The organism is Mesorhizobium sp. WSM3879 (assembly GCF_002294915.1).
GTDB lineage: Bacteria > Pseudomonadota > Alphaproteobacteria > Rhizobiales > Rhizobiaceae > Mesorhizobium.
This window is the reverse complement of record NZ_NSFZ01000001.1, coordinates 336840-392819: the sequence shown is the minus strand read 5'-3', so window position 1 is coordinate 392819 and position 55980 is coordinate 336840. Positions and strand designations below refer to the sequence as shown.

At 64.3% G+C, this 55980-nt stretch carries 59 protein-coding genes (2 of these 59 running past the window's edge); 22 read left to right on the top strand and 37 right to left on the bottom strand.

All coding sequences use genetic code 11. The features are described 5' to 3' along the window. On the top strand, positions 1–91 hold the 3' portion of the coding sequence (locus CK218_RS01915; RefSeq protein ID WP_179294413.1) for a chloride channel protein. 1691 nt of this gene lie to the left of the window's left edge; the window shows 91 of its 1782 coding nt (coding positions 1692–1782); its start codon lies beyond the left edge, outside the window; the stop codon is at positions 89–91. Between the two features lie 8 nt (positions 92–99). Here the strand turns inward: CK218_RS01915 and CK218_RS01910 are convergent, their stop codons facing one another. Further along, positions 100–2124, bottom strand: a complete 2025-nt coding sequence (locus CK218_RS01910; RefSeq protein WP_095826699.1) for a bifunctional diguanylate cyclase/phosphodiesterase — start codon at positions 2122–2124, stop codon at positions 100–102. 17 nt (positions 2125–2141) lie between these two features. After that, complete coding sequence (locus CK218_RS01905; RefSeq protein ID WP_067326015.1) at positions 2142–2642, bottom strand: molybdopterin-dependent oxidoreductase; 501 nt, start codon at positions 2640–2642, stop codon at positions 2142–2144. A 231-nt stretch (positions 2643–2873) separates the two neighbouring features. Here CK218_RS01905 and CK218_RS01900 point away from each other — a divergent pair, with 231 nt between their 5' ends. The 7 genes from CK218_RS01900 (at position 2874) to CK218_RS01870 (ending at position 9324) form a co-directional block, all read left to right on the top strand. After that, on the top strand, positions 2874–3539 hold the full coding sequence (locus CK218_RS01900; protein ID WP_095781141.1) for an XRE family transcriptional regulator: 666 nt from the start codon (positions 2874–2876) through the stop codon (positions 3537–3539). A 37-nt stretch (positions 3540–3576) separates the two neighbouring features. After that, a complete protein-coding gene (locus tag CK218_RS01895) occupies positions 3577–4653 on the top strand; it encodes an extracellular solute-binding protein (RefSeq protein WP_095826698.1) in 1077 nt (358 codons plus the stop codon). A gap of 19 nt (positions 4654–4672) precedes the next feature. Next, positions 4673–5542, top strand: coding sequence for an ABC transporter permease (locus CK218_RS01890; protein ID WP_095826697.1), 870 nt, complete (start codon positions 4673–4675; stop codon positions 5540–5542). Next, on the top strand, positions 5542–6339 hold the full coding sequence (locus tag CK218_RS01885; RefSeq protein ID WP_095826696.1) for an ABC transporter permease: 798 nt from the start codon (positions 5542–5544) through the stop codon (positions 6337–6339). Before CK218_RS01890 ends, CK218_RS01885 begins: the two co-directional genes overlap by 1 nt. Next, on the top strand, positions 6336–7445 hold the full coding sequence (locus CK218_RS01880; protein ID WP_095781145.1) for an ABC transporter ATP-binding protein: 1110 nt from the start codon (positions 6336–6338) through the stop codon (positions 7443–7445). Before CK218_RS01885 ends, CK218_RS01880 begins: the two co-directional genes overlap by 4 nt. A gap of 31 nt (positions 7446–7476) precedes the next feature. Further along, positions 7477–8862, top strand: a complete 1386-nt coding sequence (locus CK218_RS01875; RefSeq protein WP_095826695.1) for an FAD-binding oxidoreductase — start codon at positions 7477–7479, stop codon at positions 8860–8862. A 105-nt stretch (positions 8863–8967) separates the two neighbouring features. After that, the gene (locus CK218_RS01870; protein ID WP_067002437.1) at positions 8968–9324 is read left to right on the top strand and encodes a cupin domain-containing protein; all 357 of its coding nucleotides are present in this window, start codon (positions 8968–8970) and stop codon (positions 9322–9324) included. A 34-nt stretch (positions 9325–9358) separates the two neighbouring features. On the opposite strand, the gene CK218_RS01865 is transcribed toward CK218_RS01870, so the two are convergent. From CK218_RS01865 to CK218_RS01715, 31 genes are all read right to left on the bottom strand, one after another. Beyond that, positions 9359–11002 carry an MFS transporter gene (locus tag CK218_RS01865; protein WP_095826694.1) on the bottom strand — a complete coding sequence of 548 codons (1644 nt, stop codon included), beginning with the start codon at positions 11000–11002 and terminating at the stop codon, positions 9359–9361. A 197-nt stretch (positions 11003–11199) separates the two neighbouring features. Then, a complete protein-coding gene (fliQ, locus tag CK218_RS01860; RefSeq protein ID WP_027165133.1) occupies positions 11200–11466 on the bottom strand; it encodes a flagellar biosynthesis protein FliQ in 267 nt (88 codons plus the stop codon). A gap of 21 nt (positions 11467–11487) precedes the next feature. Then, on the bottom strand, positions 11488–11898 hold the full coding sequence (gene flgD / locus CK218_RS01855; RefSeq protein WP_067326039.1) for a flagellar hook assembly protein FlgD: 411 nt from the start codon (positions 11896–11898) through the stop codon (positions 11488–11490). Positions 11899–11900: 2 nt separating this feature from the next. Then, positions 11901–12338, bottom strand: a complete 438-nt coding sequence (gene flbT / locus CK218_RS01850; RefSeq protein ID WP_067002431.1) for a flagellar biosynthesis repressor FlbT — start codon at positions 12336–12338, stop codon at positions 11901–11903. Then, the gene (flaF, locus tag CK218_RS01845) at positions 12335–12682 is read right to left on the bottom strand and encodes a flagellar biosynthesis regulator FlaF (protein ID WP_067002429.1); all 348 of its coding nucleotides are present in this window, start codon (positions 12680–12682) and stop codon (positions 12335–12337) included. Before flaF ends, flbT begins: the two co-directional genes overlap by 4 nt. Positions 12683–12713: 31 nt before the next feature. Next, positions 12714–13763, bottom strand: coding sequence for a flagellar hook-associated family protein (locus CK218_RS01840; RefSeq protein ID WP_095800446.1), 1050 nt, complete (start codon positions 13761–13763; stop codon positions 12714–12716). A gap of 3 nt (positions 13764–13766) precedes the next feature. Continuing rightward, positions 13767–15221: a flagellar hook-associated protein FlgK gene (flgK, locus tag CK218_RS01835; RefSeq protein WP_067002425.1), complete on the bottom strand. Its 1455-nt coding sequence runs from the start codon at positions 15219–15221 to the stop codon at positions 13767–13769. Between the two features lie 32 nt (positions 15222–15253). Continuing rightward, positions 15254–16510, bottom strand: a complete 1257-nt coding sequence (locus tag CK218_RS01830; RefSeq protein WP_067002423.1) for a flagellar hook protein FlgE — start codon at positions 16508–16510, stop codon at positions 15254–15256. Positions 16511–16601: 91 nt separating this feature from the next. Then, positions 16602–17270 carry a response regulator transcription factor gene (locus tag CK218_RS01825; RefSeq protein ID WP_067002421.1) on the bottom strand — a complete coding sequence of 223 codons (669 nt, stop codon included), beginning with the start codon at positions 17268–17270 and terminating at the stop codon, positions 16602–16604. Between the two features lie 221 nt (positions 17271–17491). Then, positions 17492–18085 carry a transglycosylase SLT domain-containing protein gene (locus tag CK218_RS01820; protein WP_245299767.1) on the bottom strand — a complete coding sequence of 198 codons (594 nt, stop codon included), beginning with the start codon at positions 18083–18085 and terminating at the stop codon, positions 17492–17494. Continuing rightward, complete coding sequence (locus CK218_RS01815; protein ID WP_082980692.1) at positions 18015–19400, bottom strand: flagellar hook-length control protein FliK; 1386 nt, start codon at positions 19398–19400, stop codon at positions 18015–18017. Before CK218_RS01815 ends, CK218_RS01820 begins: the two co-directional genes overlap by 71 nt. Next, complete coding sequence (locus CK218_RS01810; protein ID WP_095826693.1) at positions 19397–20824, bottom strand: chemotaxis protein MotC; 1428 nt, start codon at positions 20822–20824, stop codon at positions 19397–19399. Before CK218_RS01810 ends, CK218_RS01815 begins: the two co-directional genes overlap by 4 nt. After that, positions 20821–22266: a MotB family protein gene (locus CK218_RS01805; RefSeq protein ID WP_095826692.1), complete on the bottom strand. Its 1446-nt coding sequence runs from the start codon at positions 22264–22266 to the stop codon at positions 20821–20823. The genes CK218_RS01810 and CK218_RS01805 overlap by 4 nt, the downstream gene beginning before the upstream one ends. Next, positions 22263–22889, bottom strand: coding sequence for a hypothetical protein (locus CK218_RS01800; RefSeq protein ID WP_095826691.1), 627 nt, complete (start codon positions 22887–22889; stop codon positions 22263–22265). Before CK218_RS01800 ends, CK218_RS01805 begins: the two co-directional genes overlap by 4 nt. A 3-nt stretch (positions 22890–22892) precedes the next feature. After that, positions 22893–24551: a flagellar basal-body MS-ring/collar protein FliF gene (gene fliF / locus CK218_RS01795; protein WP_095826690.1), complete on the bottom strand. Its 1659-nt coding sequence runs from the start codon at positions 24549–24551 to the stop codon at positions 22893–22895. Between the two features lie 187 nt (positions 24552–24738). Beyond that, positions 24739–25623: a flagellin gene (locus CK218_RS01790; protein WP_067002412.1), complete on the bottom strand. Its 885-nt coding sequence runs from the start codon at positions 25621–25623 to the stop codon at positions 24739–24741. Between the two features lie 281 nt (positions 25624–25904). Continuing rightward, positions 25905–26789 carry a flagellin gene (locus tag CK218_RS01785; RefSeq protein ID WP_067002410.1) on the bottom strand — a complete coding sequence of 295 codons (885 nt, stop codon included), beginning with the start codon at positions 26787–26789 and terminating at the stop codon, positions 25905–25907. Between the two features lie 235 nt (positions 26790–27024). Then, positions 27025–27756 carry a flagellar type III secretion system pore protein FliP gene (gene fliP, locus CK218_RS01780; protein ID WP_067326066.1) on the bottom strand — a complete coding sequence of 244 codons (732 nt, stop codon included), beginning with the start codon at positions 27754–27756 and terminating at the stop codon, positions 27025–27027. Continuing rightward, positions 27753–28247, bottom strand: coding sequence for a flagellar basal body-associated FliL family protein (locus CK218_RS01775; protein WP_095777165.1), 495 nt, complete (start codon positions 28245–28247; stop codon positions 27753–27755). Before CK218_RS01775 ends, fliP begins: the two co-directional genes overlap by 4 nt. A 17-nt stretch (positions 28248–28264) precedes the next feature. Further along, complete coding sequence (flgH, locus tag CK218_RS01770) at positions 28265–28969, bottom strand: flagellar basal body L-ring protein FlgH (protein ID WP_095777166.1); 705 nt, start codon at positions 28967–28969, stop codon at positions 28265–28267. Next, the gene (locus CK218_RS01765) at positions 28966–29499 is read right to left on the bottom strand and encodes a MotE family protein (RefSeq protein ID WP_179294412.1); all 534 of its coding nucleotides are present in this window, start codon (positions 29497–29499) and stop codon (positions 28966–28968) included. The genes flgH and CK218_RS01765 overlap by 4 nt, the downstream gene beginning before the upstream one ends. Before the next feature lie 62 nt (positions 29500–29561). Further along, positions 29562–30803, bottom strand: coding sequence for a flagellar basal body P-ring protein FlgI (locus CK218_RS01760; protein ID WP_095826688.1), 1242 nt, complete (start codon positions 30801–30803; stop codon positions 29562–29564). Then, entirely contained in the window at positions 30800–31342 is a 543-nt protein-coding gene (gene flgA, locus CK218_RS01755) for a flagellar basal body P-ring formation chaperone FlgA (protein ID WP_095826687.1), read from the bottom strand. The genes CK218_RS01760 and flgA overlap by 4 nt, the downstream gene beginning before the upstream one ends. Positions 31343–31348: 6 nt before the next feature. Continuing rightward, positions 31349–32137, bottom strand: a complete 789-nt coding sequence (gene flgG, locus CK218_RS01750) for a flagellar basal-body rod protein FlgG (RefSeq protein ID WP_067002397.1) — start codon at positions 32135–32137, stop codon at positions 31349–31351. A 9-nt stretch (positions 32138–32146) separates the two neighbouring features. Beyond that, positions 32147–32476, bottom strand: a complete 330-nt coding sequence (locus CK218_RS01745; protein WP_095826686.1) for a flagellar hook-basal body complex protein FliE — start codon at positions 32474–32476, stop codon at positions 32147–32149. Beyond that, positions 32476–32892, bottom strand: a complete 417-nt coding sequence (gene flgC / locus CK218_RS01740) for a flagellar basal body rod protein FlgC (protein ID WP_067326083.1) — start codon at positions 32890–32892, stop codon at positions 32476–32478. Before flgC ends, CK218_RS01745 begins: the two co-directional genes overlap by 1 nt. Before the next feature lie 2 nt (positions 32893–32894). Then, on the bottom strand, positions 32895–33275 hold the full coding sequence (gene flgB, locus CK218_RS01735; RefSeq protein ID WP_067002392.1) for a flagellar basal body rod protein FlgB: 381 nt from the start codon (positions 33273–33275) through the stop codon (positions 32895–32897). Positions 33276–33364: 89 nt separating this feature from the next. Beyond that, positions 33365–34024, bottom strand: a complete 660-nt coding sequence (locus tag CK218_RS01730) for a hypothetical protein (protein WP_095826685.1) — start codon at positions 34022–34024, stop codon at positions 33365–33367. Continuing rightward, on the bottom strand, positions 34005–35411 hold the full coding sequence (gene fliI / locus CK218_RS01725; RefSeq protein ID WP_095826684.1) for a flagellar protein export ATPase FliI: 1407 nt from the start codon (positions 35409–35411) through the stop codon (positions 34005–34007). Before fliI ends, CK218_RS01730 begins: the two co-directional genes overlap by 20 nt. A gap of 4 nt (positions 35412–35415) precedes the next feature. Beyond that, a complete protein-coding gene (flgF, locus tag CK218_RS01720; protein WP_067002386.1) occupies positions 35416–36138 on the bottom strand; it encodes a flagellar basal-body rod protein FlgF in 723 nt (240 codons plus the stop codon). A gap of 7 nt (positions 36139–36145) precedes the next feature. Further along, positions 36146–36922: a DUF1217 domain-containing protein gene (locus tag CK218_RS01715; RefSeq protein WP_095826683.1), complete on the bottom strand. Its 777-nt coding sequence runs from the start codon at positions 36920–36922 to the stop codon at positions 36146–36148. 144 nt (positions 36923–37066) lie between these two features. On the opposite strand from CK218_RS01715, the gene motA reads away from it, so the two are divergent. From motA to CK218_RS01685, 6 genes are read left to right on the top strand one after another with little or no spacing between them, the layout of a single operon-like run. Then, positions 37067–37942 carry a flagellar motor stator protein MotA gene (motA, locus tag CK218_RS01710; protein ID WP_095781161.1) on the top strand — a complete coding sequence of 292 codons (876 nt, stop codon included), beginning with the start codon at positions 37067–37069 and terminating at the stop codon, positions 37940–37942. Between the two features lie 34 nt (positions 37943–37976). Then, positions 37977–38909: a FliM/FliN family flagellar motor switch protein gene (locus CK218_RS01705; RefSeq protein ID WP_095826682.1), complete on the top strand. Its 933-nt coding sequence runs from the start codon at positions 37977–37979 to the stop codon at positions 38907–38909. Positions 38910–38939: 30 nt separating this feature from the next. Next, positions 38940–39326 carry a flagellar motor switch protein FliN gene (gene fliN, locus CK218_RS01700; protein WP_095781163.1) on the top strand — a complete coding sequence of 129 codons (387 nt, stop codon included), beginning with the start codon at positions 38940–38942 and terminating at the stop codon, positions 39324–39326. A 43-nt stretch (positions 39327–39369) separates the two neighbouring features. Beyond that, positions 39370–40386, top strand: coding sequence for a flagellar motor switch protein FliG (locus CK218_RS01695; RefSeq protein ID WP_095826681.1), 1017 nt, complete (start codon positions 39370–39372; stop codon positions 40384–40386). 24 nt (positions 40387–40410) lie between these two features. Then, positions 40411–41493 (top strand): flagellar biosynthesis protein FlhB, encoded by a 1083-nt coding sequence (gene flhB / locus CK218_RS01690; RefSeq protein WP_095826680.1) that lies wholly within the window; start codon positions 40411–40413, stop codon positions 41491–41493. Positions 41494–41512: 19 nt separating this feature from the next. Beyond that, complete coding sequence (locus CK218_RS01685) at positions 41513–41950, top strand: hypothetical protein (RefSeq protein ID WP_067002370.1); 438 nt, start codon at positions 41513–41515, stop codon at positions 41948–41950. Positions 41951–41985: 35 nt separating this feature from the next. Here CK218_RS01685 and CK218_RS01680 read toward each other — a convergent pair whose 3' ends face one another. From CK218_RS01680 to CK218_RS01670, 3 genes are all read right to left on the bottom strand, one after another. Then, complete coding sequence (locus tag CK218_RS01680) at positions 41986–42756, bottom strand: helix-turn-helix transcriptional regulator (RefSeq protein ID WP_095826679.1); 771 nt, start codon at positions 42754–42756, stop codon at positions 41986–41988. Next, positions 42753–43463, bottom strand: coding sequence for a helix-turn-helix transcriptional regulator (locus CK218_RS01675; RefSeq protein WP_095826856.1), 711 nt, complete (start codon positions 43461–43463; stop codon positions 42753–42755). Before CK218_RS01675 ends, CK218_RS01680 begins: the two co-directional genes overlap by 4 nt. A 428-nt stretch (positions 43464–43891) precedes the next feature. Beyond that, complete coding sequence (locus CK218_RS01670) at positions 43892–44923, bottom strand: histone deacetylase family protein (protein ID WP_095826678.1); 1032 nt, start codon at positions 44921–44923, stop codon at positions 43892–43894. Between the two features lie 168 nt (positions 44924–45091). Here CK218_RS01670 and CK218_RS01665 point away from each other — a divergent pair, with 168 nt between their 5' ends. The 8 genes from CK218_RS01665 to CK218_RS01630 all read left to right on the top strand — a co-directional run bounded on the left by CK218_RS01665 (position 45092) and on the right by CK218_RS01630 (position 55781). Then, positions 45092–46750 carry an amidohydrolase gene (locus CK218_RS01665; protein ID WP_095826855.1) on the top strand — a complete coding sequence of 553 codons (1659 nt, stop codon included), beginning with the start codon at positions 45092–45094 and terminating at the stop codon, positions 46748–46750. Between the two features lie 143 nt (positions 46751–46893). Further along, positions 46894–47994, top strand: coding sequence for an ABC transporter ATP-binding protein (locus CK218_RS01660; RefSeq protein ID WP_095826677.1), 1101 nt, complete (start codon positions 46894–46896; stop codon positions 47992–47994). A 13-nt stretch (positions 47995–48007) separates the two neighbouring features. Continuing rightward, the gene (locus CK218_RS01655; protein ID WP_095823378.1) at positions 48008–48931 is read left to right on the top strand and encodes an ABC transporter permease; all 924 of its coding nucleotides are present in this window, start codon (positions 48008–48010) and stop codon (positions 48929–48931) included. Further along, positions 48924–49727: an ABC transporter permease gene (locus tag CK218_RS01650; protein ID WP_095823377.1), complete on the top strand. Its 804-nt coding sequence runs from the start codon at positions 48924–48926 to the stop codon at positions 49725–49727. The genes CK218_RS01655 and CK218_RS01650 overlap by 8 nt, the downstream gene beginning before the upstream one ends. 28 nt (positions 49728–49755) lie before the next feature. Beyond that, positions 49756–50790, top strand: a complete 1035-nt coding sequence (locus CK218_RS01645; protein WP_095826676.1) for an extracellular solute-binding protein — start codon at positions 49756–49758, stop codon at positions 50788–50790. 140 nt (positions 50791–50930) lie between these two features. Beyond that, positions 50931–52127, top strand: a complete 1197-nt coding sequence (locus tag CK218_RS01640; RefSeq protein WP_095826675.1) for a serine hydrolase — start codon at positions 50931–50933, stop codon at positions 52125–52127. Between the two features lie 30 nt (positions 52128–52157). After that, on the top strand, positions 52158–53336 hold the full coding sequence (locus CK218_RS01635; protein ID WP_095826674.1) for a serine hydrolase: 1179 nt from the start codon (positions 52158–52160) through the stop codon (positions 53334–53336). A gap of 123 nt (positions 53337–53459) precedes the next feature. Further along, entirely contained in the window at positions 53460–55781 is a 2322-nt protein-coding gene (locus CK218_RS01630) for a Tex family protein (RefSeq protein ID WP_095826673.1), read from the top strand. Here the strand turns inward: CK218_RS01630 and CK218_RS01625 are convergent, their stop codons facing one another. Further along, positions 55782–55980 carry the 3' end of a LysR family transcriptional regulator gene (locus CK218_RS01625; protein WP_067002349.1) on the bottom strand. It continues 713 nt past the right edge of the window, so 199 of the gene's 912 nt are visible here — the last part of the coding sequence; the start codon falls outside the window, past its right edge — the gene reads right to left on this strand; the stop codon is at positions 55782–55784.

Sequence of the window (55980 nt, the reverse complement as noted above, 5' to 3'; positions counted from 1 at the left end):
CGTGCTTGGCCTGCTCACTGAAAGCCATCTGATGCGGCGCTACGCCGAGGAGCTGGACAAGGCGCGGAGCGATCTTTCCGGCGAGGGCTGAGCCCTGATTTAATCGGCGGTCTTGCGGCCCTGCTTGGCGACTTTCCGCAGCATGGATGGGCCCAAGCGAAGAGACTCGGCTCGAGCTTTTCCATCTGTTTTGGCGCCACCCTGCCTTGCGACGAGATAGTTGGTCATCAACCTTGCCTCAATAGGCTCCGACATAAAGAACCCTTGTGCGCCGTGACAGTGTTCGTGGATCAGGAAGTCGAGTTGGGCTTCGTTCTCCACCCCTTCCGCAACAACGGTCAGGCCTAGCGAATTGGCCAGCGCGATGATGCCTCGGACCACGTTCTGTTTCTTCGTGGAGGAAGCCAGATCGCTGAGGAACGAGCGATCGATCTTTAATTGGTTCAAGTCGAAATCGGCAAGGTATCCGAAGCTCGCATAACCTGACCCAAAATCGTCGAGTGCCAGGCTCACTCCGAGGTTTCTAATCTTGCCGATACTCTCCAGGGCATTGCGGCTGTTCTGGATGAATATCCCTTCAGTGATCTCCAACTGCAGACGCGATGGAAGCAACCCCGTTTGCCGCAGCGTCTCGGTGAGATGCGTCAGATAGGCATCGGTCTGGAGGCTTCTTCCGGAGACGTTGACCGAGCAGATGAACTCTTCGGTGGAAATAGGGATCCATCGGGCGGCTTGCTCGCAAGCCTTGCCCAGAACCATCCTGTCGAGTTCCAGTATCAGCTCACTTCGTTCCGCGATCGGAATGAACGATGCCGGCGCACGAACCGCTCCCGAGACCGGGTCGTGCCAGCGGACCAGCGCCTCGGCCCCGATCATGCGGCCGGTCGCCAGCTCGAACTGGGATTGCCAGACCAGGAAGAACTCGTCGCAATTGAGGGCCCGCTTGATGGCCGCTTCTTCACCGAGCTGCATGTCGATCTGACTGAGGATCGCGGGCGAAAACGTCACGAAACCGGACCGCCCTTCGGCCTTTGCCGTGTAGAGAGCGCTATCGGCACTGTGCAGCAACGTGGAAATGTCGGAACCGTGCTGAGGGAAACATGCCATGCCGATGCTGGCGCCAATGCGCACCTGATGGCCCTCCAACTCTGCGAACCTGTTCAGCCGTTCGCGCAGACGTTGCCCCAAATCGTCATGATCATTCCGATCGGCAATAGCCATGATGGCGAATTCGTCTCCGCCCAATCGCACGGCGGCTACGTCGCCGGGCCGCTCGACCGACTGAAGGACCTCGGCAACCGCCTTCAGCAGCAGATCGCCGACGTGATGGCCGAAGGTGTCGTTCACGCTCTTGAAATGGTCGAGATCGATCAGGAGCAGCTGAAGCTGCCTACCGGTCTCCCTCGCCCGGTCCAGCATGGCGTCCCTGTTGGCTGCCATCCAGGCACGATTCTTCAGTCCGGTGGTCGCGTCGCGCCAGGCGAGAAATTCCAGCTTCTTTATCGTTTCCCGGCGCCCGATGAACAGAACCGCCGTTCCGATTGCCAGCAGCGACAGGATCGTCAGAGCAAAGGCTATCTGATAGTTGAACCGATTCAGGCTGACTTCCGACGCATAGAGATCGGCGTTAACGCCCTCGCCGTATTTGTAGTACTCGTCGTTCATCCGGCCGACGATCTGCTCCAGTTCCAGACCCAGTTCCTTCAAGCGCTGCTGATCGAACGGGAGCCCCGCCGCGATCACGGCGTCGAGCCGCGTTACCGCGTCGTTCACGCGCGGCACGATGCCTGCATATGCGGGAATTGCGCTGATCGTTTCGCCGCCGTCGACCCGCTTGAAGCGGATGTAAACCAGGTCGTTTGCAGCGGCCAGATGATCTAGGCTCGCCTGAGAGTTGGGCGCGACCTCAGCAAGCGAGATCATATCCCTCAGGTGGGTCACGTCGCGTATGGCAATATGGAATTCGCGTATGGCGAAGAACCCGAACCGGGGCAGCGAAGACTCGATCTTGCTGATACTGACAAACAGCATGACGATGAGGATCGCGGAACCGACCGCCGCCAGCCCTATGGCACTGCCATAGGTAAGCGGAATGCGCCAGCCTCTCAGTCGAGATCCCACCATGGAGGCCTACCAGCCGGTCAGTTGTCGGACTCGATCGTCTTGATCAGCCAAATCCATCGCGGTTTGCGGATCGGCGTGTCGAAGGCGGGGAAATCCTTGAGAGGATAGACCAAGCGGGTCGGACCTTGTGTTCGTCGGGTGAGCAACTCCCCGTCCTGGCGCGTCGCAAGAAGCAGAGGACCTTCCGTCCAATCCTCGTGCGGAATCACCTGCACGTAATCGTCCGCGGCCCTTAGAGTGACGGAATCCCTATCTGCCAATCCCAGGGACTTAAGCACGTCTCGGAACAGGACGCCTTCAAACGTCAATTGCCCTTGCTCGAAAGGACTTGTGGTGATGACTTTGTAGAGGCCGAGCTTTTCCAACTGCCTCAGTGTGACCGGGATCTGCTTGCCGTCCTTCTGAACGGTGAAAGCTACGGAGTCCGGCGGCTCCGGATAGCTGGCCGGTTCCAACGCCCGTGCAGTCAGAGTGCCGATCGCCAAGACAGCCAGCATCAGCAGGCTGCGCACGAGCATCAACGGTCCTTTTCTTAGCCAGGATGACATATCGCAATCCCTTCCCGCTCAGCAGATCGACAATGGTCCTTGCTGTACGACATCTTGCCGGCCGACATTCGATACTGCCGTTGAATGCTTAATTTTTTGATCGGCTTCCGTTCCCCGCCATGGGACCGTGGAAATGGCATCCGCCCCCTATTGCCAGCTGTACAGTGGTACTGTACAAGGTGTTAAGTGGAGGAAAACGGGATGCGCGAGGCTTCGGAGGACGGCCAGGCTCCGGCGGCGATCGGTGCCGGCACGGCTGCAGCTCATGCGCAGCAGGTGCTGGGCGTGCGGCTCAAGGCCCTGCGCCTCGCTCGCCGTCTATCATTGCGTGACCTCGCGGAAGCGACCGGAACGAGCGCCAGCTTCATCAGCCAGCTTGAACGCGGGCTGACCGGCGCCAGTACTGCCTCGCTCAACCAGATGGCTTCGGCGTTGGGCGTGAGCGTCGCGATGCTGTTCGAGGAAAGCGCGACACAGAACCATGGCGTGCTCCGGCGCAGCGAGCGGCCAAGTCTTCCGCCCAGCAACGGCTGCCGTAAGATGCTGCTTTCCCGCCCGCCGCTGAGCGACATGGAGGTCTATGTCGGCGAGTTCGATATCGGCGGCTCGACCGGCTCCGCGCTTTACACGCATGGCGACGCGCAGGAGATGCTGATCGTCCTTCGCGGTGTCGTCGAGGTCTCTCTTGGCGACGCCCGCCACGTCCTCGAAGAAGGCGACAGCATCGAATACGCGACATCGACACCACATCGCAGCGAGAACATCGGCAGTGGTCGGGCCGAGGTGATGTGGATCATCGCACCGCCGACCTCGGCACGCGCCGAGCTCGATCAATACAAGCCCTGGAAACCGCTCGCGGCCAGGTAGTCCGATTAAACGCGGGCATAATGGGAGAGTCAGAGTTATGTTGAAGTCGAAACTTGCAGGTCTTGGCGCCGTGCTGGCGCTCGGAATGCTGACAACCACCGCCTTCGCACAGGAAAAGCCTGTCGCGGGCGAGGTGAAGGAAGGCTCGCTCAAGGGCAAGACCCTGACCTTCGTCTCCTATGGCGGCATCTATCAGGATGGCCAGGTGGCGGCGCTGAAGGAGTTCGTCGAGAAGTCCGGCGTCAAGCTGCTCAATGACGGGCCGACCGAGATCGCCAAGCTGCAGGCCCAGGTCGAATCCGGCAACGTCACCTGGGACGTGGTCGATACCGGCGATCTGCCGCCTTACGTCCATTGCGGAAAGCTGTTCCAGAAGCTCGATCTCTCGAAGCTCGACGTCTCGAAGATACCCGAAGGACAGGTCGGCGAGTGCTCGGTTCCGGCGATGAACTACGGCGTCGTGCTGATGTACAATAAGGAGAAGTACAAAGATAACCCGCCCAAGAACTGGGCCGACTTCTTCGACACCGAAAAGTTCCCCGGCGTGCGCGCCCTGGACGGATCCGGCGATCCGACCGGTGGCCTGCTCGAACAGGCCTTCAAGGTGGCGGGCGGCGATCCGAAGGCGATGACCGCTGCCGATATCGACAAGGCCCTCGACGTGATTCGCCAGCTCGGCCCGGACACGATCTACTGGAAGACGGGCGCTGAATCGCAGCAGCTCGCGGAGTCCGGTGAAGCCGACATGCTGATGATGTGGACCGGCCGCGCCATGACGGCGGTCAAGAATGGTGCCAAATACGCGCCCGCCTGGCAGGACTGGCTGGTGGTGATGGACCAGATGACGATCCCCGTCGGTGTCAAGGATACGGATGCCGCCTATGCGCTGCTGAATGCCTATCTCGGCAAGCAGGCGCAGGAGATTCTCACGCAGCAGACCTCCTACACGCCGATCAACAACGATGCGAAGCCGAAGGTTGACGAGTCGGTCGCAGCTTTCCTGACCAACACGCCCGAGCGCCAGAAGCAAGGCTACAAGCAGAACATCAAGTTCTGGGTCGAGAACTTCCCAGTGGCGCAGGAGAAGTGGTCCGCGCTGATGGCCGGCAACTGAGCTGACGGAGGCAAGGCCCGTGAGCGCGCTCGAACCGACGATCCAGACTGCCGAAAAGCGGGCAGGATGGGCCTGGCGGCCGTTCGCGCTCACGCTGCCGGCACTGGTTCTGCTCGCCGCAGTGATCGGCTATCCGCTGCTCACCATCCTCCTGCGCAGCCTGTCGGAGCCGGAATGGGGCGTCCAGAACTATGCTTGGTTCTTTGGTGCGCCCGTCAATCTCGCGGTGCTCCAGCGCACCTTCACCATCTCGGCGTGGGTGACGCTGGTCTGCGTGGTTTGCGCTTATCCTTATGCTTACCTCATGACCGCGGTCGGGCCGCGCGTGCGGCTCGTCCTGGTTCTCTGCGTGCTGATCCCATTCTGGGTGAGTGGCGTGGTGCGCACACTCTCCTGGGTGATCCTGCTGCAGGATTCCGGCGTCATCAACTCGCTGCTCAGATCAGCCGGCTTCGCGGGCGTCCGGCTGATCCGCACCCAGACGGGCGTGGTGATCGGCATGGCGCAGGTGCTTTTGCCCTTCATGATCCTGCCGCTTTATTCGGTGATGAAAGGCATCGACCTCAGGCTGGTGCAGGCGGCGCGAAGCCTTGGCGCCCGGCCGTCCCGCGCTTTCTTCACAGTCTACCTGCCGCTGTCGCTGCCGGGCGTCTATGCCGGCGCAATCATCGTCTTCATCCTGGCGCTGGGCTTCTACATCACGCCGGCACTGCTCGGCGGGCCGCGCTCGACGATGCTGTCGACACTGGTGCAGACCCAGGTGCTCAGCCTGCTGCAATGGGGACGCGGCGGCGCGATGGGCGTGGTGCTGCTGGTCACGACCTTCCTGTTGCTGGCGCTTGCAGCGCCGGTGATGCGGTCGCGGCACCGGGAAGCGGGGCGGCGCTGATGGAAATGAAGCCGCTCACCCGTGTCGTTCTCGGCCTTGTCTGCCTGTTGGTGGCGATCTGGCTGGTGGCACCGACGCTGGTCGTCGTGCCGATGTCGTTCAACGGCAACAAGTCGCTCTCCTTCCCACCGCAAGGCTTCTCCTGGCAGTGGTACGAGAATTTCGTCACGAATCCAGAATGGTCGACCAGCTTCCTCAATTCCCTGAAGGTCGCCTCGATCGTGGCGGTGCTGGCAACGGTGCTCGGCACGCTGGCCGCCTTCGGGCTCGACCGTATGAAGGCACGGCCTGCCAATTTGCTGCGGATGCTGATGCTAACGCCGATGGTTGTGCCGGGCGTGGTTCTGGCCATCGGCATCTATGCCGTCTATCTCGATGCGCAACTCGTCGGCACGCTGCCCGGCTTCGTGCTCGCCCACACCATCCTGGCGCTGCCCTTCGTGCTGATCGCCGTGTCGGCCAATCTCGAAGTGTTCGACAGGCGCCTGGAGACGGCTGCTGCGAGCCTCGGCGCCGGCGCGCTCACCACGTTCCGGACGGTGACGCTGCCGCTGATCCTGCCCGGCATCCTGTCGGGCCTGCTATTCGCCTTCGCGACGTCCTTCGACGAGATCATCGTCTCGCTGTTCATCACCAACCCCTATCTCAAGACCCTGCCGGTGCAGATCTTCTCTTCGATCACGCGCGACGCCGACCCGACCGTCGCGGCCGTCGGCACGATCCTTTTGTGCGCCACGACGATCCTGATCGGCGGCGGCATGCTTCTTCTTGGCCGCGAGCGGAAGGGACGCCTATGAACCCAAGACCAGACAATCGCGGCGCGGCGATCGACCTCGAATCCGTCACCAAGGCCTATGGCGCGTTCAAGGCGCTGGACGGCGTGTCGCTCAGGATCGAGCCCGGCGAGTTCATGACGCTGCTTGGGCCGAGCGGCTCCGGCAAGACGACGACGCTCAATGTGATCGCCGGCTTCACGGATGTGTCGAGCGGCAAGCTGCTGGTCGGAGGACAAAGCGTCGTCGGCGTGCCGGCGCACAAGCGCAACATCGGCGTCGTCTTCCAGCACTACGCACTGTTCCCGCATATGACGGTTGGCCGCAACGTCGCCTATCCGCTGACGCTGCGCGGCGTTGGGCAGGACGATCGGAAGCGGCGCGTGGCCAAGGCGCTCGACATGGTCAAGATGGGCGACTTCGCGCATCGCTATCCGAGCGAATTGTCAGGCGGTCAGCAGCAGCGCGTGGCGCTGGCGCGGGCCATCGTCTTCGACCCGCCGCTGCTCCTCATGGACGAGCCGCTCGGCGCGCTCGACAAGAAGCTGCGCGAATGGCTGCAACTCGAGATCAAGCGCATCCATCGCGAGCTCGGCACCACCTTCGTCTACGTCACGCACGACCAGGAGGAGGCATTGGTGCTGTCGGACCGCATCGCCGTGTTTAACCGCGGCCGCATCGAGCAGGTCGGCACCGGACGGCAGCTCTATGACGAGCCGGCAACGCTGTTCGTCGGCCGCTTCATCGGCGACTCCACGGTGCTGCGCGGCGAAGCCAGAAGTGACGGCACCGGCACTGCGCTGACCATCGCCGGCGAGACGGTCGCCGCGCCGCGCCGGCTTGCCGGAGAAACCAGCCCGGTGATGCTGCTGCGGCCCGAGAAACTTGCCATTCGCCGGCCGGGGCAAGCCGACGGCAAGAATCGCCTGGCGGGAACGATCGCCGAGGCGATCTATCTTGGCTCGGGATCGAAATACGAAGTGAAGCTCGGCGACGGTTCGACCGCGATCGTGCGGTCGCCGCTGACGGGCGAGAATTTCGCCCTCGGCGAGAAGGTGGAACTCTGCTTCGACGGCGCCGACGCCAAGCTTCTGCCCGACGACAGCACGGCAGACACGACGCTCACCTGATCCCTCTCTCCGGTCTCTTGGAAGCCATCCCATGCAAGTCAAGCGCAACGGCGACATCTCGTTCTGGTATGCGGATCTGGGCGCGGTCCCAAGCCCGCGTCCGCCCTTGCCCGGCGACATCGAAGCCGATGTTGCGATCGTCGGCGCCGGCTACACCGGGCTCTGGACCGCCTATTATCTGAAGAAGGCGAAGCCCTCGCTTCGCATAGTCCTGCTCGAACGCGAATTCGCCGGCTTCGGTGCCTCGGGGCGCAATGGCGGCTGGCTTTCGGGCGGCTTTGGCTGGTCGCGCGAAAAATATCTGAAGACCTCGACTCGGCAAGGCGTGACCGCCATGCAAAAGGCGATGGCCGGCTGCGTCGACGAGGTGATCCGGGTGGCGGCGGCCGAAGACATCGACGCCGACATCCGCCGCGTCGACAATCTGACGGTCGCCACCAATGCCGCACAGCTCGAACGTGTGCGCGAGTCGTGCGAGACGATCCGCTCCTGGGACGCCGACCCCGAGCGCATCGAATTGCTCGACGCTGCAGCCACACGCGCGCGCATCAATATCGCGAATGTCATGGGCAGCTTCGTCATCCACGGCCAGGCGCGGGTGCAGCCGGCCAAGCTGGTGCGCGGGCTGGCGGAAGCGGTCGAGCGGCTCGGCGTGCCGATCTACGAAAAGACGACCGTGACCTCGATCGCCAAGGGCAGGGTGGCCACCGACCGTGGCACGGTACGGGCCGAAACGATCATCCGCGCGACGGAGGGGTTCACCGCCGGCATTCCCAAGGAAGAGCGGACATGGCTGGCGCTCAACAGCGCGCAGATCGTCACCGAGCCGCTGCCACAAGAACTCTGGCGCGAGATCGGCTGGGAGGGGCATGAGCTCCTCGGCAATGCGGCGCACGCCTATTGCTACGCCCAGCGCACGCGCGAGGGTCGTATCACCATGGGCGGACGCGGCGTGCCCTACCGCTATGGCTCGCGCACCGACGTCAACGGCCGGACGCAGCAGGCGACGATCGACCAGCTGCACACGATCCTGACGACGCTGTTGCCGCAGACGGCCGGGTGCCGCATCGACCACGCCTGGTGCGGCGTGCTCGGCGTGCCGCGCGACTGGTGCACGACGGTCGGCCTCGACCCCAGGACCCGCATCGGCTGGGCCGGCGGTTATGTCGGGCTGGGCGTGTCGAGCTCAAACCTCTCGGGGCGCACGCTTGCCGATCTGATCCTCGGCAATGACACGGATCTTACGCGACTGCCCTGGGTCAACCGCAAGGTCAGACCCTGGGAGCCGGAACCGTTCCGCTGGCTCGGCGTCCACTCGATGTACCAGCTCTACCGCATCGCCGACCAACGCGAGGCCGCCGGGCTCAATTACACTTCGAAATTGGCCGCCCTGGCCGACAGCATCACAGGCCACTGAGACGGTTCGGCGTTCGCCGAACCGCTCTAACTCTTTGTTTTCGCGCAATTCCGGACGGAAAACCATTGCACTTTCCTGGAATTGCTTTTGACACTGGAGCCTATCTTGATCGACCTTTCGACCTTCCGCGACCTCGCCACGGCCGATATCGGCGTCTTTTCACCGAAGCCGACCTCGATCGAAGGCGATCAGGTCGAAGCGGTGCGCTCGTTCTTCCAATCGCCGGACGGGACCGTCGATATCGGCATCTGGGAATGCACGCCCGGCCGCTTCACCGCCGACCGCTCGGGTTCATCCGAGATCTGCCACATCATTTCCGGTCGCGTGGAAGTGAGCCGCGCCGACGGCGAGATGCGTGAGCTGGGGCCTGGCGATCTGCTCGTCCTGCCGAAGGGCTGGAAGGGCGAGTGGCTGATTCATGAGACGACGCGCAAGCTCTATATGATCCACAGCGCTGGCTGATCGGAACTAGATATTCCGGGCCAAAAGACTCGGGTTAGTGATCGATCGGCCCCTTGGGCGAGACAAGGGCCGTGCCGGCGGTGGTCGGGCGTTCGATCATGCGGCGCACACGCGGCGGGTTCTCGCCGCTGTGCAGCGCGCGGATGCGCTCGCCGACAACGGCGTCGGCATGGGTGGCACGCCGGTTGTGGCGGATATACTCGACCCAGGTCGGCGTGTGGTAGTGCTCGATCCAGATGCCCGGATTTTCGAGATCGCGGGCGAGCGTCCAGTTGCGGGCGCCGTCGCGGCGGCGGATGCGGCCACGCTCGGCCATGGTTGCGAGGAATTCCGGCACGTCCTCCTCGCGAATGATGTATTCGATCATGATGGCGATCGGGCCGCTGCGCGGCTTCAAATCGAGCGCCAGCATCGGCTCCTTGAACCGGTTGAGCGGATCGAGGTTGAGAGCGGTGTGCTGCGGCAGCGGCAGGATCAGGCCGATGGCGCCGCCGACGAGCATGGTGACCGCGGCAACCATCAATGCAGTTTCCGCGCCATGGGCGTCAGCGACGACGCCCCAGATCCAGCTGCCCAGCGCAATGCCGCCGAAGGTTGCTGTCTGGTAGATCGACAACACGCGCCCGACCACCCAGCGCGGCGTCGACATCTGCACCGTGACGTTGAAATGCGAGAGCGCGATCACCCAGCAGGCACCGCCGATGAGCAGGCCCGCCGACGTCTGCCAGGCATTGTCGCTGGCGGCGGCGTTGAAGGCGCAAAGCGCGAAACCGGCGAAGGCGGCGCGTACCATCGTTTCGCTGGAGAGCAATTGTCTGAGCCTGACGCTGATCAGCGCACCGCCGACCGCGCCTATGCCGAATGCGCCGAGCATGATGCCGTAGGTCAGCGCGTCGCCCTTGACGACATCGCGCGCCACCAGCGGCAGCAGCGCCAGCACCGCGCCGGCGCTGAAGCCGAAGGCGAAGCCTCTCGCCAGCACCTTGCCGATGTTCGGCGACATGGCGACGTAGCGCAGGCCGGCTCCCATCGCGGCGCCGAGCGATTCCCGCGGCAGGGTCGGCGCGGGTACTTCCGGCTTCCAGCGGAAAAGCACGACGATCAGGCCGATATAGCTGATGGCGTTGGCGGCGAAGGCCGCCGCCGCCCCCGCGGCGGCGACGATGATGCCGCCGATCGCCGGGCCGACGCTGCGCGTGATGTTGAAGCCCATTGAGTTGAGCGCGATCGCCGCCGGCACCTTGGCGCGCGGCACCATGTCGCCAACCGACGCCTGCCATGACGGGCTGTTCAGCGCCGTGCCGCTGTCGATCAGGAAGGTGAAGGCAAGCAGCGTCCACGGCGTCATCCAGCCGAACCAGGTGAATACGGTGAGCAGTGCCGAGACCACCAGCATGAAACTCTGCGCCACCAGCATGACCTTGCGGCGGTTGAAGCTGTCGGCAATGGCGCCGGCAACAAGCGCGAACAGCATGATCGGCAAGGTGGTCGAGGCCTGGACCAGCGCCACCTGGTAGGATGAGGTGGCGATCGTCGTCATCATCCAGGCGGCGCCCACGCCCTGGATCAAGCCGCCGAAATTCGACACAAGGCTCGCCGACCAGACGGCACGGAAGATGCCGTGCCGGAACGGCGCCAGCGCCGAGACGCGTTCGCTTTCCGGCTCGTCGTCGATCATGGTCGCTGTCCCGCCTTCATCTTGCTGTCTTGCGCTCGCCCGGCGCCATCATCGCGCGGGCGACTCGCCAAAGCATCCAGGTCCAACAACAAGAAGGCAAAGGCGAAAATGCGTCGGCGAAGCTTTAAGCCAAGCATCTTGCCGGTGTGGACCAAACTTTTGCCGGTCCGCTCGGGCGGGATGCCCGCGGCCGCAGGTCAGAAGCCGTGCTCGATGCGTTCGAAGATGACGTTGGTGAAGGCCGAGATCTGGCTGCCGATGAACGGGCCGGTCAGCGCCACGACCAGCATGATGGCGACGATCTTGGGCACGAAAGTGAGGGTGATTTCCTGAATCTGCGTCAGCGCCTGGATAAGCGCGATGCCGATACCGACGGCCATAGCCACGAGCACCACCGGCGCGGAGGCGGTAAGCACCGTCCACACCGCATATTGCACGATATCGAGGGCGTCGGCCTCGTTCATGGGCAGACCCTATGCGAAACTCTAGGCGGCCGGCTTGATCGATACGCCCGCGCCGACAGGGACCTCGGTGCCGTCCTGCAGCACTGCGATCAGGCCGCTGCTGGCGAGCTTCACCGAAGCCACGGTCCCTGTTGTCTTGCCGTCGGCGGCGGTGATCGAACGGCCGATCAGCGCGTCCGCCTGCGACAGCGCCGAGGATTGCATGATCTGGTCGAGCTTGCTGTTGGTCTGCACCGATTGCTCGACCTGCGAGAAGGTCGCGAGCTGGGCGACATATTCCGTCGAATCCATCGGCTTGGTCGGATCCTGGTTCTTCATCTCGGCGATCAGAAGCTTCAGGAACGACTGGTAGTCGACCGCCGTCTTCGAGGTCTGCTGGCTGCTGGCCTGGGTGGCGCCAACCGGGATCGTCGTTGTCATGTCCACGGCCATCTTTATGCTCCCACAGCCAGCGCGCGCGGCGCTTCCGGAATGTCGTCATTGCCGCCAAGCGCCTGGCGCTCGAGCGGATAGAGCGCGCGGATCGCCTTCAGCGCCTCGTAGATATGATCCTCGCCGACCATGCGGTCGATCTGCTTCAGCGCGCTGCAGATTTCCTGGTTGTCAAAGCTTGCGATCAGCATCGGCAGCGAGCGGCGGAACATGTCGCGGGCCTCGGAGGCGCCCGGCGGGTTGATCAGCATGATCTGCACGATGAAATAGAGCTGCCTGAGCGGCGTCGAGGCCTGCTCGGCCTGCATGACGTGGCTTTCGAGCAGGAACTGAACGTCGTTCATCAGCTCGATCGTGACCTTGCGGTCAACCCGGACGACGGCGCCGTTGATGTAGATCTTCTCGTTCGGCTTCAGCGAGATCTTCAGCGTGTTGCTCATTGGATGCCGTCTCGGATGATCTGGGAGACCTCGATCAATCCTTCGAAATTGTTGGTGCGGCCCTGCCGGATGTCTTCCGTTTCGCGCAGCAGCCACAGGCCGATCGAGATCAGATTGGCGCGCAGTTCCTTGGGCAGCGCATTGTCGCTGGAGCCGAGATCCTCGACGAAGGTGGTCCAGATGCGGTTGGTGAAGTGCAGCGCCTCGACCGCCTCAATCGACTCCGGCCCAACGGAAGCAGCCGTGGACAACATGTCGATCGATCGGGTGAGCAACTGCCGCTCCCGGTCCTTGGCGTCGGCGACGGAGTCGGTCTGGATGTCGGCGTAGGAGAATTGATACATCGTCGGAGCTCTGGCGTTCCGGTGAGAGTGTTCAGGTGAGATAGTTCAACAGGCTCAGTTGCTGCAGTCGCGCGGTCAATGCGAAGGACGTTTCTATATGCTGCGTCAGGTCGGCCACGCGGGTGGCGGCCTCCGAGGGATCGACGCCTTCGAGGTCGATGATGTGCTTCTCGAACAGATCGACCTGGGTCTTCATGCGATCGCTGGCGTCGGACACGCGCTTCTGGGTGAGGCCGGCTTCGGACTGCACCTGGACGATGCCGCCGATGGCTTCGCCGACCAGCTTTTGCGCGCGGCTGACGATCGTGTTCTGCCCAGCCTCGCTGATGTTGCCGGCAAAGAGCGTGCCGACCATGGCGGCCGCCATGGCGAGCTTGCGGATGCCTTGCTCGTTGGCGCTGACCGACGTCTGCGTGGTCTCGTTCAATGAAATGCGGCTGGTGATCTGGTCGTCGGTGGCATTCGACCAGTTGGCCTGCCAGCCGGAGCCCAGGAACTGCGGCTCGACCGCGGTGGTGATGAAGTCGTCCATCTGGGCGGCGGTGATGTTGGCGGCCGCGGGGTCGTTCTGGGTGAAGCCGAAATAGCTGGTGAAGGCGGCGTCGAACGCCGCCTTGGCGGGCGAGCCGGCGGCGCTGAAATCGTCGATCGGCTTGACGTCGGTGTTGGTCCCGGCAAACAGGTATTCGCCGTTGACGCTGGTGTTCAGGATGCCCGTCATCTGCTGCAGCGCCGTGGCGCCGGCGGTCTGGGTGATGCTGGTCGAAGAGTCGCCCGACACGGCGCTGGTCAGCGCCGTCAGCAGATCCTGCGCGACATCGGAGAGCTGACCCAGCGAATCCTGTGTCGAAGTCAGGCGTGCGGCGACCAGCGAGTTCGAATCGACGATGCCGTTCAACCGGTCGAGATCGCGCTGGAAGGTGACGGCCTGTGTCGTGCGCCCGCCGAGCGCCAGGCCGACATCCGCTACCTTGCCGGTCTGGGATTCCGTGGTCGCCTTGACGAGATCGGCCTGCATGCGCATCTGCTGATAGCGCAGGGCGTTGGAGATGGCGGCTGAGGAGACGGCTGTCGCTTTCATCGATTATCCCACCGCGCCCAACAAGGCATCCAGCATGTCGTCGACGGTCTTCATCATGCGCGCCGACGCCTGATAGGTATGCTCGAGGTCGAGAAGCAGAGACATTTCCTGGTCGACATTGACGCCGGTATCGTTCGATAGCGCTTCGGCGGTGCGCGTGGACAGCGCTTCCTTCGCGTCGGCGTTGGTCGATGCCTGCTGGCGCACGCCTTCGAACCAGCCGATGGTGTTGGCCGCGTAATCCGAGACGCCGGAGCTGACCGTGATGCCGGCGGAGGTGTCGAATGCCATCGGCTGGTCGAGCCTGTTGCCGTAGGCGATCAGCAGGTCAGAATAGGAGGCGCCGCCGCCGGTGTTGGAAACATAGGCCGCGCCGTTGGCGCCGCCGTCACGCAGCAGCGCCGCGCTGCCGCCGGCGCTCGGGTCAAACGCGGCGTTGACGCTGATCGAGCCGGCGAGGCCGTCGACCAGGGTGCCGGCAGCGGGAACAGCCGGCGCGCCGGACCAGGTGAACAGGCCTGCGGCGTTGGGCTGAGACGGCGCGGTCTCGGCAAATGCCGTGATCAGGCCGCGCGCGATCTCGTCGAGCTGGCTCTGCATGGTCGCGGCAACGCCGTCGCGCAGCTTCAGCATGCCGGCAAGCTTGCCGTCGGCGCTGGTATTGTCGCCGGTGTCTGCAGAAAGCGGCACATTGTCGATATAGATCGTGTTGCCGGGCGTACCGGCGGTGTAGCCGGCCGAGGGCGTGAAGGTCACCGACCGCGGCACCGTCTCGAACAGCGTGGTGCCGTCCTTGGTGGTGATGACCATGTCGTTGTCGCCGCGCGTGAAGGTCGAGACCGGGACATATTCGGCGATCTTCTTGAGAAGCGCGTCGCGCTGGTCGAGCGCGTCCGACACATCCGTGCCGGAGCGTGTGCCGGCGATGACGGCCTTGTTGGCGTCCTGGAACTGGCTGAGCAGCGAGTTGAGGTCGTCGACCGCGGTGGCGATCTGGCCGTCGGTTTGGGTGCGGAAATCCTGGATCGCCGTTGTGCCGTCGTTCAGTGAGCTCACCACCTGCTTGGCTGCGTCGATGACGCTGGCGCCGAGATTCTGGTTCGACGGCGTGGTGGCGTAGAGCTGCAGCGCCTGCTGCAGATTGCCGATCGCAGTCGACGCAGACGACGCATTGTCGACTCCATTAACCGATAAGTCGAGCTGATCCATGCCGCTATAAAGCGCGCTCTGGCCGCTCCATGCCGACAGCGCGGAAAGGTTCTGCCGGAACAGAAGATCATTGGCGGCGCGCTGTATCTCCACCGATCGCGCGCCGGGCGCCGTGCTGGTGACGACGGCGACGCGACGGGCATAATCCGGGTTGGACGCGTCGGCCACATTGCGCGACACGACGCTGGTTTGCTTGGATGTGGCCAGGAGCGCCGACTGGGCGATGCTTAATGCGGTGGAAAGCGACATGCGGGTCTTTCACGGGCTGGCGCCCGATGGGGTTATCTCTTCAGGTTGACCAGGACGTCCATCAGGTCGGAACCGGTCTGGAAGACCTTCGAGTTGGCGGTGTAGCTGCGCTGCGCCGCAATCATGTTGGTCAGTTCCTCGGCGATATCGACATTGGAATTTTCGAGCGCGCCCGAGACGACCGAGCCAAGCTTTCCTTCATTGGCAAAGCCGATGCGAACAGCGCCTGAGTCCGCGCTTTGCACATAGACGTTGCCCGGCATCGCGGTGAGGTTGTCGGGGCTCTGAACGTCGGCCAGCGGGATCTTGTAGAGCGGCTTGGTGGAGCCATCCTCGAATTGGGCGTAGATGACGCCGTCCTGGCTGATCTGGATCTTTTCGATCGTGCTCGGCGCATTGCCGTTGACGTTGGCATCGGAGACCGTGAAGCCGGTTCCGAGCTGCGTCAGCTTGGAGAGGTCGAGGTTGAGAGTCGAACCGTTCGGCACCGTGAAGGACACGCCGGTGGTCGCGCCGGTGAGCTTGCCGGTGGTGGTGTCGAAGGTGAGATTGGCCGAACCCAGCGCGCCGCCCGCATAGGGGAACGACGTGCCGGCCGTGGCCTTCGACTGATCGAATACCGAAACCTGCCAGGTGCCGGTGCCGGTGTTGGTGAAATAGACGTCGAGCAACACCTTGTTGCCGAGATTGTCGTAGGCGACCAGCGACGATTTCGACGTGTATTGTGACGAGGTGCTGTTGTCGGTGGGTAGGTTGCCGGCGGTGACAGCGGTGGCGCCAGCCGGCAGGTTGCCGGTGAATGTCCCTTCCGTGCTCGGCGTCGCCGTCATCTCCTGATCGGAAATCTGCACCGGCACGAGGCCTTCGAAGCCGTTGGCGGTGGCGGCCGGATCGCCATTGGCGTAGCTGTAGGCCATCAGCTGGTAGCCGGCGGCGTTGACGAGGCGTCCTTGAGCGTCCGGAACGAAGGCGCCGGCGCGGGTGAGATAGGGCGTTCCGCTCGGGTCCTGCACGACGAAGAAGCCGTCGCCGTTGACGGCGAGGTCGGAGACCGAAGTGGTGTACTGCAGAACACCCTGCGAGCTGACGGCCGAACGGATCGTCGTTGTCACGCCCCCTGAATTATAGGCGCCGCCGGTGCTCGGCATGATCAGCGTCGAGAATTCGGCGGAGGAGCGCTTGTAGCCGGTTGTGTCGGAATTCGCGATATTGTCGGCCACCGTGGACAAGCGGTTGGCCTGGGCGTTCATACCGGAGACGCCGGTGCGCATCATTCCGTAGAGGCTCATCGATACATCTCCTCGGTGCCTTTCTGAGAGGCTACAAAACTAAGCCTCGTGTCTTGCGCGAGGCTGGCGCGGGATGTGCCGGCGACGACCATCAAAACACCAGCCGGTAGCCGAGGAACCTCTTGGAATCGATCGGGTCATGGCCGAGCTTCTCGCGCAATTTCTTGCGCAGCTTCGAGATGTGGCTCTCCACCACGTTCTCCTCGACCTCCTCGTCGAAGATGCCGTAGATGGCGTTGAACACCTGCGTCTTGGTCACGCGCCGGCCGCGATTGCTGGCCAAATATTCCAGGATGCGCCGCTCGCGACGCGGCAGCGGCAGCGGCTCGCCGTCGATCTCCGGGTCGCGCCCGTCCATGAAGATGCGCATCGAGCCGACCTCGGTGTAGGCGGCCTCTTCGCGGGCGCGGCGGCGGATGGCGGTGATGCGGGCGAGGATTTCGCGGATGTGCACCGGCTTGCGGACGACGTCGTCGACGCCGCTCTCGAAAAGCCTAAGCGTGTGTTCCAGCGAGTGCTGTTCGCTGAGCGCGATCACCGGCGCGCCGGTGCGGTCGCGGATCTGGCGCGGCGAGATGGCGCCCTCGCGGCAGTCGCCGATAAGGAAAGCCCTGACCGATCTCAAGTCCGTGTCGGCGGCAGAGTTCACCCACTCGCCGAACTCGCCTGGCGCGAAGCCCGCGGTGGCAACGCCCTCGCGATCGAAAAGTGAGCTGTAGCCCTCAGTTACGAGCTCGCGCTCATCAACGATCACGATCATCGGCCCGCCCTCCGAATCATCTCATTTGCCCCGTGCGGAAAGCGGTATCCGGTGCGGTGAATCCTGAAAAACCGTCATTTCTTGTAGCTATTTTCTTGGGAGTTTTTTTGGGAGCCGTAATAAAGCCGGCCGTGAAGGGACTATTCGCGGCACTGGATAGAGGGCTGCCGGCGGCCGCTGTGAACCCCATCGCGGCGGACCAAAGGCATATGGTTTTGCAACTAATGGTTGCAGAACGCGCTGGCGTTCGGCGTCCATTTGCCGAAGCCGGTGGCGACCATGTTGGCGATGACGCGGCAGACATAGACCTTCTGCGCCGGGTCGTTGTCGGGGCCGGCATGATAGCGGGCGACGGCCATCGACCAGGTCATGTGGCGGGCGTGGAGGCTCGCCAGGAAGCGCGCCGCGTAGTCGACGTTCTGGTGCGGGTCTAGCATGTCCTCGACGCTGCGGAACTGCGCGCCATGATAACGATGATTGATCTGCATGCAGCCGAGATCGATCAGCGTCTTGCCCTCGCGGCGGGCATTCTCGAACGTCGCCAGCGCCTCCCCTCGGCTGCGCGGAAAAACAGCCTTTCCTTCTACATTCAAAGCGTTGGGCTGAAGGCTGCCCTTCTTTCCCGTTTCTGTTAGGCCGACCGCGTAAAGGATACCGGCCGGCACGCCATAGCGATCGGCGGCGCGCAGGATTTCCGGCTCGCAAGGATTGGGCGCGGCTTTGGCGGCGACGGTCGCGGCCAGACTAGATATAGATATCGTCGCCAGCGCGCTCGCGAAGAGGCGAAGCAGCGCGGCCGAATTCCTGTGCGCCATTGCCGTCGTTCCTTCCCGGTTGCCGATCGCCGCCGGCGCTGTTGCCGCCCGAGTTCCCGGGCTGGAACGAAGGCTGTTCGCGGCCCGTGGACATCGGCGGTGCGCCGCTCGCTTCGACGCGACCGGGCGAATGGACCGCTATCGAGGGTTGCATGATGGTGACGTGATCGACGTCGAAACCAAGACTGCGGAGCGACTTGACGATGGCGTCGCTGTCGGCGGTCAGACGGCGGTACGCCTCGTGCGTTTCCGGCTTCATCTCGATCGAAAGCTGCTCTCCGGAAAGACGCAGGCTGGCGGTGACCGTGCCGAGGTCAGCCGGGTGGAGCTCGATCTTCAGGACATGTGTCGAAACGGCAACAGAGTTGGTCGCGTGCGAGCCGATCGGAGCGCTCGAGTAGGCCTGCTGAACCCCGCTGTCAGAGGCGATCGCCTCAGCCAGCGCCGATACCGTCTGGCCGAAGGCGTTTTGGGCCGGCGCGGGGAAGCTCTGCTGGCTGACCACATCCATGCGCGCGGCGGCAGAGGATGGCTTGGCTTGATTGTTCGATGCGAGGGCTTGCGCCGTTTGCGCGGTCTTCTGGGCGGCCGCCGGACGCCAGCCTTGCGGCGTCGTTGCGTCGGTTGCGGCTCCTTGCGTTCCAGACCGGATGTCGTCCTTGCGGATCGACATGTCCGGGCCCTGACCAGCGCCGGCCGGTTTCTGTCCGAAATCGAGCCCGGGCTTCTCGGTCGCCATCGTCGCGCGACCGGATCGCGGCAACGGCTCGCTGCCTTCGGAAGCGTCGGCCAACATGCGTTTGCCTTGACGGATCGCCAGCTGCGAAGACGCGGCCTGGCCGATCGAGGGCTCTCCCTCGACAGAAGATCCACCGCGCTCGGCATTTGTCGACGTTGCGAAGTGGCGGATGTCGCCCAGCGCCATCAGCAGGGGAAAACCGTCCTGAAGCAGAGCGCTATCTGACGATTGCGCCGCCGCATCGGCATCGTCCGTGGCCTTTACATGGTCAGCCTCGGCGCCATTCTTCGCGGCCTTTCCGGCCGCTGGCTTCGGCGCGGCAGTCTTGTTCTGGCCATCCTGATCGGGTGGTGGCTTGGGCGGACCGGCGAGGGCGCGCCGCGCCGGCTGCGCATCGGAAGACACAGGCTCGGCCGGCTGCTTTGCCTGCCGCGCCGATTGTTCGGCGCCATGCACCATCTCGCCAAAATTCGAGCCGTTTTCCTTGCTGTCGGCAGGATGCTGCCGCGATTGGACCTGGGCGGATGCAAGTCCCGGCGTGGCCTGGCTCACGCTGTTCATTTGGGCGCTGGTCATTTGGGAGCGGCTCCAAGTAGCTGGTCGATCTGGTCGAGCTGGCGGCGCGCTTTGAGCATCGCGGCATCGGTGGGATCGTGCGGATCGAGGCTTGCTGCGGCCGCCGGCGTGGATGCAGGCAGCACGGATGGCGTTTCGGGCTGCGCAGGAGCGGGGGCTTGAGCCTCGGCCGCGGCCTGAGCCGTCGTCGGCGGAGCCGGCGGCGCGGACGTTGCGGCCGGCGCGTCCGCCGGCTTGACCGGGGCCGGCTGCTCGGCCATCGCGCCTTCCACCGGGGGCAACCCTTCGGCGTCGGCCTGGCTCGCAGCCTCGGTTTCAGCGGGTTTCGCGGCATCGCTTTTGGCCGGACCGGCCTCCGTCTCATTCATGGCGGCCGCACGCACGGGAGCGACGACCTCGCCGGCAACGGCCTGTGCCGCATCGAGCAAAGCGCGGTCGCTCTCCGAAAGCTTGCCGCGATCGACCTTGCCGAGCCTCGCGCGTACATCATCGATCGTGGCCGATGTCACCGTGGAGAGGCCCGAATAGAGCACGGCGCGCGGGTCGTCCTGATTGCCTTTGCCGTTGCGGCCCTGCTCGGCCCGGGCCGAGGCGAAGGCGGAGAGGTCGCTCAGCCCGTCGATCGCGGCGCGGCGCGCGATGCGCAGAAAGATCACCTTCTCGCGCTCGGGGTCCATCATCGAGGTGATGTCGGCGAGCTTGTCTTGGCTGATCGACATGTGCAGCGCAATCACACCGGAGACGAAGGAATCGGCGAACTGACTGGCATAGGGGGAATAGAGATAGCCGGCGACATATTGCGTCGAGGCAAGCGCGAAGCGCGCGGCGTCGCCTTGTGTCGCTGCGAGGCCGACCGAGCGGCGAAGCGCTGCCTCCTCGACCAGTGTGCCGGGGCTGAGCAGGCGGGCCTCGTCCAGCAGCGTCAGCGCCGTTGCGGGTTCATCGGTCGCAAGCAGCGAGCCCTTGACCAACGCCAGGAAGGCGCCGAGGTCGGCGGGCACGCTCATCGGGTCGATCGGCTTCAGGATTTCGATTGCCGCGGCCGGCCTGCCGTTGAGATAGGCGACGACCCCTTTGGCGATGGCGAGGCTTTGCGGGTCGGTCGCCGCGCGCGAAGCCGCCGCCTCGACTGTGACGGGATTGCCGCCGCTCATGCCATAGACGAGCAGAGCGCGGAAATTCTTCGGGTCCTTGAAATCGCCGGCATCGGCGGCGCGAAGCCTCGCATCGGTCATTTCCAGCAGCTTGGCCTGCATCGGCAGCGCCGCATGATCGCCTCCGGCGATGCGGTCCTGGACCAACTGCAGCGAGCGCACCAGCTGGTAAGGCTGCAGGCCGTCATCCTGTGCAAAAGCGGCAGCGGGCGGTCCTGCGGCGAGCAGCAGCAGCCCGACCGCGCGGCCGATGGCGGTCCTGACCCTCATCCGCCGGTCGCCATCAGGATCTCGATGCGGCGGTTGGCGGCGGCCAGCGGATCGGACGCGATCTTGGGCTGGCGGTCGGCGAAGCCCGCGACCTCGGTGATGCGGCTTTCGTCGACGCCGCCGCGCACCAGCATGTAATAGGCGGAGTGGGCGCGGGCGGTGGACAGCCGCCAGTTGTCGTAGGCGTTGCTGCGGAACGGCCGCGCATCGGTATGGCCGCCGATGGTGACGGTGCCCTTCTTCTCGTTGATGATGCGGCCGATCTTCTCCATCGCCAGCACCATCTCGCGGCGCGGCACGGCCGAGCCGATCTCGAACATGCCGAAGTCGAACTGATCGGTGATCGAGATGACGACGCCCTTGTCGGTTGCCTCGACGGAGACGCCCTCGGCCAGCTTGTCACCGGGCGCGAAAGCCTTGGCCAGTTCCTGCTTGATTTCGGCGGCCGCCTTGAGGGCGGCGCTGCTCGGGACCTTCTTTCCGTTGTCGGAGGCTTGCTCCGGCTCCGCCTTTGCCGGCTCGGCCGTCGCCGCTTCGGCCCCTGCGGCTGCCGGCATCGCAGCATCGGTCGCAGCAGCCTCCGCCTTTTCGGCTTCTGCCTTTTCAGCTGGGGCTTTCTCGCCCTTGATCGCCTTGCCTTCGGCCTTCCCGACTTTCGTGTCGCCGTCCGATCCGGCGACCACCTTGGCACCGGGTTTTTCCGGTGTCGCCAACGGCTCGAGCGGCGCATCCAACTGCGGCGGTGCCGGCGGAGCGGCCTTGACTTTCGGAACATCGGTCTCGGCGACCTTCTCGCCGGGCCTGGCCGGATCGCCTTCGATCCTCCTGCGTTCGGCGCTGGCCTCGGCGCCGGGTGTCGCAACCTGCTGCGACCAGAAGTCCGGCGCGAAAGGATCGCGATAGGATTCGCCGCCGGAAGCGCCGGTCGCCGGACCGGCGTTCTGAGCGCCGCCTTCACCCTTGGCGCTGACATTCTGCATCACGCCGGTATCGGTAGCGATCTCCGACAGCACGGCATAGGGATCGGCAAACAGATGCTCGTCGGAGAGATCGGATTTCTGCGAGGCCTCCTTCGTCTGCCTGCGGTCGGAGGAGCCGGCGCCGCCCTTGCCGTCTTCGCCGGCCTTGCTCGCGCCATCCTGCGGATTGTCGGCCGTGAGGCCAACCTTGCTCGGGCCGTCGCCAAGGTCTTCCAGGCCCTTGCGGCTGGAATTGCGATCGATCAGCTCGACCGGGTTGAAATAGCTGGCGACCGCCGCCTTGGTCTGCTCGTTGGCGGCGTTGATCAGCCACATGACGAGAAAGAAGCACATCATGGCGGTCATGAAGTCGGCAAAGGCGATCTTCCAGACGCCGCCATGATGGCCGTCGTCATGACCGTCGTGGTTCCGCTTGACGATGATGATCTCGTGCCTGGCCTCGCCGTGGTCGATGGCGCTCATGACAGGACCTCCGACAGGGAAGCCGACCATTCGGCGATGCGCGTCTCGAAGACGGTTTCATCGATGGCCACGGTCAGGTCGAAGCCGGCGGCCTCGGTGAAATCGAGATTGGCCGCGCGATCTCCAAGCGCTGCCTTCAGCGGCTCGAACAGCAACAGCGGCCCGCGCACGCCGATACGCACCGCCTCACTGTCGGCAATCGCGGCGCTTACGGTACGGGCAAGAGCTTCGATCGAGCGCTCCTGCAGATCATCGCTGACCACGCCGCCGATGATGCGGGCGACGGTGGCGGCGGTGAGCTCGGCCACGCGCGCTTCCATGGCATCGATCCGTGTCGCGACCGCCGCCCCCAGATCGCCGCCGAAGCTTTTGAGGAACGCCTTTGCCGCATCGTCATTGGCCTGGCGTTCGGCCTCGAGGGCCGCCTCGTGGGCGGCCGCGAGCCGCGCCCCGAGTGCTGCTTCCGCATCGGCCACCGCCTCGGCGATCAGCGCGCCGATGTCGGCCTGCGGTGGCGATACGTCTGGCTTGCGCTCGATGTCAGGCGCTGACGGTGCCTGGCCGGCGCGCGGGGCGCGCGAACCGAAATCGGGCAGGAGATCGAAAAGGGCCGCCGAAGCCATGGCTTAACCCGCGGCTTCCGGGGCGGCCGCCCATTTGCGCAGGATCTGGGCGGTGCGTTCCTCGTTGAGGTCGACCATGCGTGCTAGCCGTTCCTGCGGCGCAGGCCTGATCTTCTGGCGCAGGTCGTCGAGCGGAGTGGCGCCCGGCCGGGCGCCCGGCAGCGCGCCGACGGCCGTGTCGGCTGCGATTGCGGCCACCGGCGCGTCGGGGGTCGGCAGCGAGCGCTGGACATCGTCGAAGCTCGGGCCGGAGAGGGCCGCGGGCTTGGCCGACGCCGTCAGCGCGGCCGCCATCGGCCGCAGGCCGAAGAAGGCGACCAGGAACACGACGACGATGAAGGCGCCGGCATTGATCAGCGTGCCGGTGTATGTACCGATCGAGGCGAGGATGCCCGGCTGGTCGATCGGCTCACCGTCCAGCCCGTCGATGAACTCGACCGCCGAGACATCGATGACGTCGCCGCGCTTCCCCTCAAAGCCAGTGGCGGAGGCCACCATCTTCTGGATATCGGCGACGCGCTTGGCAATCTGCTCGGGGGTGGCGTCCTTGCCGAGGATGGTCTTCAGCCGATCCTGGTTGACGACGACGGCGATCGACATCTTGGTCACCGAGTAGCCGTTGGAAACGGTGGCGATCTTCTTGGAGTTGATCTCGTAGTTGGTGATCTCCTCCTTGCGATCGTTCTGCGAGGAGGACTGCGGCCCTTCAGTCGTGGTCGTCTGCGTCTCGGGCAGGTTCTGCTCGACGCTGGTCGGGTTCGAGGCCTGCTTCTGGTTGCTGGCCTCGTTGGTGCGCACCGACTGCACCGAACGCTCGACGCGGGATTCGGGATCGAAGATCGTTTCTTCGGTCTGTCGGGTGTCGGTATTGACGTCGGCCTTGACGCTGGCGCGGAAATTGTCGGGGCCGAGATAAGGCGTCAGCGCGCGGCGGATGTTGTCGCCGATCTGCGCCTCGACCGTCTGCTCGACGCCGAGCGTGCGGGCAGCACTTGTGTTGGAAGTGTCGTCGCCGGCGGCGAGCAGATTGCCGTTGGAATCGAGCACGGTCACCTTGTCGGCCGACAGGCCGGGAACCGCTGCGGCGACGAGGTGGCGGATCGACTGGGCGCTCTTCTCGGCATCGACGCCGGCATAGCGGATGACCACCGAGGCCGAGGGCTGCTGCTCGTCGCGGCGGAAATTGGCACGCTCGGACATGACGATGTGTACGCGCGCCGCCTTGACGCCAGCGATCGACTGGATGGTGCGCGCGATCTCGCCTTCCAGCGCACGCACGCGGGTGATCTGCTGCATGAACGAGGTGAGGCCGAGCGAGCCGACATTGTCGAACAGCTCGTAGCCGGCGTTGGCGCTGGTCGGCAGGCCCTTTTCGGCCAGCAGCATGCGCGCCTGCGCGGTGGTGCCCGCCGGCACCAGCACCGATGTTCCGTCGGCGCCGACATCGAAGCCGATGCCGGCCTCGCCCAGCACCAGGCCGATCTGGTTCACGTCGCTGCGGTCGAGCCCGACATAGAGCGTCTCGTAGGCCGGGCGATTGAGATAGACCGAGCCGACGGCGATGACGGCCATGACGAGCGCGGCGATGCCGCCCATGAGAGCGAGACGCCTAACGCCGAAGCCGCGGAGGTTCGCGATGAGGCTCTGGATCTGTTCCGGCACGATTCAACCGCTCCCAGCATGACTTTCCGCCGGAAGACTAGACCGCGAAGCTTGTGCGAGGATGATAGTGCGCGCGGCCAGGGGCTATGCTAGGCCCGAACGGCCCGGAGGCAGCAGCCCAACGCGCAAGAAAAAGGCCGCGCCCGAGACGCGGCCTTGCGATGGAGGGGTTGCCTCAGCGGAAATATCAGCTCTTGAACAGAGCCAGGATCGACTGCGAGTTGCCGTTGGCGATCGACAGCGCCTGGATGCCGAGCTGCTGTTGCACCTGGAGCGCCTGCAGGCGGGTCGATTCCTTGTTCATGTCGGCATCGACGAGGGCACCGACGCCCTTGTCGATCGAATCGGACAGGTTCGACAGGAAGCTCTGCTGGGTGTCGATGCGCGACTTGGCGGCGCCAAGGTAGGCAGCGCCGGTGGAGAGCTTGGCAAGCGCCGTTTCAACGCTGTCGAGCGCGGTGTCGACGGCGGTGTCGGATACGGCCGCGGCACTTGGATCGAAGAAGGTCGTCGCAAGCAGCCCGCCGACGATGCCGCCCGTGCCGGCGGTGTCGAGAACCTGCGTGTCGGTCGCTGCCACGTCGATGGTGTCGATGGAGACGGTCGTGCCGGTGCGGTTGTACGAAGCCACGACATGCAGGTCCGAGGCGGCCGTGCCGTCGTTCTGCAGCAGGTTCGAACCGGCATAGCTGGCATTGGTGACCGACGACCTGATCTGGTCCTGGATGGCCTTGATTTCGGTCGCGATCTTCTGCTGGTTGTCCTGACTGGCGCCACGCGCGGTGACCAGCTTGGCCTTGATCGCGTCGACCTGGTCCTTGATGTCGGTGATGGCGGTGTAAGCTGTGTCGACCTTGCCGGCGCCGAGGCCGAGCGCGTCCTGGACGGCCGAGAGCGCCTTGTTGTCGGACCGCATCGAGGTGGCGATCGACCAGTAGGCGGCGTTATCGGAAGCGGTGGCGACACGGTAGCCGGTCGAGATGCGGCCCTGCGTCGTCTCAAGCGCCTTGTTGGTGGCGTTGAGGCTCTGCAGCGCGGTGAGCGCGGCGGCGTTGGTCATGATGCTTGCCAAGATACACCCCTTCTCAAAGCAGGCATGCCTCGCGCATGCCGGTCAACTCTCTGGCGGGGGCGGTCATGCCTGTCGACCGTCGGTCGGCCCGTCATAGCGATTGGTTAACCATAGCTAGCGCGTCACAGTTAACGGCGCGTTAAAAGCCAGCCTTGAAACCGCGGTGCGGTAATATTTCTCGAGGCAAGAGGCGCGCCTCGGAGGGGCAGCAGCATCAAAAATGAAAATCGGGCCGCGCTGGTGGCGCGACCCGACAAGGATGCCTGAAGTTCGCCGGGCGATCAGCCGCGGAAGAGCGACAGGATCTGCTGCGAGTTGCCGTTGGCGATCGACAGCGCCTGGATGCCGAGCTGCTGCTGCACCTGGAGGGCCTGCAGGCGGGTCGATTCCTTGTTCATGTCGGCGTCGACCAGAGCGCCGACGCCCTTGTCGATCGAGTCCGACAGGTTCGACAGGAAGCTCTGCTGGGTATCGATGCGCGACTTTGCGGCACCGAGCGAGGCGGCGCCGGTGGACAGCTTGCCGAGCGCCGTTTCAACGGTGCCGAGCGCGGTGTCGATAGCGGTGTCGGCGACGGCGGCGGAGCTCGGATCGAAGAAGGTCGTCGCAAGCAGACCGCCGACGATGCCGCCGGTGCCCGCCGTGTCGAGGACCTGCGTGTCGGCAGAGGCCACCTTGATGGTGTCGATGGTGACGGTCGAGCCGGTGCGGTTGTACGAAGCAACGATGTTCAGATCGGAAGCAGCCGTGCCGTCGTTCTGCAGCAGGTTCGAGCCGGCGAAGTTGGCGTTGGTGACCGACGACTTGATCTGATCCTGGATGGCCTTGATTTCGGTCGCGATCTTCTGCTGGTCTTCCTGGCTGGCGCCGCGGGCGGTAACCAGCTTGGTCTTGATCAGGTCCACCTGATCCTTGACGTCGTTGATGGCGGTGTAGGCTGTGTCGACCTTGCCGGCGCCGAGGCCGAGCGAGTCCTGAACGGCCGAGAGCGCCTTGTTGTCCGACTTCATCGAGGTGGCGATCGACCAGTAAGCGGCGTTGTCGCTGGCGGTGGCGACACGGTAACCGGTCGAAATGCGGGACTGGGTGGTCTCGAGCTGCTTGTTGGTGTTGTTCAAGCTCTGCAGCGCGGTCAGCGCAGCGGAATTGGTCATGATACTGGACATGATACTCGTACCTTGGTTTTTACACGGATTTTTTTGACATACCGGCTTGTCCGGTATGACGGTGCGGCATCATGCCAATGATCGCTGAGACCCGATCACCCGCCATCTGGAGCGGACTATGCGGGCAAGTTCCTACCAAACGGCTAAACTGGACGGTTAATCCAAAATAATTCGCAGGGGCTTTAGCAGCCGAAGCCTTGGCGCTTTGAATGCAGTCCTGGAGCCCGGTGGGCGGTCAGGTAAAGGATCGCACCAGGCTGCCGACCAGAAGGTTCCAGCCGTCAATCAGCACGAAAAACAGGATCTTGAACGGCAAGGAAACCACCGTCGGCGGCAGCATCATCATGCCCATCGCCATGGTCACGGTGGCGACGATGAGATCGATCACCAGGAATGGCAGCACGATCAGAAAACCGATCTCGAAGCCGCGCCTGATTTCCGAGATCATGAAGGCGGGCACCAGAATGCGCAGGTCCACGGTGTCACGCGAGACAGTCTGGCCGCGCTCGCGGGCGAGATCGGCAAAAAGATCGAAATCCTTGTCGCGCACATTGTGCAGCATGAAGCTGCGAAACGGATCCGAGATCTTCTCGAAGGCCTCGGCCTGGGTGATCTGGTTGTCCATCAGCGGCTTGACGCCGGTGTTCCAGGCCTGGTCGAAGGTCGGCGCCATGACATAGAAGGTCATGAACAGCGACAGCGAGATCAGGATCAGGTTGGCCGGCGTCGACTGCAGGCCGATGCCGGCGCGCAGGATCGAGAAGGCGATGACGAAGCGGGTGAAGCTCGTCACCATGATCAGCAGGCCCGGCGCCACCGAAAGCACGGTGAGCAGCCCGAACATCTGGATGAGATAGCCGACCGTGGTGCCGTCGGCCTTGCCTATGCCGCCGAGATCGAGCTGCTGGGCCGCGGCGACGGAGGTGGTGATGACGATGAGCGCAGTGGCGATGAGGAACTTTCTCATTCGAGCAGCATCGTCCTGATGAGAACCTGTTTGACGTGGCCGCCGCTGCGGAGCGCCGCACGCTCGTCGAGATCGGCCTTGAGATGCTGGTAGCCGCTGGCGCCTTCGATCTGATGCATCTTCAGCGTGCGCACGAACGCCAGCAGGTCCTGATGGATCTGCTCGGTCATGTCCTGCGGCTGCGGCGCGTCGTAGAGCACCGATGCCTCCAGCCTTATCCAGACTTCGCTGGGGGCGGCGAGATTGGTGGTGATCGGCGCCAGTTGGACCACCGTCGGTCCGGCGATCTGTTTGCCCACTTCGGCAGACTTCTCCGGGTTGCCGGCGTTCTCGGGTGCGGCAGGAACCGGCGCCGGGGCTTCTCCCTGCTTGAGATAGCCGCCCGAGAACCAGCCCATGCCGACGGCCGCCCCCGTCATGGCCAAGAGCATGGCGAGCTGGACCACAAGGGAAGGTCCCTTCTTGGGCTGAGCCTGCTCGACATTTGACACGACAGCGCGCTCCCGGCCTAGAAAGGAAGAACCTGGTCGAGGATCTGCTGGCCGTAGGCCGGCTGCTGGACCTCGCTCACGCGGCCGCGTCCGCCATAGGAGATGCGTGCCTCGGCGATGCGCTCGTAGGGGATGGTGTTTTCGGCGCCGATATCGGAGGGACGCACCATGCCGGCGATGGTGAGGACCCGAAGCTCGTAATTAACGCGCACTTCCTGCGACCCCCTGATCATCAGATTGCCGTTGGGCAGCACTTCGGTGACGACGGCGGCGACATTGAGCTCGAGATTCTCCGAGCGATTGATCTCGCCGTCGGCGTTGGTCTCGGTGCTGGAGCTCAAGCCGGCATCGCCCTTGCCGCTGGTGCTCTTGCCGTCCCAACCGAGCGTCACGTCGTAGCCGAGCTTGCGCGCGGCGGTGCGGCTGCGGTCGTTCTTGTTCTTGAAATTAGCCTTGTCGTTGAGCTTGATGTTGACGGTCAGGATATCGCCCTCGCGCAGCGCCCGCGGATCGGTGAAAAGCCTGCTCTGGCGATCATCCCAAAGCGAGAATTTCTTGACGGGTCTCGCCGGCGGCTCCGGATAGGAGTAGGGGGCAGCGCCGCCATTGCCGATGCCGGAGCCGACCGGTGAGAGCGCAGGCTCCCGGCCGACTTCCTTGAGATCGGTGCCGCAGCCGGACAGTGCCGCCGCCGCGACAAGGACGAGCAATTGCAACTTCATGACGGATCAACCCTTCGCGCCGCGCTGGCCATGATGCCGGTGAGCGTCGCCGCCGCCTTCTGGTCCATTTCGTTGAGGATGACGCCGGCTTTGCGCGCATCGAGCTTCATCAGGATGGCCGCAGCGAGCTCGGCGTTGACCATTGCCAGGCGCTCGGCTGCGGCGTCTGGCTTCATGCCGGCATAGATCTTGACGACGCTCTCTTCGGCGCGCGCCAGGAATACCTCGCGTCGCTTCAGCCACTGCTCGTACTCGGAACGTTTTGTCTCCAGCGCTTTCATGCGCTCGTCGATGCCTGCCTGGAGCTGCTTCAGCTCCTCGGCCTGCAAGGCGTAGCGGCGGTCGCGAGCCGCATCGGCGATGTTGGAGCAGAAGCGCTGGATCTCGCTCTCGTCCGGCGTCTTGCCGCGCGCGAGATCAGCCGGCTGGGCCGGGGCCTGTCCGCCTGGCAGCACCTGGCGGACTTCTTCCGCGCGACCAGGATTGCCGCCCATCAGCGCAGCGATCGCGACAGCGGCTATCAGCTTCATGGTCGTATGAAGTCTGCGGCGACGATGCGGGTTTGAGGAGAAGAGCTCGATCATCGGCATGCCTATTGGAGAACCAGGTCGGCCTGCAGGGCGCCGGCCGACTTGATGCCTTGCAGGATGGCGATGATGCCGTCGGGCTTCACGCCGAGACGGTTGAGACCGGAGACGAGCGTTTCAAGGTCGGGGCCGTCGAGCACGGCGACGCGGGCGTCGGGTCGCGAGGCCTCGATGGCGGTGAAGGGTTCGACCGCCGTCTCGCCCTTGGAGAAGGGCTCCGGCTGAACCACTTTCGGCGCCTCGGTGATGCGCACGGTGAGCGTGCCGTGGCTGATGGCGACGCGCGAGATCTTGACGTTGTTGCCGATGACGATGGTGCCGGTGCGCTCGTCGATGACGACGCGGGCAGGCGCATCCGACTCGACGACCAGGTTTTCGATCTCGGCATAGAAGCGCGCGGCCGATACGTTCTTCGGCCGTCTGATCTGCACGGTGCGGGCATCGCGCTCGGCCGCAACCCGCATGCCGAAGCGCTGCGAGGTGTAGTCGTTGATGGCGTCCGCGATGCGGATGGCGGTCGAGAAATCGGGATTGCGCAATTGCAGCGTCAGCACGCCCTGGTCATCGAACTCGGCGGGCACCGAGCGCTCGACGATGGCGCCGTTCGGCACGCGGCCGGCGGTGGGCACGCCTTGCGTCAGTTGCTCTGCCTGGCCCTGGGCGGTGAAACCGCCCACGATCACCGAGCCTTGGCCGACGGCGTAGATCTCGCCGTCCGCGGCCTTGAGCGGCGTCATCACCAGGGTGCCGCCGGCAAGCGAGGTGGCATCTCCCATCGAGGAGACGTCGATGTCGATGCGCGCGCCCGACTGGACGAAGGGCGGCATGTTGGCGGTGACGATGACGGCGGCGACGTTCTTGGCGCGCGCGCTGCCACCTTCGGTGGCGATGCCGAGGTTCTCCAGCATGGCGCGGATCGACTGTTCGGTGAACGGCGAGTTGCGCAGGCTGTCGCCGGTTCCCGCCAGGCCGATGACCAGGCCGTAGCCGACGAGCTGGTTGTCGCGCGCGCTCTGTAACTGGGCAATGTCCTTGATGCGCGCGGCGACCTGGCCGGGCGGCAGCGTGCTCGGTCCCGTCGAGACGCGGAACATGCGGGTGGTGGTCGCCGGATCGTATTCCGGATCGTCGTAGACGCCGCCATTTTTCTGCGCAAGTTCGCGCTTGGCCTTGGACGTGAGCCCATCGGCGAATGCGGGCTGAAGACCGATCGCGGCGCTCAGCAGAAGGGCAAAGACGCGCCTCACGATGCGCCGACCCGAATCGTGCCGTCGGCCATTACCGTGCCGGAAATGATCTTGCCGCTGTCGACATTGCGAATTTTGATGAGGTCGCCGGCGGCGCCCGGCTGCAGCGTGACGCCGGCGGCCGAGATGGTCAGCGCTCCGGCGGTGAAATAGACCTGCACCGAGGCACCCTGCTCGACCAGCCAGGCATCGCGGATCGCGGCCGCCGGAATGTAGCGGCCGGGCACGAGGGTGCGCTTGGCGACCTTGCCCTGAAGTTCCTCGGAGCGCGTCGCCATTCCGTCCGGCTTGTGCTTGCCCGGGACAAGCGTCACCTGCTTCAGCGCCGCAAGTTCGATCGTCTCGCCGGGATAGATGACCCGGTTGGGGATCAGCACGGCTTCGCCGACCGCTTGATTGGCGGCGAGCTGGTTGGCCGACTCCCCGGATCGCAAGGGAGATGGGCCCGTCTCTTGCGCAAGTGCCGGCACGCCGACGACCACCAGCGCAAGGGCCAGCACGACGCGACGAAAAGCAGGGCAGGAAGCCGGCATGGCCATCGTCGGTTACCTGATGTTCTTTGAGACCACCGAGGCCATGTCGTCAGCGGCCTGGATGACCTTCGAGTTCATTTCATAGGCGCGCTGCGCCGAGATCAGCTCGGTGATTTCCTTGACCGGATCGACGTTGGAGGACTCCAGATAGCCCTGCTCGATGGTGGCGAAGCCCGGATCGCCTGGAACGCCGACATTGGCCGGGCCGGAGGCCGCCGTCTCCTGGAACAGATTGTCGCCGAGCGGCGCCAGGCCCGCCTCATTGGCGAAGTTGGCGATCTGAAGCTGGCCGAGAAGCTGAAGGTCGGTCTGGCCGTCGATACGGGCAAAGACCTGGCCGGTCTTGTTGACGATGACCTCGACCGCGTCGGTCGGCACGGTGATCGCCGGAATGACGGTGGCGCCGTCGGCGGTGACCAGCTGCCCGGTGGCATTGGTGTTGAAGGCGCCGGCGCGGGAGTAGAGCGTGCTGCCGTCGGCGCCCTCGATCTGGAACCAGCCGCGGCCGGTCAGCGCCAGGTCGAAGCTGTTGCCCGTGCTGGTCAGCTCGCCCTGTGTGTGGACGTTGCGCACGGCCGTCGTCTTGACGCCGAGGCCGATCGAAACGCCCTCGGGCACGAGCGAGGTGTTGGAGCGGTTGGGCACCCCTTGGGTGCGATCGACCTGATAGAGCAGGTCGGAGAATTCGGCGCGCGCCCGCTTGTAGCCGGTGGTGTTGATGTTGGCGATGTTGTTGGCGATGACTTCCAGATTGGTCTGCTGGGCGTTCATGCCGGTCGCGGCGATGGCAAGGGCTTTCATGACGCGGTCCTAGATACTCATGCGGCTGATTTCGAGATAGGCCGAGACGACCTTGTCGCGGATGGCGATCGTCGTCTGCAGGGCCTGCTGGGCGCTCAGCACCGCATCGGCCACCTGGCGGGTGTCGGCGTCGCCCTTCAGCGCCTGGATCGACATCTGTTCGGCGTTCTGCAGCGTGTTGACGGTCTTGGTCGCAGCCTGGCCGAGAGCCTCCGCAAAGCTGCTGCCGACGCCTTCGCCTGCTTTGGTGCCGACGCCGCCCTGAAGCAGGCCCGGCGAGGCGGCCTCCGTGCCGTCGATTGCCGGTTTGAACTGTAGTGCCCCGATACCGCCGATCATTACTGGTTCCTCATCAGGTCGATGGTCATGGAAATCAGATCGCGAGCCTGCTTGATGACCTGCAGGTTGGCCTCATAGGAGCGGTTGGCCTCGCTCATGTCGGCCATTTCGACCAGCACGTTGACGTTGGGCATCTTCACGTACCCTTTTGCGTCGGCGGCTTCGTTGCCGGGCTGGAACTCGATCGGGAAGTCCGACGGGTCGCGCGCGATCGAGCTCACCTCGACCAGCGAACCACCGCTCGTCCGGTCGAGCTCGGACTGGAAACTGATCGTCTTGCGGCGATAGGGATCGGCGCCAGGCGTGTTGCCCGTCGATTGCGCATTGGCGAGGTTCTCCGACACCACGCGCAGACGCTCCGACTGGGCGCCAAGGCCGGATGCCGCGACTTTGAGGGCTGCGGTCAGGGCGTCCATGGTCAGCTCTTCACCACCATCGTCATCATCGAATGGAAGGCTTTGACGATCGCCGTGTTGAGCTCGAAGGAGCGGCGCACTTCGCCGGCCTTCATCAGCTCGTCCTCGAGCACCACCGTGTTCTTCGACGGCATTATCGAGCCCGTGACATCCTCAGGCTTGAGATTGAAGCCGGCATTGGTCCCCTCGGCGCCCAGATGGCCGGTCTGGGTGGCCGCCAGCGTCACCGCAGTCCGGTCGAGGACCTTTTCGAACGGTTCGACGTCGTTTGCCGTGTAGCCCGGCGTGTTGGCATTGGCGATGTTGGATGCGATCGCCGACTGGCGCACGGCCAGCCATTGCGACTGCCGGGTGGCGAGGTCAAAGAGGTTGACGGATTCCATGGGACTCTCCGGGCGAGTACGCACAAGACTAGGCCGCCAGTCTTGCGCGGACCTTGCGCGGAGCGAGCCCGCGGCCCGTTACGAGGCCATCACCTGGAAAGCTGGATCACCTTGTTGGCATCGGTGACGATCACCCACTTGCCACCGCGCTGCTCGATCGCGGCGACGCGGCTGGAGTCCGGCAGGACGGAGCCGCGCTGGACGATCCACAGGCCGGTGTCGTCCTCGATCATCGCGCGGCCATTGGCGACATGCACCATCCTGAATTCCGCCGCGGCCGCAGGGAAGGGCTGGTCGCCAGGCGCCGGCGGGGGGTCGTCCTGCACCGTTCCGGTGGCCAGCAGGTCGATATCGGCGTTGGGAACGTCCTTGGCCGTCAGCGGTTCGCTGCGTTCGGCCGCAACGCCGCCGCCGTCGCGTCCCGAATTGCTGCCGCTGCCGCCGAACTTGATGGTCTGGACGCCGAACTGCTCCTGGTTGAAAAAGATATACCAGGGAAACAGCGCGCAGATCAGGCCGAGCGTGATGCCGAGCGCTGCGACGACGAAATCGCTGCGCCGGTCCGCTTTCCTGTTGGCCAGGCGGGGGAACTGGGCCGGCGGCGGCTGGGGCCACTCCACCTTTTTCGGGAACAGGCCGTTGATGAGCGAGTCGCGGCTGGCGTCGGCCTCCTCGGCGGCCCTCGCCTCGGCAATCATCTCACGCAGCATGCGCTCGGTCTGTTGCAGGTCAGTCTCCTTGATCGCCATTCTGCTTCCCCTTGAGATGGCGGGCGAGATCGGTGAACGGATCGGCCGATGCGCGGTCCCTCGGCGACTGCGTGAGCGCGTCGTAGATCAGCGGCACCTGGCGCACGGCGATGTCGAGCTCGGCGTCGGCGCCGCCCTGATAGGCGCCGAGCAGACGGATGTCGCGCGTGTCCTCGAAGCGCGCGATCATCGCTTTCAGCCTTGTCACCAGCATGCGCTGCTCCGCGCTCCAAGCCTTGTCGGCGAGACGTGAGATCGACGACAGCGGATTGACCGGCGGGTAGCGTCCCTGCTCGGCGATCGCGCGGTCGAGCACGACGTGGCCATCGAGGATGCCGCGCACCGAATCGGCCACCGGATCGTTGTGGTCGTCGCCGTCCACCAGCACCGAGATGATGGCGGTGATCGAGCCTTTGCCCTCGGCGCCTGGTCCGGCGCGCTCGAGCAGCTTCGGCAGATCGGTGAAGACCGATGCCGGGTAGCCGCGCGCGACCGGCGGCTCGCCGGTGCCCGTCGCCACCTCGCGCAGCGAATGGGCAAAGCGGGTAATCGAATCCAGCACCAGGAGCACGCGATGGCCCTGGTCGCGGAAATGCTCGGCCACACGCATGGCTGTGTCGGGCGCGCGCCGACGCATCATGGCGCTCTCGTCGCTGGTGGCGACGACCGCGACGGTCTTGGCCATGCTGTCGGGGCCGATCGTGTCCTCGAGGAATTCGCGCACCTCGCGGCCGCGCTCGCCGATCAGCGCCACGACCACCGTGTCGAAAGCCTCGGCGCCGGCGAGCATGGCAAGCAGCGTCGACTTGCCGACGCCGGAGCCGGCGAAAATGCCGAGCCGCTGGCCGAAGCAGAGCGGCGTGAAGATGTCGATCACCCGCACTCCGGTCAGGAAGCCGGTGTCGACCCGCTGCCGCGACATGGCGCCGGGCGTCAATGTGTCGGCGCTGCCGGCGGCATTCGGCCTGACCAGCGGCGGGCCGCCGTCGATGACGCGAGTCAAAGCGTCGATGGCGCGCCCGCGCCAGGAAACATCCGGCGCGACCGCGAGTGGGCCGCGCCGGAAAACGGTGTCGCCGATGCCGGCATCGGCGTGGTGCTCGAACGGCGCGACCACCACCTCGTCGCGGCCTATCCTGACGATCTCGCCGCGGCGCGTGCCGGTCTTGCCGCGCTGCTCGACGATGTCGCCGAGCCTGGCAATGTCCGAAAGGCCGCGCACCTTGTAGTGGGTGGGCGAGATCTCGACGACGCGGCCGCCGCGGCTGAGCAGCGTTTCCGGGTTGTCGAACCGCCGCCAGATGCGTTCCAGCGCGGCAAGCCGGTCCGTGGGACCGGCGCCTGCAAGCTTCTCGGGCGCGCGGAGCAGGGACGAGCCGTTCGCCATCCCGTTACTTGTCGCCGAGGGTCTTGATCGCATCGTCGGTGGACGAAGCACTCTGCCGGATCAGCGCAGCCGTATTCTCGAAGGCGCGCTGCACCTGGATCAGCCGGGTCATCTCCAGCACCGGATTGACGTTGGATTCCTCGAGAAACCCTTGAGCTACGCCGACATCGGAGCGGTCGGTGACCGGTTCCGGGGTCCGCGCGGGAACGATGCCCGAATTGCCGTAGCGGACGAAATTGGCGCCGGGGTCGAAATCGTAGAGGCCGATGGCGCCGACGAGCTGGTCGTTTTGGCGTAGCGAGCCATCGGCGCCGGCCTTGGGCGGACCGTTGCGCGGATCGAGCTGGATCGGTGCGCCGCCGCTGTCCAGCACCGGATAGCCTTCGATCGACATCAGCTCGCCGTTCTCGTTCATGGAGAAACGGCCGTCGCGGGTCATCACCGTGCCGGCCGGCGTCTCGATGGCGAACCAGGCGTCGCCTTGTATGGCGAAATCGAAAGGATTGCCGGTTTCGGTCAGCGACCCGTGCGCGCTGGAAAGATAGGTCTTGCCGGAGGATGCGAAGGATACCGACTTCGGCCCGGTGCCGGAGACCACGTCCTCGAATTTCACGCCGGTGGCGCGAAAGCCGATGGTCGAAGCGTTGGCGACGTTGTCGGCGATGGTGTCGAGACGGCGTTCGAGCGCAATCTGCGAGGAGAGGGCGACGTAGAGACTGTCCTGCATGGTGTTCTCAGAACTTCAGCTTCTGCATGGCCATCATCAGATCGGTCGAGATGCCGACCGTGGTCGGTTGCGCGAACAGCACGCTGACCGAGGTCACGGCAGTGGTCGTCGGATTGTTGATCTCCCACAGGCTGGTGAAGCGGGTAAGGAACGTGTTCAGCTTATCGGGATCCTTGAAGTCGGCGATATCGAGCTTCTGCTCGAACATCTGCGCCTGCTTGTCGATGTCGGCGGACGCGATGGAGTCGGGCAGGCCGAGAGCGGTGCGCACCACGCTCGAAAGGGCCGTGTCGGCGAGCACGTCATACCAGCTGTTGATGTCAGGCGCCTTACGCTGGAAATAGAGCGCCAGCCGCACGCCCTGATTGGTCTCGCCGGCATTCTCCTCCAGCGTCTGGCGCATGTATTTGTCGACCGCGCCTTGCTGGGCGGAAGAATAGAGCGTGGCGGTCGAGCCGTAAGCCGCAAAGTTGAACGCTTTGACGAAGTCGGCGTAACGCTTGTCGCTCAGCTTGTTGGCGAAGCTGTCGGAGTCGGACACGCCTTCCTTGAGCGCCTTGACCATGAAGGCCTTGGCATAGGCCATGTCTTCCAGCCCGTACGCCTTCATCGCGTAGTTGAACAGCCGAGTGTTATTGACGAAATCGTCGATGCTTTTGACGTTGCCGATATTGGCCAAATAGTAGTCGGTCTCACGCTTGACGACGGGCTGCGACTCGACCTGGTCGATTGCCTTTGGGATGTCCTTGGCGATGAGCTGATAGCTCGTATAGGTGTTCAACATCTGCGCCTCCGGCCGAAGCTTTCCGGTGACGATAGCGATGCTTCCTTGTGCGAGGCTGAATCGGTTTCCGCATCGCGATTCAAGCCTCACACAAGGCACGAGGACTATCCCTGATCCCCGACGTGACATGCGGAAGGACCTGTCGTGGGTATTCTGATCGGACTTGTGGTGACGCTTGGCTGCGTGCTCGGTGGCTTCATGGCCATGGGTGGGCATCTGCATGTGCTGATCCAGCCTTGGGAAGCGGTGGTCATCTGCGGCGCAGCGCTCGGCACTTTCCTCGTCGCCAACCCGATGAAGACGGTCAAGGACACCGGCAAGGGCATTCTCGAGGCCTTCAAGCAGGCCGTGCCGAAGGAGCGCGACTATCTCGAAACGCTGGGCGTCCTGCACAGCCTGATGCGCGAGTTGCGATCGAAGTCGCGCAGCGAGGTCGAGGCGCATATCGACAATCCGGAAGAGTCGGCGATCTTCCAGGCGTTCCCGACCGTGCTCAAGAACCACGACCTGACGCATTTCATCTGCGACTATTGCCGCATCATCATCATCGGCAATGCGCGCTCGCACGAGATCGAGGCGCTCATGGATGAGGAGATCCAGACGATCCGCACCGACAAGCTGAAGGCCTATCACGCGATGGTCGCGGTCGGCGACGGCCTGCCGGCGCTCGGCATCGTCGCGGCCGTGCTCGGCGTTGTGAAGGCGATGGGCGCGCTCGACCAATCGCCGGAAATTCTCGGCGGGCTGATCGGTGCTGCGCTCGTCGGAACCTTCCTTGGCATCTTCCTGTCCTATGCCGTGGTCGGTCCGGTCGCCACCAAGATCAAGACGGTGCGCGAGAAGAAGAACCGCCTCTACATCATCGTCAAGCAGACGCTGCTCGCTTACATGAACGGCGCCTTGCCGCAGGTCGCGATCGAGTTCGGCCGCAAGACCATCTCGTCCTATGAGCGTCCTACTATCGATGCCGTCGAGCAGAGCACGATGAGCACCGGCACCGCCGAGAAGAAGGCGGCCTGAGCATGCAAAACTTCAGCCGGGGCCGTTTGGCGTCATGACCAGTCCGGCAAGTCCGTCGCAAACCCGGGCTCTCATCATCGAGCGTCTCGTCGGTGACAGCGGCGAGGCTGCGCAGGTGATCGGCGTCGGCCGCGGCATGGCCGAGCGCTCGCTGCCGCTGCTGCAGAAAGCCCTTGGAGAGCTTGGCGCGCCGGTCACCGTCGACCTGCAAGCCGTCGAGGTGGGGCGTGTCCCCGATGCGCGTATGCGCGCCGGCGAAACCTTCGCCATGACTGTCGTTCCTTCGCCGACCTCGGCCGACGCCATGACGCTCGTCTTGGACGCGCCGGCGATCGCCGTCATGGTCCAGGCGCTGTTCGGCGGCGATCCGGACCAGCCGGTGGCGCCGATCGAGCGCGACCTGTCACAGATCGAGACCGACGTCGCCACCAACGTCTTCCAAGAGGTCGCGATGGCGCTGAACGGATCGGGCCGGCGTTCTCTCGAACTGCGCCAGCCTGTCCCGAGGGCGATGTCCGGCAACGAGGCGAAACGGCGCGTGCTGCGCGACGGGGCGGCGGTTCGCATCATCTATGGCATCTCGACGCCGACCGACACCGGCACGGTGACGGTGATGATCCCGCAGCGAATCCTTTTGGCGACCCGCGGCGCCACCGCCGATCACGGCGGCGACCAGACGACGGAATTCGACTGGCGAGCCCGCTTCTCGGAGGAAGTGATGCGCTCGGCCGTGCGGCTCGAGGCCACCATGCCGCTCGCCCGGCTGTCGCTTGGCGATCTCGCCGCCTTCCAGCCCGGACAGGTGATCGAGTTCGAGGAAGATGCGCAGCTGCAGGCAAAGCTCAGCGCGCGCGACAAGACGCTGTTTGTCTGCGAGTTCGGCAAGCTCGGACAGAACTACACGGTCCGCATCCGGCATCCCCACGATGGCGGGCAGGATTTCATCGACGGATTGGTGCCGGGCTGAGGCCTGGCTTGGGATTATAGGAGACGAGGCATGGCAAAGACCAACTTGGAAGCCGAACCCGAAGCCGACCAGCCGGACGAGCAGCTCGACCGCGCCATCGAGGAATTGCGCGGCGTGCTGCGGGAGGAGGAGAACCGCCCCGAAGCCGCCCTGCAGGCCGGCGCCAATTCCTCGATCATCATGACGATCCCGGTCGATGTGCAGATCATTCTGGGCAGCACCGAAATGCCGGTCTCGGAGCTGATGGCGCTGCAGAAGGGCTCGACGGTAGCGCTCAACCGCCGCATAGGCGAGCCGGTCGACGTGGTGGTCAACGGCCGCAGAATCGCGCGCGGCGAGATCACGGTTCTGGAACACGATCCGACGCGCTTCGGCATCAGGCTTACCGAAATCAACGCTGCTACCAAGAGCGCCTGAGCATGGACGGCGAGAGCATTCACCGGCAGCGGAGCCAGGCCCAATGACGTCGTTGACGCTGACGCGCCCGCAAAAGGCCGCCGCCATCCTGGTGGCGATGGGCAAGCCCTCGGCCAGCCGGCTGCTCAAATTCTTCAAGCAGGAGGAGCTGAAGGCGTTGATCGAGGGCGCGCGGCTGCTGCGAACCATTCCGCAAACCGATCTGGAGCGCATCGTTGCGGAATTCGAGGCCGAGTTCACCGAGGGCGCAGGCCTGCTGGATTCGGCGGACCGGATGGACACGATCCTCAACGAATCGCTGTCGCCGGAGGAAATGAGCGCCATCATGGGCGAGAAGAAGTTCGAGCCCGCTCCTGAGGGACCGCCGCCGATCTGGCCGGATCTGGAAAAGCTCGAGCCGACGCGCCTGGGCACCTTCCTCGCCGGCGAACACCCGCAAACGTCCGCCATGGTGCTGTCGAAGCTTGCGCCGCAGACCGCGGCCAATGTGCTGCTGACGATGGAAAAGCCGATACGCAGCCAGATCATCAAGCGCATGGTGACGATGGCCAACATTCCGGAAGCGGCAGCCAGGATCGTCGAGAACCAGTTGCGCGCCAGCGTGCTTTCGCAAAAAGCGACTAGGGACACGTCGGTCGGCCAGGAGCGCGTCGCCAGCGTGCTCAACGAGATGGCCAAGCCCGAGCTCGACGAACTCATGCAGGACCTGGAGGAAGCCGGCACGCCGGATCTGGCCGGGATCAGGTCGCGGCTGTTTGCCTTCGACGACTTGCCGCTGCTCGCCCAGAAGGCGCGCGTGCTTCTGTTCGACGGACTGTCGACGGAGCTCGTCACACTGGCTTTGCGCGGCGCGCCGGCGGAGCTTATCGAATCCGTGCTGTCGGCGATCGGCGCACGCTCGCGCCGCATGATCGAATCCGAGCTCGGACAGGGATCGGAAGGTATCGCGCTGGCCGACATCATGGCGGCGCGAAAGACGATCGCCGTGGCGACCATTCGTCTCTCGCGGCAGGGAGCATTCGAGCTTCCCTCGATGCAGACCACGGCCGAAGCCGCCTGACGACAGCAATGCGGTCAGGGCATCATGGCTGAGGCGGTCGACAAGGATTCCAAAACCGAGGAAGCCACAGAAAAGAAGATCCGCGACACGATCGAGCAGGGCAAGCTGCCTCACTCGCGCGAGACGGCGATCTTTGCTTCCTTCCTCGCCATACTGGTGTTCAGCGTCTTTTACGCCAAGGACGCCATCGTCAATCTCGGCATGTTCCTCGCCATGTTCCTGGAAAAGCCGGAAGCTTGGCCGATGGACACCGAGACCGACGTCATCGAGCTCTACAAGACCGTGCTGTTCGAAATCGGTCGAGCCGTCGTCAGCCTGCTGGTGCTGCTGGTGGTCGCCGGCGTCGGCGCTTCGGTGTTCCAGAACATCCCGCAATTCGTCGGCGAACGGATCCGGCCGCAGCTGTCGCGCATTTCGATCGCCAAGGGCTGGAGCCGCCTGTTCGGCGTGCAGGGCTTTGTCGAATTCGCCAAGTCGCTGGCCAAGCTTGCCTTCGCCATCGCCGTGCTGGCCTTCACGCTGTCGGAAGATCACCGCAGGCTGCTCGCCGGCATGATCACCAACCCGGTGTCGTTCGGCATGGTCATCCGCGGCATCTTCGTCGACATATTGGTGGCGATCGTGTTCGTCATGGGGGTGATCGCGGTCGCCGACATCGTCTGGTCGCGCTTCCACTGGCGGCGTGACCTGCGCATGACCAAGCAGGAAGTGAAAGACGAGCTGAAGCAGTCGGAAGGCGATCCGATCGTGAAGTCGCGCCTGCGCTCGCTGGCGCGTGACCGGGCGCGGCGGCGCATGATGACGGCGGTGCCGCGCGCGACGCTCGTCATCGCCAATCCGACGCACTATTCCATCGCGCTGAAATATGTGCGCGAAGAGGACTCCGCTCCGCTGGTGCTCGCCAAGGGCCAGGATCTGGTGGCGCTGAAAATCCGCGAGATCGCGAGAGAGAACAACATCCCGATCTTCGAGGACGTGGCGCTTGCCCGCTCCATGTACAAGCAAGTTTCAGTTGATAGCGTGATCCCGTCGCAATTCTACCAGGCGGTCGCCGAATTGGTGCGGATCGTCTACTCGAAGAAGGCCGAGCGAAAAGTAACCCAATGATCGGACGCTGTTTCTATCCATGAACCGGCAACCACACGCCAATTCACGCGAGCAGATCGTCGCCAATGCCATCCAGGACGTGGTGGGCGAGCTGCGCCTGATCGAGGTCGCTGACTATATCGCCTTCATCCGGCTGGAGCATTTCGCCTGCCTGTCGGACCTGGTGGACTCGGCTGCGGAGCTCTATTTCCAGCCGGGCACGCTCAGGCTCGGTCATGGCGGCGAAGCGCATGTCGACTGGAGCGGCAGCCCGCGCATCGTGCTCGATCTCGAGCTTCGGCCGCGCGGCGTAACCGTCTATTTCCAGCTGATGCTGACCGGGCAGGGCACGTCCGTGATCGTCAATTACGTCTCTTTCGAGAAGCCGGGCGAGACGCCGGAGCACAACACCGCCCTGCTCGAGGACGCGATCGACGAGGCGCGCATCCGGAGGACCGAGCCGCTCGCTTTTCCCTGACGATGTTTCAGGTCTCGGCGCCTGGCCTGGGCGAGCTACTCGATCAGACCAAGCCGCAGCGCCTTCGCGACCGCCTGGTTGCGGTTGACAGCGTTGAGCTTCTGCGTCGACTGGGTGAGATACTGGTTGGCGGTGTGCACCGACAGTTTCAGGAGCTTCGCGATCTCCTCGCTGGTGTTGCCGTTGGCGGTCAGCTTCAGGCATTCGAGTTCGCGCTTGGAAATGGCGCGAGTCCTGCCGGTTTCGCTTGGACGGATGCGGGCGACCGACGCAAACAGGGCAAAGCAGCGCGCGTGGATTTCACATAGCGTGTCGTCCGAAAGGGTCATGTCCGGCCCCAGGAAGACGAGTAGCCCGCACTGGCCGCGCTCCGCATGCACCGGAAAGGCGATGCCGTCGGTGCCGGGCGCCAGCGGCGCGGTCGGTTCGGACCATGCCAGGCTCTGCAACCTCTGCTGCGAAACGGCCATGCCGCTGTCGGCCCACCAGCGCGGCGTCGTCGAGATGCGGCTGTGGCGCACCATTTCCTCGCCGCTGGCGCCCGAGATGAATTTGGTGGTGAGGCCGGTCGACGGATAATCGGAATCGAAGCAGGCGACCAAGCGCGCTCGCTCCAGCGAGGGGCTGACGAAGAACAATCCGAAACCGGAGGCGTTGATGTCGACGGCGATCCAGCGGCAGCGGCGCACGGCGTCCGGAATGGTCACCGCGTGATGCGTCTCCGATCCGAGCGAGAAGGTGCCGAACGGATTGCGCTGCTCGTTGAAAAGGGCGGCAGCGGCCTCTTTGATCTGTGCGTGCTTCAAATGATGCCGCTCCTGATCGCGGTCGCAATCGCCATCGCCCGGTTCGAGGCCGCGAATTTCTGGATGGCATGCGTGATGTAGCTGTTGACGGTGTTCGACGAGACGCCAAGGATGAGGGCCACCTCGTCGGTGGTCTTGCCCTCCGATACCCAGAACAGGCATTCGCGCTCGCGGTCCGACAGCGGATCCTGCATGGATGCCGCGGCGATCAATTGCGGGATGCTGGATAGCGCGTAGCAGCATTTCAGCTGCGCCTTCATCAGGGCCGTAAGGTCGATCTTGCCGGGCTCGGCGGCGGAAAACAGCACGAACAGACGCTGGCGGCCGACATTGAGCCTGAGCGAATAGATCTCGGCGTGGCCGAGCACATCGAGCAGACGCGCTTCCTCGCCGCTCAGTAGCGCGCCCGCGTCGGGCGCATGCGCCGCGACCAATGGCTTGGGGCGCACGCCCGGCGCTGCCGTCAGCGGGCCGAGCGCGAGATTGGCAATCAGCCGCTTGCCGATCAACTCGATGGCGTCGAAAATCCAGTTCGACGACACGATACGCGCGTCGTTTCGATCCTGATCGTGCACCATGGCGACCAACATATAGCTGTCGGCGCCGATATCGGCTGAAAGCTGCATAAAGAAACTGGTGAGATCGCCGCGCGACGCCAGGCGCGAGCCTGAAGCGTCGGATTGAAAAAGCGCGGCGGGACTGCTCATTTTGATATTCTGACCGGAATCGATCCTTGCGCCCGGTGCTGGCATTGGCCAGCGCTCGGACCCGAAACGCGTCACGTTTACGAAGACACACTCACGGGCGCGCACAGCGCCCAACCGAGCCGAATCCTTACAGGGAACGCGAAGCCGTCCGCGTCTGGTGCCGGCAGGACGCCGGAACTTGAGACTTTGGGTGGTCGCCGCGCCCCCCGTGGACCGGCTGATTCGGGTCTAATCTACCCGCAGATGAATCCGACATCAAACGCGATTTGACAAAATCGAATCCGCTGGACTCGTGTTGCGACTCAGCTGCTGCTCATCGCGTTGCTTGGGGGTGGCTTCAGAGCTGCATCGAGCCGATGATTTCCCGGTGAAATCGAAAAGATAGCGCTCCGTTGCAGGTGGAGCGCGTCCTTTTGATCAGATATGGCTCAGCGGTCCTCGAAGCCGGTCAGCACGCCGACGGCGTTGATGCCGATTTCCTCAACCGCGTAGCCGCCTTCCATGACGAACAGCGTCGGCAGGCCGAGCTTGGCGATGCGCCGGCCGATCTTGGGATAGTCTTCGCTCTTCAGCTTGAACTGGCTGATCGGATCCTTCTCGAAGGTGTCGACGCCGAGCGAGACCACGACCACGTCCGGCGCATAGGCGGCAAGCTTGGTGCAGGCGTCTTCCAGCGCCGCGTTCCAGCCGCCCCAGTCGGTGCCGAAGGGCATCGGGTAGTTGACGTTGAAGCCTTCGCCTTCATCCTCGCCGCGCTCGTCGGCATGGCCGAGGAAGAAGGGGTACTCGACCATCGGATCGCCATGCAGGTTGAGCACCTGGACGTCGCCGCGGCGATAGAAAATCTCCTGCGTGCCATTGCCGTGGTGGTAATCGACATCGAGGATCGAGACACGGCTTGCGCCCTGGTCGCGGAACCATTGCGCGACGACGGCGGCGTTGTTGATGAAGCAGTAGCCGCCCATGAAGGCAGCGCCGGCATGGTGGCCGGGCGGGCGGCAGAGCGCGAAGGCGGTCCGCTCGCCGCCCTTGACCAGGGCGGCCGCCGTCAGCGCGACGTCATAGGATGACTTGATCGCCTTCCATGTGCCTTCGACGAAGGTGGCGCCGGCATCGAAGGAATAATAGCCGAGCAGGGCGTCGATGCGCTTCGGCGGGACATCGCCGCGCAGGCCGCGCGTCGGCCAGGTGAAGCCCATCGCCGAGCCCTTGAAGCCGGCGGCAACCCATTCCGGCCAAACCGTCGGCAGGAAATCGATGTAGTGCGCTTCATGCACGCGCTTGGCGGCGGCAAGGGCGTGCTCGGCCGGCTCGATGATCGGCCCCAGCTTCTCGCTTTCCACCCTTGCCTTGATGAATTCGGCCCGCGAGGGCTTCTCGAAACCCGGCACGATCGCCGAGGTGACCAGTTCCATCTGGCCGGCGTGACCGGCGTGAAGCGGCGAAAAAACTGTCTTCATTTTGGGAGTTGGCTCGCTGTTCGAGTTCTGGTTACCGGGCCTCAAACAGCTTTGTGGCAGAGAGTTCCGGCGCCGCCAAGGGGCATTTCAATTTGTCGTTCGGGCCAGCATGGGACGGCTTGCCAGGCGCCAATACTCTGCTAGCCTAGGCACAAATGGGAGAAAATGATGCCGCAAACGGCCGATCTTATCGTCGAGAACGCCAGCATATTGACGATGGATCCGGATACCCCCGCCGCCCAGGCCATTGCCATCAAAGGTGATAAGATTATTGCGATCGCAGATCGCGATAGCGTCCGCGACTGCAAAGGCCCTGCCACTCGTGTCGTCGATGCTCAGGGCGGCTCCGTCCTGCCGGGCTTCATCGAAGCGCACATGCATTTGTTCGGCGGCGCGGCCGAGCTCGACAATCTGCATCTGACAGGCGTGCAGGGCTTCGACGCGCTTCGCGACGCGATCCAGGGCTTTGCGGCGAAGCGTCCGAAAGCTGGGCTGCTGATCGGCGCCGGTGTAGACTATGCGATCCTGCCCGAGCCGGTGACCCGCCATCACCTCGACCGCATCATTCCCGACCGGCCCTTCGCCATGTCGGCCTCCGACCATCACACGATGTGGGCGAACACCAAGGCGCTGGAAGAGGCCGGCCTGCTGCATGGCAAGCAGGTGGGACCAGGCAACGAAATCGTCATGGGCGCGGACGGGCTTGCCGCCGGCGAGTTGCGCGAAGGCGAGGCGTTCGGTCCCGTGCTCGATCATTTCGGCGCGAACCGGACACGGCTCGGCCTCGAAGGTGCGGAGCCGGATCCCTATCCGTCGGCAGCGGAGCTTGCCGCCGACCGCGACCTCATGCACCGCGGGCTTGAGTGGTGCGCAAAGCACGGCATCACCTCGATCCAGAACATGGACGGCAACCTCTACCAGCTCGAACTGCTCGCCGGGCTGCAAGAGGAAGGACGGCTCATCTGCCGCACCAAGATCCCGTTCCACTTCAAGAATTTCATGAAGCTGGACATGCTGGAAAAAGCCTCGCGCATGGCGGCGGCGTACAATTCCGAGTGGCTGTCGTCCGGCATGGTCAAGGTCTTCTATGACGGGGTGCTGGATTCCTGGACCGCGGTGATGGTCGACGATTATGCCGACCGTCCGGGCTGGCGCGGCGAGCCGCTTTTTTCCCCCGAGCATTTCGCCGAGGTTGCGGTCGAAGCCGACAGGCGCGGCCTGCAGATCGCCGTTCATTCGATCGGAGACGGAGCGGTGCGCGCCGTGCTCGACGGTTACCAGGCGGCAGCGAAGAAAAACGGCAGGCGCGACAGCCGGCACCGCATCGAGCACATCGAAGTGATCACCCCGTCCGATGTGCCGCGTTTCGCCGAGCTCGGCGTGCTCGCCTCGATGCAGCCGCCGCATCCGCCGGGCGCGATGAATTTCCCGCTGGAGCCGACGATCTCGCGCATCGGCCGCGATAAGTGGCCGCTGAGCTATGCCTGGCGCACCTTGAAGAATGCCGGCGCGCGGGTCGTCTTCGCATCCGACTGGCCGGTCTCGCCGGTTGACCCGATCCTGGGCATCCAGGCGGCGGTCTTGCGCAAACCTTGGGCAGAAGGCCTGCCGGACCAGAGCTTCTCGCTGCATGAAGCGATTGCCGGCTACACGGTCGAAGGCGCCTATGCCGAGTTCATGGAACACCGCAAGGGGCGCCTGAAGCCCGGATACCTCGCCGATATCGTGCTTTTGTCGGCCGATATCGAGAAGACGGCGCCGGAGGCGCTGCACACCGTGCGGCCGGTTACCACCATCTGTGGCGGCAAGATCACTTTCCAAGCTTAGGATTGTCCAGGCCTGAGGCTGGCATGGGTATTGCGTTAAAAAAACGAGTAGCAGCTCCGCAGTTGCCAAGCCGGCCGGCTTATGGTGACAATCAAACAGGAACGCACCTGCCGCCAAGAGCAGGCTCTCTCAATGGGGTAATCGTGCCGGAACAACCGGGTAAGAACGCGATCGAAGTTCGCGGCGTACGCAAAGTTTTTGGAACCGGTGAAAACCAGGTAGCGGCTCTCGACACGGTGTCCGTCTCGATCCGCGAGAACGAGTTTTTCACGCTGCTCGGCCCGTCCGGATGCGGAAAGACGACGCTTTTGAGACTGATTGCCGGCTTCGATTTCCCAAGCGCCGGCGAAATCCTGCTGCACGGCCATGACATCGCGCCGCTGCCGCCATTCAAGCGACCCGTCAACACCGTCTTCCAGAGCTACGCGCTCTTCCCGCACATGACGGTGGCGCAGAACATCGGCTTCGGGCTGGAGATGATCGGCAAGCCCAAGGGCGAAATCGAGGCACGGGTCGCTCAGATGCTGAAACTGGTCAAGATGGAGGCGCTCAAGGCGCGCCGCACCAGCCAGATATCGGGCGGCCAGCAGCAGCGCGTGGCGCTCGCCCGGGCGCTCGCGCCACAGCCGAAGGTGCTCTTGCTCGACGAGCCGCTCTCGGCGCTCGACTACAAGCTGCGCAAGGAGATGCAGATCGAACTGAAGCGTCTGCAGCACGAGACCGGCATCACCTTCATCTTCGTCACCCACGACCAGGAAGAAGCGCTGACCATGTCCGACCGGATCGCCGTGATGTCGGCCGGCAAGATCCTCCAGGTCGGCACGCCGCGCGACATCTACGACAAGCCGGCGGAACGCTTCGTCGCCGATTTCATCGGCGAGAGCAATTTCCTCAAGGGCGAAGTGAAAAGCGTGGCCGATGGGCGCGCCACCGTCAGGCTCTCGTCCGGCGCGGAAATCCCGGCATCGCTGCCGGAAGGTTTCACGCCGTCGGTTGGCGTTACGCTGGTGGTGCGGCCGGAGCACGCTCAGATCGGTCCGGCGGACGCCAACGCTTCGCTCAGGGGCACGGTCGAGAACGTCGTCTATCTCGGCACTGACACGCATTTCCATCTCAAGCTCGACGACGGCAGTGCCTTTATCGTGCGGCGGCAGAACAGCCGCGGAGGCGGCGAAGCGCTGGCGCCGGGCAGCCGCGCGGGCGTCGCGATTGGCGCGAATGCCGCTCAAGCGCTGAAGGACTAGAGGACTTCTATTCATGGCCAACGCCGAGGAAATTGCTCGCGCCGCCGACGCTAGGGACATACGCGACCGCTGGCTGCTCTCGGCGCCGGCGCTCGTCATCATCCTCCTGGCCGCCATCGGGCCGCTTTTCGTCATGTTGGCCTATTCCTTCATGCTGAAGGGCGACTATGGCGACGTGCAGGTCGGCACGTTCTCGCTGGACGGATGGACATCGGTCCTGTTCCAGCGTGACATCTTCGACGACACGCTGGGTCTGGCGGACGCGCATCTGACCATCTTCTGGCGTTCGATAAGCCTGTCGTTCTACACCACCGTGCTGACGTTGCTCTTCGGCTTTCCTACGGCCTATTTCATCGCCACGCGACCGCCGAAGACGCGCGAGGTTTGGGTTTTCCTCGTCACCATTCCGTTCTGGACGAACCTCCTGATCCGCACCTTCGCCATGCAGCAGGTGATCCGCAACGAAGGGCTGGTCAACACGGCCTTGATGGCGCTCGGCATCATCAAGCAACCGCTGCAGATCATGAATACCGACGCCGCCATCCTGCTCGGCATGATCTATATCTACCTCCCTCTGATGGTGCTGCCGATCTACGCCTCGATGGAGAAGCTCGACTTCAGGCTGGTCGAGGCCGGATATGACCTCTACGCGGGTCGCTGGCAGGTCCTGCGCCGCATCATCTTCCCGCTGATCAAGCCCGGCGTCATCGCCGGCTCGATACTGGTCTTCATTCCCTCGCTCGGGGCCTATGTCATTCCGCGGGTGCTGGGCGGCGGCAAGAACATGATGCTCGGCAACCTGATCGAACTGCAGTTCGGCGCGGGTCGTAACTGGCCTCTGGGCGCGGCCATTTCGATTACGCTCATGGTGCTGGTGATGATCGCGCTCCTGTTCTACGTGCGCAACGCATCCCGTTCGGAGGGTGTCCATGGCTAAGCGTCCGTTCGACATCCAGGCGCAGCCCGGCTTCGGCTTCATGGCGCTTCTGACCTTCTTCGCGCTCTATCTGCCGATCGCGGCGCTCGTCGCCTATTCGTTCAACGCGGCGGATTCGCTTTCGCGCTGGGATGGCGTCTCACTACGCTGGTTTATTTCGGCCTGGCACAATTCGGCCGTGCAGGATGCCTCCGTCCGCTCGCTCGTGCTGGCGGTCTCGGCCGCCGCGCTGTCGACGATCGCCGCCACCATGGCTGCGCTGGCCACGACCCGCACGCGGCCCTATCCCGGCCTCACCTTCAAGTACGCCTTCATCAACCAGCCGCTGATGGTGCCGGAGATAGTCACCGGCGTCGCGCTCCTGATCGTGTTCTCGCGCATCAAGGTCTGGACCGGTTACTCAGGGCTCGGCTACCTGATCGCCGCGCACACCGCCTTCTGCATCCCGTTCGCCTACCTGCCGATCCGGGCGCGGCTGGAGAGCATGGACCTGACGCTAGAGCGCGCAGCCGCTGACCTATACGCCACGCCTTGGAAAGCCTTCCGCTTTGTGACGCTGCCGCTCTTGAGGCCGGCCATCATCGCGGGCTTCATGCTCGCCTTCGTCATTTCGCTGGACGACGTGGTCATCACCGAATTCGTAAAGTCCGGCGGGCAGGATACGCTGCCCACCTACATGCTCGGCCAGTTGCGGCGCGAAACGAGCCCGGAAATCAATGCGATCGCCACGCTATTCCTGGCGCTGTCGGTGGTGCTCGTAACTGCGTTCTACTTCGTCAATCGGCGCAAGCCATGACTAACGATTGCCAAACGGGAGAATAGCAATGAAATGGAAGATAACGGCCGCTACGGCGGTATTCGCATTGTTCGCTTTTGCGGGCAGTGCGTATGCGGAAGGCGAACTCAACATCTTCAATTGGGGCGACTACACCAGCCCCGAGATGATCAAGAAGTTCGAGGATGCCTACAAGGTCAAGGTGACGATCACCGACTACGACTCCAACGACACCGCGCTAGCAAAGGTACGCGCCGGTGGTCACGGCTTCGACATTGTGGTGCCGTCGGCCAACTACGTGCCGATCTGGGTGAAGGAAGGGCTTCTGCTCGAGGCCCGGCCCGACCAGATGGAGAACTTCAAGAATGTCGACGAGCGCTGGGTGAACGTTCCCTGGGACCCGGGCCGTCACTATACGGTTCCGTGGCAGTGGGGCCTGACCGGTATCGGCGTCAACACAAAGGTCTATAGCGGCGACATCAACACCTCGACCATCTTCCTCGACCCGCCGAAGGAACTGGTCGGCAAGATCAACGTCGCGCCGGAAATGAACGACGTTCTGTTCGCCACCATCAAGTATCTGGGCGGCGACTGGTGCACGGACGACAAGGAACTGCTCAAGAAAGTGCGCGACAAGCTAGTGGAGGCCAAGCCGAAATGGCTGGCCATGGATTACAGCGTGACCGAGAAGCTACCGGCCGGCGACTACTCGGCCGTGTACTACTGGAACGGCGCCATCATGCGCTCGCGCATCAAGAACCCCGACATCAAGTTCGGCTACCCGAAGGAGGGCTTCCCCTTTTTCATGGATAGTGTTGCCATCCTGAAGGATGCAAAAAATGTCGAGAACGCCAAGTTGTTCATGAACTTCATCATGGATCCCGAGAACGCCGCCATGATCTCCGCCTTCGCCAAATATGCCAATGGTATCAAGGGTTCGAAGGCGTTCATGCCAGCCGACATGAAGGATGCGCCCGAACTGGTGGTACCGCCGGAACTGGAGAAAGCGGGCGAGTTCCTCACCCCCTGCTCGCCCGAGGTGCAGCAACTCTACACGCGCATCTGGACGGACGTTCAGAAATAGCGGCACTCCGCCTTCTTCCCGCGCGAACGGGAGGAAGGCGGAGCCACTCGAAAGGCCCATTCGGGGGCTTATCGCCCGCCGTGCAGACCGCTCCTCATCCAAGTGAGTGGAAGACGGCAGGCGGCGATAGGGAAATTCTCATGACATCTTACCGCAACTCCGATCCGCGGCCACCGATCATGCAGGGCTCGCCACCGGCCATGGCTCTGCCGAAGCTCGACTGGGATCGGCGACCGTGGAACCGCTGGGCCTTCCAGCACGTGCGTGAGTTTTTGCCGACCGTCGAGGTCTGGCGCGGCCAAGGTCATCGCCGTCGGCTCGAGCGCGCCGAGGTCGATCTCGACGACCTGGCCGTGGCGGATAGCGAGGGCCGTCCGACAACGCTCGCCGGCCTGCTCGATGAGACCTACACGGACGGTTTGCTGGTGTTGAAGGACGGCACGGTCGCCTATGAGCGCTACTTCAACGGCATGGACGAACGCACGCTGCATCTGTCGCAGTCGATGGCAAAGTCGGTCACCGGATCGGTGTTCGGCATCCTGGTCGGGCGCGGCCTGATCGACCCGGCCAGGCTGGTGACGGATTATCTTCCGGAGCTCGGCGAGACCGCCTGGACCGGGGCCACCGTGCAGCAAGTGCTCGACATGACGACCGGCGTTCGCTTCTCGGAAGAGTACACCGATCGCTATTCCGAGATCGGCCAGGTCGATGTCGCCACCGGCTGGAAGCCGATCCCGCCGGGCAGCGATCCTGATTTCCGGTGGCCCGCGCATCTGTTCGAGCTGATCCTGCGGCTGAAGGACAAGGTGCGCGAACATGGCGAGGCCTTCGAGTACCGCTCGATCGAGACCGATGTGCTTGCCTTCATCATGGAGCGGGTGAGCGGCAAGCGCCTGGCGCAGCTGGTCTCGGAAGAACTCTGGCAAAAGCTCGGCGCCGACGAGAGCGCCTGTTTCACAGTCGACAGCGCCGGCTATGCGCTGGCCGATGGCGGCTTCAACGCGACGCTGCGCGATTATGGCCGCTTCGGCCAGTTGATCCTCGACAATGGCGGCGGGGTCATCCCTGCCGAGTGGATCGAGGCGACGCGCAGCGGCAAGCACGGACCGGACTTCAGCCCGAGCCTTCCGGACGGCAGCTACCGCAACCAGTTCTGGATCGAGGATCCACGCTCTCGCGCACTGATGTGCAAGGGCGTGTTCGGCCAGATGATCCATATCAGCTGGGAGCACAGGATGGTCGTCGTGAAGCTTTCGACCTATCCGGATTTCCTCAACGCCGCCTATTCGGTGGCGACGCTTAAGGCCGTGCACGCCATAGCCGCCGCGCTAGGCTGAAAGTCAGAGATAGACGACCGGGAGACAATCGTGACCGGCAACACCGCGTTCGAGACCAGATACGGCTTTTCCCGCAAGGATGTGCGGCTCGACAATTGGCGGCTGAGGCCGTTCAGCCAATGGTCGTTCCAGAATGTCGGCGAACTGGTGCCGAGCGTCCACGTTGCCGCCGCGCCCGGCGGCGAGGAAGAGGTGAAATCGCTCGGCGCGCTGCTCGAGGAGAAAGTCACCTTGGCCGGCGGCGCCGAAACAGTCGAAGCATTCCTGAAGCGCTCCGACACTGACGGGCTGACGATCCTGAAGGGCGGCAGGCTGGTCGGCGATTGGTCGGCCCCGCATATGGCGTTCGGTCAGCGCCACATCATCTTTTCGATCAGCAAGTCGATGACGGCGATCCTCGCCGGCATCCTGCAAGGCGAGGGGGTGTTCGACCCGGAAGCGCCGGTGACAGAATACATCCCCGAAGCCAAGGGCTCGGCCTATGGCGATGCGAGCGTGCGCAATGTGCTCGACATGACGGTCAGCCTCGACTTCGAGGAGGCCTATCTCGATCCGGAAAGCGCCTTCGCCCGCTATCGCCGCGCGACACTGTGGAATCCAGGCGGCGGGTCGGAAAGCCTCGCTGCGTTTCTGTTGACGTTGCCGCGCCTCGCCGAGCCGCATGGGCAGACCTACCGTTATCGCTCACCCAATTCGGATATGCTGGGCATCCTGGTGGAGCGGGCATCCGGCAAACGTGTCAGCGACTTGCTCAGCGAGAAACTGTGGCTGCCGCTGGGCGCCGCGAGCGAGATGTCGGTGACGGTCGACATGGAAGGCACGGCGCGTACCGCCGGCGGCATGTCGATGACGCCGCGCGACCTTGCCCGTATCGGCGAAATGATGCGGCAGGGCGGCACGGCCAATGGCCGCCGCATCGTGCCGGAGGCCTGGGTGCGCGACACGGTTGCCAGCGGCGGCAGCCATGAAGCCTGGTGGCGCGGTACGATGGTGTTCCTCTTCCCCAAGGGCCGCTACCGCAACAAATGGTACCAGATGGGCACGCCAAGCGGCGCCTTCTGCGGCATCGGCATTCACGGCCAGTGGATCTACGTCAACCTGAGCGACGAGGTGGTCATCGCCAAGATGTCGTCGCAGCCAGAACCGGTCGACGATCAGCTTGATCTCGATGTCGTCGCCTTCTTCGAGGCCCTGAGCCGGATGGTTTGAGCCGTTCGGCTGGTCTTTCCTCGCAGCTCTTTCCTGTGGAGCTTTCCTGTCGGGTGGAGACAGCGCGGTTGGCGCAGCCGTCGTCCCGGCCTATTGTCGCCGCTCTATTCGGCAGGAACCAGCATGGCATCGGACATCAAGCGCATCGCAGCAATCATCGCGGCCGAGATCGGCTCGCGGCCGGAGCAGGCGGCAGCCGCAATCGGGCTGCTGGACGAGGGCGCAACGGTGCCTTTCGTGGCGCGCTACCGCAAGGAGGTCACCGGCGGCCTCGACGACACGCAGTTGCGCGACCTTTCCGAGCGGCTTGCCTATCTGCGCGAGCTGGATGCGCGCCGCGGCACCATCCTCGGTTCGATCCGTGAGCAGGGCAAGCTGACCGAGGACCTCGAGGCAAAAATCGCGGCGGCGACCACCAAGGCCGAGCTCGAAGACATCTACCTGCCATACAAGCCGAAGCGCCGCACCAAGGCCGAGATCGCCAGGGAACGTGGACTGGGGCCGCTGGCCGAGGCGATCCTCGCCGACCGTTCGGCGGTGCCTGCCGAACTCGCGCTAGCCTATCTCACAGAGGAGGTTCCCGACGCCAAGGCGGCGCTCGAAGGCGCGCGCGACATCCTGTCCGAACAGTTCGCCGAGAATGCCGAGCTGGTCGGCAGGCTGCGCGCCTATATGAAGGAGCGCGCCTTCCTGCGCGCCAGGGTCGTCGACGGCAAGCAGGAGGCGGGCGCGAAATTCTCCGACTATTTCGATCATGTCGAGCGCTGGGCGAACGTGCCCAGCCATCGCGCCTTGGCCATGCTGCGTGGCCGCAACGAAGAGGTGCTGTCGCTCGACCTCGAAATCGATGCCGACGATCAATCGCCGGTCAAACCGGTCGAGCGGATGATCGCCAACGCCTATGCGATTGGTAGCACCCTGCCGGGCGACCGTTGGCTGATGGAGGTCGCCGGCTGGACCTGGCGGATAAAACTATCACTCCATCTGACGCTTGATTTGATGCGCGACCTGCGCGAGCGGGCCGAGGACGAGGCCATCCATGTCTTTGCCCGCAATCTGAAGGATCTCTTGCTTGCCGCGCCGGCCGGCTCGCGGCCCACGATGGGTCTCGATCCCGGCATCCGTACCGGCGTCAAGGTGGCGGTGATCGACGGTACCGGCAAGCTGGTGGCGACGACCACCGTCTATCCGTTTCCGCCGAAGAACGATGTGCGTGGCACGCAGGCGGAACTTGCCAGGCTCATTCGCTTCCACAAGGTGGAGCTGATCTCGATCGGCAACGGCACCGGCAGCCGCGAGACCGAGAAGCTGGTGGCCGACATGCTCGCCAGCCTGCCGTCCGACGGCGGGCCGAAGCCGATCAAGGTGATCGTCAGCGAAGCCGGCGCGTCGGTCTATTCAGCTTCGGCGACGGCGGCCGCCGAGTTTCCCGACCTCGACGTATCGCTGCGCGGCGCGGTGTCGATCGCCAGACGCCTGCAGGACCCGCTCGCCGAGCTGGTCAAGATCGAGCCGAAGTCGATCGGCGTCGGCCAGTATCAGCACGATGTCGACCAGTACCGGCTCGGCCGCTCGCTGGAGGCGGTGGTGGAGGATGCGGTCAATGCCGTCGGCGTCGACCTCAACACGGCATCGGCGCCGCTCTTGGCGCGCGTGTCGGGACTGGGGCCATCGCTTGCCGAAGCGATCGTCGCGCATCGCGACGTCGGCGGTCCGTTCGCTACGCGCCGCGATCTGCTGAACGTGGCGCGGCTTGGACCGCGCGCGTTCGAGCAGTGCGCAGGCTTCCTGCGCATCCCGAACGGCTCCGAGCCGCTCGACGCTTCATCCGTGCATCCGGAAGCCTATGGCGTGGCAAAGAAGATCGTCGCCGCCTGCGGCCGCGACGTGCGCGCGCTGATGGGCGACAGTGCCGCGCTCAAGGCACTCGACCCTCGTGTCTTCGTCGACGAGCGCTTCGGCCTGCCGACGGTACGCGACATCCTCGCGGAACTGGAAAAGCCCGGACGCGACCCGCGGCCGGGCTTCAAGACTGCGACCTTTGCCGAAGGCGTTGACGACATCAAGGACCTGAAGCCCGGCATGCTGCTCGAAGGCACCGTCACCAATGTCGCCGCCTTCGGCGCCTTCGTGGACATCGGCGTGCACCAGGACGGGCTGGTGCATGTCTCGCAACTGGCCGACCGCTTCATCAAGGACGCGCATGAGGTGGTGAAGGCCGGCGATGTCGTGAAAGTTCGGGTGGTCGATGTCGACATCAAGCGCAATCGCATCGGCCTCTCGATGCGCAAGGATGGCGGCCAGGGTGGGGCGCCTCGGGTCGGCCAGCGCGACAGCGGCGGCGGCAAGCCCGAACCGCGCTCGCCGGCGCCGCAGCGCCAGCCCGAACGGCCGGCGCAGGGTGCGTTCGGCGCGGCGCTCGCCGAGGCGATGAAGCGGAAATAGCTACCACGCCAGAACAGCCGGCTCCTTCTCAACCTGGCCCCGCAGCCAGTCGCGAAAGCTGGCAACCGGCGGATGGCCGCGCTTGGCGTGCGGCACGACGAGATAATAGGCACTGCGGCTCTGCATCGGCTTGCCCGGCGCCGGCACCAACTGGCCGCGCTGCAATTCTCCGGCGATCAGGATCTGCGGCAGCAGCGCC

Excerpts from the sequence above, each read along its gene's own strand:
- fliI (WP_095826684.1), bottom strand. The coding sequence starts at position 35,411 with ATGGCGAACGGCTCGTCCCTGCTCCGCGCGCCCGAGAAGCTTGCAGGC.
- fliQ (WP_027165133.1), bottom strand. The coding sequence starts at position 11,466 with ATGAACGAGGCCGACGCCCTCGATATCGTGCAATATGCGGTGTGGACG.
- CK218_RS01655 (WP_095823378.1), top strand. The coding sequence starts at position 48,008 with ATGGCCAACGCCGAGGAAATTGCTCGCGCCGCCGACGCTAGGGACATA.
- CK218_RS01785 (WP_067002410.1), bottom strand. The coding sequence starts at position 26,789 with ATGTCCAGTATCATGACCAATTCCGCTGCGCTGACCGCGCTGCAGAGC.
- flgH (WP_095777166.1), bottom strand. The coding sequence starts at position 28,969 with ATGAAGTTGCAATTGCTCGTCCTTGTCGCGGCGGCGGCACTGTCCGGC.
- CK218_RS01875 (WP_095826695.1), top strand. The coding sequence starts at position 7,477 with ATGCAAGTCAAGCGCAACGGCGACATCTCGTTCTGGTATGCGGATCTG.
- CK218_RS01675 (WP_095826856.1), bottom strand. The coding sequence starts at position 43,463 with ATGAGCAGTCCCGCCGCGCTTTTTCAATCCGACGCTTCAGGCTCGCGC.
- fliP (WP_067326066.1), bottom strand. The coding sequence starts at position 27,756 with ATGAGAAAGTTCCTCATCGCCACTGCGCTCATCGTCATCACCACCTCC.
- flbT (WP_067002431.1), bottom strand. The coding sequence starts at position 12,338 with ATGAGCAACACGCTGAAGATCTCGCTGAAGCCGAACGAGAAGATCTAC.
- CK218_RS01745 (WP_095826686.1), bottom strand. The coding sequence starts at position 32,476 with ATGATCGGCGGTATCGGGGCACTACAGTTCAAACCGGCAATCGACGGC.
- flgD (WP_067326039.1), bottom strand. The coding sequence starts at position 11,898 with ATGGCCGTGGACATGACAACGACGATCCCGGTTGGCGCCACCCAGGCC.
- CK218_RS01630 (WP_095826673.1), top strand. The coding sequence starts at position 53,460 with ATGGCATCGGACATCAAGCGCATCGCAGCAATCATCGCGGCCGAGATC.
- CK218_RS01900 (WP_095781141.1), top strand. The coding sequence starts at position 2,874 with ATGCGCGAGGCTTCGGAGGACGGCCAGGCTCCGGCGGCGATCGGTGCC.
- CK218_RS01665 (WP_095826855.1), top strand. The coding sequence starts at position 45,092 with ATGCCGCAAACGGCCGATCTTATCGTCGAGAACGCCAGCATATTGACG.
- flgB (WP_067002392.1), bottom strand. The coding sequence starts at position 33,275 with ATGGAATCCGTCAACCTCTTTGACCTCGCCACCCGGCAGTCGCAATGG.
- flaF (WP_067002429.1), bottom strand. The coding sequence starts at position 12,682 with ATGTATCAATTCTCCTACGCCGACATCCAGACCGACTCCGTCGCCGAC.
- flgF (WP_067002386.1), bottom strand. The coding sequence starts at position 36,138 with ATGCAGGACAGTCTCTACGTCGCCCTCTCCTCGCAGATTGCGCTCGAA.
- CK218_RS01885 (WP_095826696.1), top strand. The coding sequence starts at position 5,542 with ATGGAAATGAAGCCGCTCACCCGTGTCGTTCTCGGCCTTGTCTGCCTG.
- CK218_RS01645 (WP_095826676.1), top strand. The coding sequence starts at position 49,756 with ATGAAATGGAAGATAACGGCCGCTACGGCGGTATTCGCATTGTTCGCT.
- CK218_RS01880 (WP_095781145.1), top strand. The coding sequence starts at position 6,336 with ATGAACCCAAGACCAGACAATCGCGGCGCGGCGATCGACCTCGAATCC.
- CK218_RS01865 (WP_095826694.1), bottom strand. The coding sequence starts at position 11,002 with ATGATCGACGACGAGCCGGAAAGCGAACGCGTCTCGGCGCTGGCGCCG.
- flgA (WP_095826687.1), bottom strand. The coding sequence starts at position 31,342 with ATGGCCATGCCGGCTTCCTGCCCTGCTTTTCGTCGCGTCGTGCTGGCC.
- CK218_RS01650 (WP_095823377.1), top strand. The coding sequence starts at position 48,924 with ATGGCTAAGCGTCCGTTCGACATCCAGGCGCAGCCCGGCTTCGGCTTC.
- CK218_RS01825 (WP_067002421.1), bottom strand. The coding sequence starts at position 17,270 with ATGATCGTGATCGTTGATGAGCGCGAGCTCGTAACTGAGGGCTACAGC.
- CK218_RS01715 (WP_095826683.1), bottom strand. The coding sequence starts at position 36,922 with ATGTTGAACACCTATACGAGCTATCAGCTCATCGCCAAGGACATCCCA.
- CK218_RS01765 (WP_179294412.1), bottom strand. The coding sequence starts at position 29,499 with ATGAAGCTGATAGCCGCTGTCGCGATCGCTGCGCTGATGGGCGGCAAT.
- flgC (WP_067326083.1), bottom strand. The coding sequence starts at position 32,892 with ATGGACGCCCTGACCGCAGCCCTCAAAGTCGCGGCATCCGGCCTTGGC.
- flgK (WP_067002425.1), bottom strand. The coding sequence starts at position 15,221 with ATGTCGCTTTCCACCGCATTAAGCATCGCCCAGTCGGCGCTCCTGGCC.
- CK218_RS01800 (WP_095826691.1), bottom strand. The coding sequence starts at position 22,889 with ATGGCTTCGGCGGCCCTTTTCGATCTCCTGCCCGATTTCGGTTCGCGC.
- fliN (WP_095781163.1), top strand. The coding sequence starts at position 38,940 with ATGGCAAAGACCAACTTGGAAGCCGAACCCGAAGCCGACCAGCCGGAC.
- CK218_RS01730 (WP_095826685.1), bottom strand. The coding sequence starts at position 34,024 with ATGGCGATCAAGGAGACTGACCTGCAACAGACCGAGCGCATGCTGCGT.
- CK218_RS01810 (WP_095826693.1), bottom strand. The coding sequence starts at position 20,824 with ATGAGGGTCAGGACCGCCATCGGCCGCGCGGTCGGGCTGCTGCTGCTC.
- CK218_RS01685 (WP_067002370.1), top strand. The coding sequence starts at position 41,513 with ATGAACCGGCAACCACACGCCAATTCACGCGAGCAGATCGTCGCCAAT.
- CK218_RS01805 (WP_095826692.1), bottom strand. The coding sequence starts at position 22,266 with ATGAGCGCCATCGACCACGGCGAGGCCAGGCACGAGATCATCATCGTC.
- CK218_RS01820 (WP_245299767.1), bottom strand. The coding sequence starts at position 18,085 with ATGGCGCACAGGAATTCGGCCGCGCTGCTTCGCCTCTTCGCGAGCGCG.
- CK218_RS01670 (WP_095826678.1), bottom strand. The coding sequence starts at position 44,923 with ATGAAGACAGTTTTTTCGCCGCTTCACGCCGGTCACGCCGGCCAGATG.
- CK218_RS01815 (WP_082980692.1), bottom strand. The coding sequence starts at position 19,400 with ATGACCAGCGCCCAAATGAACAGCGTGAGCCAGGCCACGCCGGGACTT.
- CK218_RS01830 (WP_067002423.1), bottom strand. The coding sequence starts at position 16,510 with ATGAGCCTCTACGGAATGATGCGCACCGGCGTCTCCGGTATGAACGCC.
- flhB (WP_095826680.1), top strand. The coding sequence starts at position 40,411 with ATGGCTGAGGCGGTCGACAAGGATTCCAAAACCGAGGAAGCCACAGAA.
- CK218_RS01705 (WP_095826682.1), top strand. The coding sequence starts at position 37,977 with ATGACCAGTCCGGCAAGTCCGTCGCAAACCCGGGCTCTCATCATCGAG.
- CK218_RS01640 (WP_095826675.1), top strand. The coding sequence starts at position 50,931 with ATGACATCTTACCGCAACTCCGATCCGCGGCCACCGATCATGCAGGGC.
- CK218_RS01910 (WP_095826699.1), bottom strand. The coding sequence starts at position 2,124 with ATGGTGGGATCTCGACTGAGAGGCTGGCGCATTCCGCTTACCTATGGC.
- CK218_RS01695 (WP_095826681.1), top strand. The coding sequence starts at position 39,370 with ATGACGTCGTTGACGCTGACGCGCCCGCAAAAGGCCGCCGCCATCCTG.
- CK218_RS01895 (WP_095826698.1), top strand. The coding sequence starts at position 3,577 with ATGTTGAAGTCGAAACTTGCAGGTCTTGGCGCCGTGCTGGCGCTCGGA.
- flgG (WP_067002397.1), bottom strand. The coding sequence starts at position 32,137 with ATGAAAGCCCTTGCCATCGCCGCGACCGGCATGAACGCCCAGCAGACC.
- CK218_RS01905 (WP_067326015.1), bottom strand. The coding sequence starts at position 2,642 with ATGCTCGTGCGCAGCCTGCTGATGCTGGCTGTCTTGGCGATCGGCACT.
- CK218_RS01840 (WP_095800446.1), bottom strand. The coding sequence starts at position 13,763 with ATGAAAGCGACAGCCGTCTCCTCAGCCGCCATCTCCAACGCCCTGCGC.